Raw genomic sequence first — 55342 nt, 5'->3', positions numbered from 1 at the left:
GGCAAGCGCATCGGCGACGGCACCTCGCTCGCGGTCGACCGGCTCTCGGCCGTCGCCGTCCAGGAGCAGCTGCTCGACACGCTCACCCAGGTGCGCCGGGCGCGCGCCCGGGTCGCCGACGGCACCTACGGCACGTGCGAGGTCTGCGGCGAGCCGATCCCCGCCGCCCGCCTCGAGGCCCGCCCGTGGGCCGCCCGCTGCGTCCGCCACGCCTGAGCCCCCGGGAATGGGTGCGTCGGCCGCCACGGCCGCCCGGTAGGGTCGGCGCCATGGACGTCACGCTCGGAGGGATCGCGGGACTCGTCGCCGCGCTCGCGTTCGCCTACCTCGTCGTCCGGGTCGCCGGGCTCGTCGGCAAGGCGGGCCGGATCCTCGACGAGGCGCGCGAGAGCGTGCGCACGACGACCGAGAACGTCCAGCCGACGCTCAAGAGCCTCACCGACACCGTCGGCCTGACCAACGACCAGCTCGCGCGGGTCGACGCCATCACGAGCTCGGTCTCGACGATGACGACCAACGCGTCCGCGCTCACGTCGGTCTTCGCCGCGACCGTCGGCTCGCCCCTCATCAAGGTCGCGGCCTACAGCTACGGCGTCCGCACGGCGGTCCGCGGCCTGCGCAAGGTGTCCTCGTGAGGATGCGCACCGCCGTCGGCCTGGCCGTGCTCGCGGGCGCGGCGTACGTCCTGTGGCGCCGCCCGGCCACGCGCCGGTTCGTCGCCACCGTCCGCGAGTCCGCGACCGAGCGCGAGGCCCAGCTGCGCGCGGCCGTCGAGACCGCCGTCCGCGAGGACGCCACCACCCGCGCGCCCCGCCACGCGGCCGACGCGCGCGTCCCGGACCTCGACGTCGACGCGGGCTGGGGCGAGGGCGAGGGCCGGTCGCTCACCCCCGAGGAGGCGCGTGACCTCCTCCTCGACCCCGCGGGCCGGGGCCGCCGAGCCGCCGACGCCGGGCCCGCCGACCGAGCTCGCTAGGGGCACCCGCCCCCGCCTCCGCACGCCCGTCACCCCCCTCGTGCGCGCACCGGCCTACGATCGAGGCTGCCCGCGCACGGCCGACCCCCAGGACTGAACCCGACATGGAAACCTCCGAGATCCGGCGCCGCTGGCTCGACTTCTTCGAGCGCAACGGCCACACCGTGGTCCCCTCGGCGCCGCTCGTCCACGACGACCCGAACCTCCTGTTCGTCAACGCCGGCATGGTGCCCTTCAAGCCGTACTTCCTCGGCCAGGAGACCGCGCCCTACGACCGCGCGACGAGCGTCCAGAAGTGCGTGCGCACCCAGGACATCGAGGAGGTCGGCAAGACCTCGCGGCACGGCACGTTCTTCCAGATGAACGGCAACTTCTCCTTCGGCGACTACTTCAAGGAGAAGGCCATCGCCCTCGCCTGGGAGCTCGTCACGACCCCGCAGGACCGCGGCGGCTTCGGCCTGGACCCCGAGCGCATCTGGCCGACCGTCCTCGACGGCGACGACGAGGCGCTCGGCATCTGGCACGAGCAGGTCGGCGTGCCGCTCGAGCGCATCGTGCGACGCGGCCTCGCGGACAACTACTGGCACATGGGCGTCCCCGGCCCGGGCGGCCCCTGCTCCGAGATCTTCTACGACCGCGGCGCGGAGTACGGCCCTGACGGCGGACCGGCCGTCGACGAGGACCGGTTCATGGAGTTCTGGAACCTCGTCTTCATGCAGGAGAACCTCACCGAGGTCCGCACCAAGGTCGACTTCGACGTCAGCGGCCCGCTGCCGCGCAAGAACATCGACACCGGGATGGGGCTGGAGCGCATCGCGTCCATCCTCCAGGGCGTCGACAACATGTACGAGATCGACGAGGTCTACCCGGTCCTCGCCCGCGCGGCGGAGATGACCGGCAAGTCCTACGGCGCGCACTCCGGCCACTCGGCGGGCTCGAGCCACCCCGACGACGTGCGGCTGCGCGTCGTCGCCGACCACGTCCGCTCCTCGCTCATGCTCATCGGCGACGGCGTGACCCCCGGCAACGAGGGCCGCGGGTACGTCCTGCGGCGGATGCTGCGCCGCTCGGTCCGCTCGATGCGACTGCTCGGCTACGAGGACCCCTGCCTGCCCGAGCTGCTGCCGGTCTCGCTCGAGCGGATGAAGCAGTCCTACCCCGAGCTCGAGGCCGGGTTCGACCGCATCGCGCAGATCGCCTACGCCGAGGAGGAGGCGTTCCGCCGCACTCTCGCGTCGGGCACGACGATCCTCGACACCGCGGTCGCGCGGACCAAGGAGTCCGGCGGCACGGTGCTCGCGGGCGACCAGGCCTTCCAGCTCCACGACACCTACGGCTTCCCGATCGACCTCACCCTCGAGATGGCGGCCGAGCAGGGCGTCGAGGTCGACCGCGACGGCTTCACCCGCCTGATGCAGGAGCAGCGCCAGCGGGCGAAGGCGGACGCGAAGGCCAAGAAGTCCGGGCACGTCAACACCGAGGTGTGGCGCGACCTGCGGGCGCTCGGCGCCACCGACTTCCGGGCCTACCAGGAGCTGACGAGCGAGGCGAGCGTGCTCGGCCTCGTCGTCGACGGCGAGCGGGTCGAGGAGGTCGAGCCGGGCACGCGCGCCCAGGTCGTCCTCGACCGCACCCCGTTCTACGCCGAGTCCGGTGGTCAGGTCGCCGACGAGGGCGTCATCACCGCCGACGGCCTCGAGCTGCGCGTCCTCGACGTGCAGCGCCCCGTCAAGGGCCTCATCGCGCACACCGTCGAGGTCGTCTCCGGGGCGCTGCGCTCCGGCTCGTCGGTCCTCGCGCAGGTCGACCGCGACTGGCGGGTCGCCGCGTGCCAGGCGCACTCCGGCACGCACGTCGTCCACGCGGCGCTGCGCCAGGTGCTCGGCCCGTCGGCGCTGCAGTCCGGCTCGTACAACAAGCCCGGCTACCTGCGCCTCGACTTCGCGTGGGGGCAGGCGCTCTCGCCCGAGACCCGCAGCGAGATCGAGGAGGTCGCCAACCTCGCGCTGCGCCAGGACCTCCCGGTCTCGGCCACGTACATGCCGCTGCCGCGGGCCCGCGAGATCGGTGCGCTCGCGCTGTTCGGCGAGACCTACGACGAGGACGTCCGTGTCGTCGAGATCGGCGGCCCGTGGAGCCGCGAGCTCTGCGGTGGCACCCACGTCGCCCACTCCAGCCAGATCGGCGCCCTCACCCTCACCGGCGAGTCGTCGGTCGGCTCCGGCGTGCGCCGGGTCGAGGCCTTCGTCGGGATGGACGCGCTGCGCCACCTCGCGAAGGAGCGCGCCATCGTCGCCGAGCTGACCGGCCAGGTCGGCGGACGTCCGGACGAGCTCGCCGAGCGCGTCGCGGGCCTCATGGGTCGCCTGCGCGACGCCGAGCGCGAGCTCGACCGCCTGCGCAAGGAGCAGCTCCAGGCGCAGGCCGGCTCGCTGACCGACCGTGCCCGCGACGTCGGCGGCATCACCTTCCTCGGCCACGACGCCGGGGACGCCGGCGCCGACGACGTGCGCACGATGGTCCTCGACCTGCGCGGCCGCCTCGGCGACGAGCGCCCGTCGGTCGTCGCGATCACCGGGGTCGCCAAGGGCCGGCCCGTGGTCGTCGTCGCGACCAACCCGGCCGCGCGCGAGCGCGGCGTCAGGGCCGGCGAGCTCGTCCGCGCCGCGGCGCAGGCGCTCGGTGGTGGCGGCGGCGGCAAGGACGACATCGCCCAGGGCGGCGGGCAGGACCCGGCCAAGGTCGGGGAGGCGCTCGCCGCGGTCGAGTGGCGCGTCGGGGAGATCGCCGGCTGATGCCGGCTCCCGGCGCGGGGAGCGAGCGCGGCGCCCGGCTGGGCGTCGACGTCGGCTCGGTGCGCGTCGGGGTCGCCGTCAGCGACCCCGACGGCCTCCTCGCGACCCCGCTCGAGACGGTGCCGCGCACCTCGGAGGCGCCGGCCGCCCCGGGGGACGACGACGTCGAACGGGTGGCCTCGCTCGTCGCCGAGCACGCCGCCGTCCGGGTCGTCGTCGGGCTCCCGCGCTCGCTCTCGGGGGACGAGGGTCCCGCCGCGGAGCGTGCACGCACGTATGCTTCCGTGCTGGCGGTGCGCGTGGCACCCGTCCCGGTGCGGCTCGTCGACGAGCGGCTGACGACGGTGGACGCGCACCGGATGCTCCGGCAGAGCGGTGTGGCCGGGAGGCGGCAGCGGGCCGTGGTCGACCAGGCCGCGGCGGTGCTCATCCTCCAGGCCGCGCTCGACGCCGAGCGGTCGACCGGCGCCCCCGCGGGGGAGCAGGTCGGCGGACGACGGCGCAAGCCACGGACGAAGGGCACGACGACGTGAGCCACGACTTCACCGAGACCATCTTCGGTGACGAGGAGAGCCCGCAGCGGGGCCACCGCACGCGCCGCGAGATGCACGGGCGGCAACGCCCGCCACGCCGCCGCGGCCGCCGCATCCTCGCCATCCTCCTCGCCCTCGGTCTCATCGGCGGCGCCGCCTACGGGGCCTGGTCCGTGCTCGGCCCCGGCGTGAGCGGCCTGTTCGGCGACGAGCCGACCGACGTCGACTTCGCCGGCCCGGGGGAGGGCGAGACGCGGGTCGTCATCAAGCAGGGCGACACCGGCGAGACCATCGCCTCGACCCTGCGCGACGCCGGGGTCACCAAGACCCGGACCGCCTACCTTGAGGCGGCCAAGGGCGACCCGGCGGCCGCGGCCGGCATCCAGCCCGGCACCTACGTCATGCTCAAGGGGATGCGCGGCGCCGACGCCTTCACCTTCCTCGCCGACCCTGACAACCGGTCCGCGAAGCGGGTGACGATCCGCGAGGGCCTGTGGAAGAAGGAGGTCTTCGCGGCGCTCGCCGAGGCGACGGGGGTCAAGGAGTCCGAGTACGAGAAGGCCGCGAAGGACGCCGAGGCGATCGGGCTGCCCGACGCCGCGAAGGGCAACGTCGAGGGCTGGCTCTTCCCCGCGAGCTACGAGTTCGACGACGACACGTCCGCCACGGAGCAGCTGACGCAGATGGTCGCGCTCACGAAGAAGGCGCTCGAGGACGCCGGGGTCGCCGAGAAGGACTGGGAGCGCACGCTCGTCATCGCCTCGATCGTCGAGGGCGAGGTGAGCGGCGACGCCGACCGCGGCAAGGTCGCGCGCGTGGTGCTCAACCGACTCGAGGGCGGCCCGCCGAGCTACGGCCTGCTCCAGATGGACTCCACCGTCCACTACCTCGCGCAGCAGCGCGGCAAGGCCGGCACCACCGACGCCCAGCGCGCCTCCGACAGCCCGTACAACACCTACAAGGTGCAAGGCCTGCCCCCGGGCCCGATCGGCAACCCCGGCGCGGCGTCCATCGAGGCGGCCGCGAACCCCGAGCCGGGCGACTGGGTGTTCTTCGTGACGGTCGACCCGAGCACCGGCGAGACGAAGTTCGCGAGCACCTCGGCCGAGCACGAGCGCAACGTCCGCGAGTTCCAGCAGTGGTGCTCCGACAACCCCGGCCAGTGCTGAGGGCCGCGGTCCTCGGGTCGCCCGTCGCACACTCCCTCTCGCCCGCGCTCCACGCGGCCGGGTACGCGGCGTGCGGCCTGGAGGACTGGGAGTACGGGCGGCACGAGGTCGACGCCGCCGGGCTGCCGGCGTTCGTCGCCGGGCTCGACGACACCTGGCGCGGGCTGTCGCTGACGATGCCGCTCAAGGAGGCCGCCCTCGAGGTGGCGTCGAGCGTCTCCGACGTGGCGCGGCAGGCCGGCGCCGCGAACACCCTCGTCCGGCGCGACGACGGCGGCTGGGACGCGACGAACACCGACGTCTCCGGTGCGGCCGAGGCGCTGCGCCCGCACCTCCCGGGCGAGCCGCGACGCGCGCTCGTCCTCGGCGCCGGGGCCACCGCCCGCTCGGTCGTGCTGGCCCTGGCCGGCCTCGGCGTCACCACGCTCACCGTCCGCGCCCGTGACACGGCCAAGGGCGCAGACCTGCTCGCGTGGGCGCTCGACGCGGGCATCGGCATCCGCAACGGGTCGGTCGCCGCCATCGACGCGTGGGTCACGACGAAGGACGACGTCGTCGTCTCGACCGTCCCGCCGGCCGGGGGCGAGGACGTCGCCGCCACGGTGCCCGCGCAGCACGGCGGCGTCCTGCTCGACGTCGTCTACGCCGGCTGGCCGACGCCGGTCGCCCGGGCCGCCGCGGCGGCCGGGATGACCGTGGTCTCCGGGCTCGACCTGCTCGTCCACCAGGCCGCGGCGCAGTTCACCCTCTTCACCGGCCGGCCCGCGCCGGTCGAGGCGATGGCCGCCGCCGGGCTCGCGGCCCTCGGGGGCCGCGCGTGACGATCTGGGGGGTCGCGGCGCTCGCCGCGCTCGTCATGGGCGTCGTCGGCCACCTCACGGGGCGCGATCTCGCCACCGGCGGCTACCGCATCCCGGAGGACGAGGCGACCCACCCACCCGGCCACCCCTGGTGGACCGGCCCGTCGACGGCCGCGCTCGCCGCGCTGGCCGTCTGGTCGGTCGGCGACCTCGGCGGCTGGGCCGCGCTGCCGCCGTTCCTGCTCTTCGCCTGGCTGACCGTGGCCCTGGTCTGGATCGACCTCGACGTGCACCGCCTGCCCGTCGGCCTCGTCGTGCCGACCGGGGCCGTGCTCGCGGTCCTGCTCATCATCGCCGTCGTCGCGACGGGCGGCCCGCGCTGGCAGGGCACCCTCGTCGGGGCCGGCCTCATGGGCGGGTTCTACCTGGTGCTGGGCATCATGCCGGGCGGCGGAGTCGGGGGCGGCGACGTGCGGCTCGCCCCCGTCATCGGCGCCCTGCTCGGCTTCCTGGGTGTCGGGCACGTCGTCGTCGGGATGGCCGCCGGCTTCCTCGTCGGAGGGGTGGCCGCCGCGGCGCTGCTGCTCCTGCGGCGGGTCGGGCTCGGTTCGGCGATCGCCTACGGGCCGGCCATGTGCCTCGGGGCATGGGCCTCGGTCGTGCTCACGCCTCGCATCGTGACCGGCCTCGCGGGGGGCTGACCCCTCCGTGTCAGGATGGGCGCCATGCTGCGCTGGCTGACCGCGGGCGAGTCCCACGGACCCGCCCTCCTCGCGACCATCGAGGGCCTCCCCGCCGGGGTCGAGGTGACGACCGCCGACATCGCGGACGCCCTGGCCCGTCGCCGCCTCGGCTACGGCCGCGGCGCCCGGCAGAAGTTCGAGCAGGACGAGGTCGAGGTGCTCGGCGGGCTGCGGCTCGGACGCACCCTCGGCTCGCCGGTCGCCATCCGCATCGGCAACACCGAGTGGCCGAAGTGGCGCACCGTCATGAGCCCCGACCCGGTCGCCGCCGCCGACTACGCCGCCTCCGACGACGTCAACGCCGAGAAGGAGGTCGCCCGCAACCGGCCCCTGACCCGGCCGCGCCCCGGGCACGCCGACCTCGTCGGCATGCAGAAGTACGGCTTCGACGACGCCCGCCCGGTGCTCGAGCGCGCCTCCGCCCGCGAGACCGCGGCCCGGGTGGCCCTCGGCGCGGTCGCCGCGGCCTTCCTCGAGCAGGCGTACGGCATCCGGCTGCTCTCGCACACCGTCGCGATCGGCGCGGCCGGGGTGCGCGACGACGCCCCGCTGCCCGGGCCGGACGACGTGCCCGCGCTCGACGCCGACCCGGTGCGCGCCTTCGACGCCGAGGGCTCGGCCGCGATGGTCGCCGAGGTCGACGCCGCCCACAAGGACGGCGACACGCTCGGCGGCGTCGTCGAGGTCGTCGCCGTCGAGGTGCCGCCGGGCCTCGGATCGCACGTGCACTGGGACCGGCGCCTCGACGCCCGGCTCGGCGCGGCCCTCATGGGCATCCAGGCGATCAAGGGCGTCGAGGTCGGCGACGGCTTCCGCACCGCGGCGCGCCGGGGCTCGCAGGCCCACGACGAGATGGAGCGCGGCGCCGACGGCGTCATCCGGCGCCGCACGCTGCGCGCCGGCGGCACCGAGGGCGGGATGTCGGTCGGCGGCGTCCTGCGGGTGCGCGCGGCGATGAAGCCGATCTCCACCGTCCCGCGGGCGCTCGACACCGTCGACGTCGCCTCCGACGAGCCCGCGACCGCCATCCACCAGCGCTCCGACGTGTGCGCCGTGCCCGCGGCGGGCGTCGTCGCCGAGGCGATGGTCGCGCTCGTCCTCGCCGAGGCCTGCCTCGAGAAGTTCGGCGGCGACTCCGTGGCCGAGACCGCCCGCAACCACCGCGCCTACCTCGACGCGATCCCCGCGTCGATGCGCACCTGGGAGTCCTGATGCCCCGCGTCGTCCTCGTCGGCCCGCCCGGCTGCGGCAAGACCACCACCGGGGAGGCGCTCGCCGCGCTGCTCGGGGTCCCGTTCCACGACACCGACGCCGCCGTCGAGGCCGCGGAGGGTCGGACCATCGGCGACATCTTCGTCGTCGACGGCGAGCCCGCGTTCCGCGAGCTCGAGCGGGCCGAGGTCGCGCGCTCGCTCGCCGAGGAGCCCGGCGTCGTCGCGCTCGGCGGGGGAGCGCCGGTCGACCCGCTGACCGAGCCCCTGCTCGCCGGCCACACCGTCGTCTTCCTCGACGTCGGGATCGCCGACGCCGCCAGGCGCATCGGGCTCGACCGTTCGCGGCCGCTGCTCGCCGTCAACCCGCGCGCCTCGTGGGTGCGGCTGATGGGGGAGCGCCGGCCGGTCTACGAGCGGGTCGCGACGCACGTCGTCGACACCGCGGGCCGCCCGGCCGACGACGTGGCCGCCGAGATCGCGGGCCTGCTCGGGGCGCCGGCGTGAGCGAGCCGGTCGTCATCCCCGTCGGGGACCTCCACGACGTCGTCGTCGGGCGCGGGGTGCTCGACCGGGTGGCGGGTCTCGTGCCCGAGGGGGCGCGGCAGGTCCTCGTCGTCGGTCCGGAGGGGCTGGACCGCTACGCGGGGCCGGTCGCGGAGTCGCTGCGCGCGGCCGGGCTCGTCGTCCACGAGGCGAGCGTGCCGGACGCCGAGCGAGCCAAGACCGCCGAGGTCGCCGCGTCGCTCTGGGCGGTGCTCGGGCAGCACGCCTTCACCCGCACCGACGCCGTCGTCGCGGTCGGCGGCGGCACCGTCACCGACCTCGCCGGCTTCGTCGCCGCGACGTGGCTGCGCGGGGTGGCGGTCGTCCACGTCCCGACGACGCTGCTCGCCATGGTCGACGCCGCGGTCGGCGGCAAGACGGGCATCAACACCGCCGAGGGCAAGAACCTCGTCGGCTCCTTCCACACGCCGGCCGGTGTCGTCTGCGACCTCGACGTCCTCTCGACGCTGCCGCAGGCCGACCTCGTCGCCGGGCTCGCCGAGGTGCTCAAGGGCGGGTTCGTCGCCGACCCGCGCATCCTCGAGCTCGTCGAGGCCGCGCCGCAGGACGCGGTGCGCTGGGACGCGCCCGTCCTCGACGAGCTCGTGCGCCGCAAGGTCGCCGTCAAGGCCGAGGTCGTCGCCGGTGACCTGCGCGAGGCGTTCGCGCGGGAGGTGCTGAACTACGGGCACACGCTCGGGCACGCCGTCGAGCAGGTCGAGGGCTACCGGCGCCGCCACGGCGAGGCGGTGGCCATCGGGATGGTGTTCGCGGCCGAGCTCGGGCACCGCACGGGCACGGTCTCGTCCGAGCTGCTGGCCCGGCACCGGTCGGTGCTGGCGGCCGTCGGGCTGCCGACGACGTACGACGCGGCGCCCTTCGAGGAGCTGCTCGCCGTCATGGCGCGCGACAAGAAGTCGCGCGGCGCCCGGCTGCGCTTCGTCGTCCTCGACGGGCTCGCCCACCCGGTGCGCCTCGAGGGGCCGCCGGAGTCCCTCCTGCGCGAGGCCTACGCCGCCCTCGCCCCCTGACGCCTCTTCTCCCCGCGACCTGCGGTGGTCCGCGTGCGACCGCAGGGGGATCCGCGCAGGTCGCCCGGAGCACAGCGGCGTCGGCGGGGCCTGTGGATGACGGCGTCGGCACGCCCTCCCGACGTGCCACCGTCGGGGGATGCTCGGCGACCCGCCACCCGCACCCTTCGACCCCGCGCTCCTGCGCGGGGCGCCGGACCTGCGCCCGATGGGTATCGACCCCGGTCGCCGTGGCTGGCACCACGTGCGCCACGGCGCCTGGGTCGACGAGGCGGTGTGGCGCGGCCTGACGCCCGAGCAGCGACACGCCGCCCTGGTGCACGCCACCGACCTCGCGGCGCGTCGGCCGGCCCGCAACGTCTACGCGCTCGAGTCCGCCGCGGCGGTGTGGGGCCTGCCCGTCATCGGAGCCTGGCCCCAGCACGTCACCGTGCTGCGGAGCCGGGCCGAGCAGCGCGGCTCGGCCGTCGTGCGCGTCCACGTCGGCCAGCCGACCGAGGGCGTCCTGCGCGAGGGCCTCAGGGTCACCGAGGTGGCGCGAACGGTCGTCGACCTCGCCCGGATGCGGTCCTTCGAGTCGGGGCTCACGGCTGCGGACCACGCCCTGCGCCATGCGATGACGACGCCCGAGGCACTGGTCGCAGCGGCCGGTGACGTGCCGCCGCGCGTGTGGGGGCGGCCCCGGGGGCTGCTCGTGGCCGAGCTCGCCGACGGGCGCTCCATGTCGCCGGGCGAGAGCCTGTCCCGGGCCCGCATGTTCACGTTGCGGCTGCCCCGCCCGACGCTGCAGGTCCCGCTGGAGGACGACGAGGGCTTCGTCGGGTTCGGTGACTTCGGGTGGCCCGGGGTGGTCGGCGAGTTCGACGGCCGGCGCAAGTACGCCGTCCCGGCGGGCGCCGACGCCGCCGCGGCCGAGCGCGCGCTGTGGGCCGAGAAGCTGCGGGAGGACCGCATCCGCCGCCGATGGCGCCTGGCCCGGTGGGTCTGGGCGGATGCGCTCGAGGAGGCACGGCTCGGGCGGATCCTCCTCGCCCAGGGGGTGCGTCCCGTGGCGCGACCACGGTGGGTCGACCTCGGCGCCCGCGACGCGTCGTGACACCCCTGCTCCGCGCGACCTGCGGTGGTGCGCGTGCGCTCGCAGGGGGATCCGCGCAGATCGCGGGGGGAAGGGCCGCTGCGGGGGAGGCGGCGTGGTCCGGGGGGTGGGGCGCGGGACGGTACGATGATCGCTGATCCCCCACCCCTCGCCGGGGTGACGCGCGCCCGCCCGACGGTGGTGCGCCGCTTCCGAGACACGAGAGAGATCCCGCACGTGGCATCGACCAACGACCTCAAGAACGGCCTCGTCCTCAACCTCGAGGGCCAGCTGTGGTCCGTCGTGGAGTTCCAGCACGTCAAGCCGGGCAAGGGCCCCGCGTTCGTGCGGACGAAGCTGAAGAACGTCCTGTCCGGCAAGGTCGTCGACAAGACGTTCAACGCCGGTGTCAAGGTCGAGACGGCGAACGTCGACAAGCGCACGATGCAGTACCTCTACAACGACGGCACCGACTTCATCTTCATGGACGGTGACACCTACGACCAGCTCCCCGTGAGCCCCGAGGTCGTCGGCGACGCCGCGAAGTACCTCCTCGAGAACCAGGACGCGATCGTGGCCCGCCACGACGGCTCGGTCCTCTACATCGAGCTCCCCGCCTCGGTCATCCTCGAGATCACCTACACCGAGCCGGGCCTCCAGGGCGACCGCTCGACCGGCGGCACCAAGCCGGCGACCCTCGAGACCGGTGCCGAGGTCCAGGTCCCGCTCTTCCTCGAGCAGGGCACGAAGATCAAGGTCGACACCCGCGACGGCTCCTACCTCGGCCGGGTCAGCTGACCCGTGGCCGCTCGCACCAAGGCCCGCAAGCGCGCCCTCGACCTGCTGTTCGAGGCCGAGCAGCGGGGCATCGACGCCGCGGAGCTGCTGCGTGAGCGGCTGGCCACGCCGGTCACCGAGCACGCGCTGCCCGAGCTGACCGCCGACCTCGTCACCGGGGTCTCGGAGCGCCGCGAGACGATCGACGAGCTCATCACCACGTACGCGCAGGGCTGGTCCCTGAAGCGGATGCCCGCCGTCGACCGCAGCATCCTGCGGCTCGGCGCGTGGGAGGTCCTGTACTCGCCGGACGTCCCCGAGGCCGTCGCCATCAGCGAGTGGGTCGGGCTCGCCACCGAGCTCTCGACCGACGACAGCCCCCGGTTCGTCAACGGCCTGCTCGGCCGGCTCGCCGAGGTCAAGCCGACCCTCGCCTGAAAACCGGTTGCCGCAGTGCCGTGCGGGCGGCACGGTCGGGGGATGAGCGTCCGCCCGGCCACCACCGCCGACCTGCCGCTGCTCGGCCCTGTCGAGGACACCGGCGACCGGCAGTTCACCGACCTCTTCGGTGACCTCGGCTGGCCGGCGGCCACGCCGGGGGAGGAGCGCGCGGGGGTGCCGGGGTTCCTCCTCGTCGCGACCGACGACGAGACCCCGGGCGCGCCGGTCGTCGGGTTCGCCCACGTCCTCGACCTCGGGGGCGCGTGGCACCTCGAGCAGCTCTCGGTCGACCCCGACCACCAGGGGCGAGGCCACGGCACCGCGCTGCTCGCGGCCGTCGACGCCGAGGTCGCCGCGCGGGGCGGCGGCACGCTCACCCTCATGACCTACGCCGACGTCGCGTGGAACGGCCCGTTCTACGCGCGGCGGGGCTGGGTGGAGGTCGAGCCCCCGGCCCGCCTGGCGCCGATGCTCGCGGCCGAGGAGCGCGAGGGGCTGGCGCGGCACGGTCGGCGGATCGCGATGGAGCGCCGCTGACGCGGCGTTCGCACCCCGGGGGTCAGCGGGCGCCGGCGCTCGCGAAGACCACCTCGGGCCACGGGGACGCGGCGAGCCAGGCGCGGTAGGTCTCGGTGTCGGCGTCCGCCGGCGGGAAGAGCGGCTGGCGTGCGGCCACCGCCGCGACGGCCGGACCGTCGGCGTCGACCGCGCAGGAGGCCGCACCGGCAGTGGGGGGAGCGATGGTCGTCACGGGGGCCTCCTTCGGGATCGGGCGGGTGCTGAGACAGCACCAGTGCATCACAGTGTGTTGGGTCAGGCATAGCGATGCGTTATGCGTCTCACGACCCGGATGACGGCCGTGCCGGGTGCCGCCCGTGAGGGCTGGCGCCGGCCCGCGCACCGTGCTGGACTGTGCGGATGAGCACGCTCGGGCCGCGGCTGGCCGCGGCGATCGCCGCCAAGGACCCCGACACCGTCCGCGCTCTCGTCGCCCCCGACGTCGACTTCCGTGGGCTCACCCCCGGCCGCGCGTGGGAGGGCACCGGCGCGGAGGCGCTCGTCGAGGTGTTGTTCGGCGCGTGGTTCGAGCCCTCCGACGAGGTCCGGGCGCTGCTCGACGTCACCGTCGGCGCGCCCGTGGAGGACACCGAGCGCGTCTCGTACCGGCTGGCGCTGCGCAACGGCGACGGGGACTTCACGGCCGAGCAGCAGGCGTACTACCGCACCGAGGGCGAGCGCATCACGTACCTGCGCGTGCTCTGCTCCGGCTTCCGGCCGCACACCTCCGGCTGATTGACCGCACCCGCGGCACCCGCCGCGACCGTCGGGTCAGCGGCCGTCGCGCGGCCCGAAGACCGTCAGGGCCACCGCGTCGGAGTGCTCGCCCCGCACGTACTCGTCGACCCACGCCCGCGCGTCGGGGTAGGCGGACTCGGCGACGATGCGCTCGCACACGGCGTCGACGTCGATCTCGGTGTGCCGCAGCGAGACCTGACCCCCGGTCAGCAGGGCCCACGCCCCGCCGACCCGACCGTAGGGCATCCCGATGCTGCCGGGGTTGACGACGAGCCGGCGGTCGACGAGCCGGACGAACGGCATGTGCGTGTGCCCGCAGCAGACGGTCCGCACCGCCTCGGGCACGTCCGCGAACGCCTCGGCCCACCGCTCGAGCCGCGTGTCGACGAGCACGACCTCGTCGTCGTCGCGGGGGCTGCCGTGGCAGAAGAGCACGTCGCCGAACCCCTCGAGCGACCGGACCGCGGGGTGGGGGAGCCCGGCGAGCAGCTCCACCTGGTCGGGCCGCAGCACCTCCGCCGCGAACACCGACTCGGGGTGCTCGCAGCGGCCACCGCGCGCGACCTCGACGACCTCGCGGTCGGCGTTGCCCCGGACGAGCAGCCCCCGGTCGCCGAGCGCGGTGAGGGCGTCGAGCGTCTCGACGGGCATCGGCCCCGACACGAGGTCGCCCGTCACGACGACGAGGTCGGCGGCACGGACGTCGGGCTCGGCGAGGACGGCCTCGAGCACCGGGAGGACCCCGTGCGTGTCGGACAGCAGGGCGACGGTGCGGACGGCGACGACCATCCACCGACCCTAGGCGCGGCGGCGTCCACGGGGCGGGCCGGAGTGCGACCCGTCCGCCGTCGGCCGCTAGAGTGGCCACCGCAAGACCGCTCGACGTCCTTTAACGACCTGTCCCGTGAGGCAGGGAAGGAGGTCCGCGCCTGTGCGCGCTGACGACATGCTGCCCACCGCAGACGATGCCGCCGCTCCCGGTGCCCCCCGCACCGTGATGAGCGAGCCGGACGTCGCGAGAGCCCTCCGCCGCATCGCCCACGAGATCGTCGAGCGCAACAAGGGCGCCGACGACCTCGTGCTGCTCGGCATCCCGACCCGCGGGGTCGAGCTGTCGCGGCGCCTCGCGGACCTCCTCCAGGAGGTCGAGGGCGTCGAGGTCCCGGTCGGGGCGCTCGACATCACGATGTTCCGCGACGACCTGCGCCACCAGCCGACCCGGGCGCCGATGCCGACGCGCATCCCGCCGGGCGGCGTCGACGACCGTGTCGTCGTCCTCGTCGACGACGTCCTCTACTCGGGCCGGACGATCCGTGCGGCGCTCGACGCCCTCGCCGACCTCGGCCGTCCGCGGGCCGTGCGCCTCGCCGTGCTCGTCGACCGAGGCCACCGCGAGCTGCCGATCCGGGCCGACCACGTCGGCAAGAACCTGCCGACGGCCCACAGCGAGCGGGTCATGGTGCGGCTCACCGGGGTCGACGACGCCGGCGACTCGGTGACCATCGCCTCCGGCGAGACGCGCGCCGGCCGCCCCTCGACCCCGGGAGGTGCGCGATGAGGCACCTGCTCTCCAGCGCGGACCTCACCCGCGACGACGTGCGGATGCTCCTGGCCACCGCAGCCGAGATGCACGACGTGCAGCGGCGCGACGTCAAGAAGCTGCCGACCCTGCGCGGCCGCACGATCATCAACCTCTTCTTCGAGGACTCCACCCGCACCCGCAGCAGCTTCGAGATCGCGGGCAAGTGGATGAGCGCCGACACGATCAACATCACCGGCAAGGGCTCCTCGACGAGCAAGGGCGAGTCCCTGCGCGACACCGTGATGACGATCGACGCGATGAGCGTCGATTGCGTCGTCATCCGCCACATGGCCAGCGGCGCGGCACACCAGGTGGCGCAGTGGGTCGACGCGAGCGTCGTCAACGCCGGCGACGGCACCCACGAGCACCCGACGCAGGCCCTGCTCGACGCCTACACGATGGAGCAGCGCCTCGGCAGCCTCGAGGGCCGCCGGGTCGCGATCGTCGGCGACCTCACGCACAGCCGGGTCTTCCGCTCCAACGCGATCACGCTGCGCCGCCTCGGCGCCGAGGTCACGCTCGTCGCGCCGCCGACGCTCATGCCGAGCGGCATCCGGCCCTGGGCCGAGCGCGACGGCCTGCACCTCACCGACGACCTCGACGCCGTGCTCGCCGACGGTCCCGACGCGGTGATGATGCTCCGCGTCCAGCGCGAGCGGATGAGCGGCGGCTTCTTCCCGACCCCGAGGGAGTACACCGTGGGCTTCGGCCTGACCCGCGACCGGCTGCGCGCCCTGACCGACGCCAACCCCGAGGCGGTCATCTGCCACCCGGGCCCGATGAACCGCGGCCTCGAGATCAGCGCCGACGCCGCCGACGGGGCCCGCAGCCTCGTCCTCGACCAGGTGTCGGCGGGGGTGGCGGTGCGGATGGCCGTGCTCTACCACCTGCTGGCCGGCGAGGAGGTGGCGGCGTGAGCGACCTGCTCATCACCGGGGTCACCTGGCACGACGCCGACGGCACGCCGCGGACCGGCGACGTCGCCGTCCGCGAGGGGACGGTCACCGAGGTCGGCCGGGTCGAGGACACCGAGGGCCTGACCCGCCACGACGCCGACGGCCTCACCCTCCTGCCCGGCTTCGTCGACCTGCACACCCACCTGCGCCAGCCCGGCCGCGAGGACGCCGAGACCGTCGCGTCCGGCTCGCGCGCCGCCGCGGTCGGCGGGTACACGGCGGTCCTCGCGATGGCCAACACGACCCCGGTCACCGACACCGCCGAGGCGGCCGAGCACGTCCAGCGCCTCGGGCGCGACTGCGGGCTCGTCGACGTCGTCCCGGTCGGAGCCGTGACCAAGGGCCTCGAGGGCGCCGAGCTCGCGGAGCTCGGGCTCATGCACCGCAGCCGTGCCCGGGTCACCGTCTTCTCCGACGACGGGCGCTGCGTCGCCGACCCCCGCGTCATGCGCCGCGCGCTCGAGTACCTGCGGCCCTTCGACGGGGTCGTCAGCCAGCACAGCCAGGACCCCTCGCTCGCCGGCCCGCAGGCCTGCTGCCACGAGGGCGAGCTGTCCGGGCGCCTCGGCCTGCCGGGGTGGCCGCCGGTCGCGGAGGCGAGCATCATCGCCCGCGACGCGATGCTCGCCCGGCACACCGGCGGGCGGGTCCACGTCGCGCACGTGAGCACCGCCGAGGGCCTGGACGTCGTGCGCTGGGCCAAGGAGCGCGGCATCCGGATGACCGCCGAGGTCGCGCCGCACCACCTCGCGCTCGGCACCGACCTGCTGACCGGCTACGACCCGGTCTACAAGGTCAACCCGCCGCTGCGTCCCACCGAGGACCAGGAGGCGCTGCGCGAGGGCCTCGCCGACGGCACGATCGACGCCGTCGCCACCGACCACGCCCCGCACGCGCGGCACGACAAGGAGCACGCGTTCGTCGACGCCGCGTTCGGGATGCTCGGCCTCGAGACCGCGTTCTCGGTCGTCCACGACCTCCTCGTCACCACCGGCCGGATGTCGATGGCCGACCTCGCCCGCGTCCTCTCGACGGCGCCGGCGGGCATCGCCCGCCTCGCCGACCATGGTCGACCCGTCGCCCCCGGCGAGCCGGCCAACCTCGTGCTCGTCGACCCCACGGCAGCGGTCACCGTCGACCGCGACGCCTCTCACTCCCTGTCCCGCAACACCCCGTGGCACGGGCGCACCCTCACCGGGGCCGTGCACACGACGATCCTGCGCGGTGCCGTCACCGCGCGGGAAGGAGAGCCCGCACCGTGCTGACCACCCGCGAACCCGCCGTCCTCGTCCTCGAGGACGGGCGCACCTTCACCGGCTCCGCCTACGGCCGCCGCGGCGAGACCGTCGGCGAGGCCGTCTTCTCGACCGGCATGACCGGCTACCAGGAGACGCTCACCGACCCGAGCTACCACCGCCAGGTCGTCGTCATGACGGCGCCGCACGTCGGCAACACCGGCTGGAACGACGAGGACGACGAGTCGGGCCGCATCTGGGTCGCGGGCTACGTCGTGCGCGACCCCGCGCTGCGCCCCTCGAGCTGGCGCAGCCGCCGCACCCTCGAGGACGAGCTCGACGCGCAGGGCGTCGTCGGCATCTGCGACGTCGACACCCGGGCCCTGACCCGCCACCTGCGCGAGCGCGGCGCGATGCGGGTCGGCATCTTCTCCGGCGAGCTCGCCGCGCGCCCGCGCCCGGAGCTCCTGCAGCGGGTCACCGAGGCGCCGCCGATGACCGGCGCGTCGCTCGCCGCCGAGGTCGCCACCAAGGAGGCCTACGTCGTGCCACCGGTGGGGGAGAAGCGGTTCACCGTGGCCGCCGTCGACCTCGGCATCAAGTCCAACACCCCGCGGATGATGGCCGAGCGCGGCATCGAGGTGCACGTCCTGCCGGCCACCGCGACCCTCGAGGAGGTCCGCGCGGCCGGCCCCGACGGCGTGTTCTTCTCCAACGGCCCCGGCGACCCGGCGACGGCCGACGTCCAGGCCGAGCTGCTCCGGGGCGTGATGCGCGAGGGCATCCCGTACTTCGGCATCTGCTTCGGCAACCAGATCCTCGGCAAGGCGCTCGGGTTCGGCACGTACAAGCTCAAGTACGGCCACCGCGGCATCAACCAGCCGGTCATGGACCGCACGACCGGCAAGGTCGAGGTCACCGCCCACAACCACGGGTTCGCCGTCGACGCCCCGCTCGAGGGCTCGACGAGCACCGACTTCGGCGAGGCGAGCGTCAGCCACGTCTGCCTCAACGACGACGTCGTCGAGGGCCTCGAGGTCCGGCGGGACGGGCGGCTCGTCGCCTTCTCCGTCCAGTACCACCCGGAGGCCGCGGCCGGCCCGCACGACGCCGCCTACCTCTTCGACCGCTTCTGCGATCTCATGACCAGCAACCAGGAGGTGCGCGCCTGATGCCGAAGCGCGACGACATCAAGTCCGTCCTCGTCATCGGCTCCGGCCCGATCGTCATCGGGCAGGCGTGCGAGTTCGACTACTCCGGCACCCAGGCCTGCCGGGTGCTGCGCGACGAGGGCATCCGCGTCGTCCTCGTCAACTCCAACCCGGCGACGATCATGACCGACCCGGAGTTCGCGGACGCCACCTACATCGAGCCGATCACCCCCGAGATCGTCGAGAAGATCATCGCCAGGGAGCGGCCGGACGCCGTCCTCGCGACCCTCGGTGGCCAGACCGCGCTCAACTGCGCGATGGAGCTGCACGAGCGCGGCGTCCTCGAGCGCTACGGCTGCCCGCTCATCGGCGCCAACGTCGAGGCCATCCAGCTCGGCGAGGACCGCGAGAAGTTCAAGGGCGTCGTCGACCGCTGCGGCGCCGAGTCGGCCCGCTCGGCCATCTGCCACACGATGGACGACCTCATGGCCGCCGCCGACGACCTCGGCTACCCCGTCGTCGTCCGCCCCTCCTTCACGATGGGCGGCCTCGGCTCCGGCTTCGCGCACACCCCGGAGGAGCTGCGGCGCATCGGTGGCGCGGGCCTGCAGTACAGCCCGGTCACCGAGGTGCTCCTCGAGGAGTCGATCCTCGGCTGGAAGGAGTACGAGCTCGAGCTGATGCGCGACACGGCCGACAACGTCGTCGTCGTCTGCTCCATCGAGAACCTCGACCCGATGGGCGTGCACACCGGCGACTCGATCACCGTCGCTCCGGCCCTCACCCTCACCGACCGCGAGTACCAGCGGCTGCGCGACATCAGCATCGCGGTCATCCGCGAGGTCGGCGTCGACACCGGCGGCTGCAACATCCAGTTCGCGGTCAACCCCGAGGACGGCCGGATCATCGTCATCGAGATGAACCCGCGCGTCTCGCGCTCCTCGGCGCTGGCGTCCAAGGCCACCGGCTTCCCGATCGCGAAGATCGCGGCGCGGATGGCCGTCGGGTACACCCTCGACGAGGTGCCCAACGACATCACCCAGGAGACCCCGGCCTCCTTCGAGCCGACGCTCGACTACGTCGTCGTCAAGTGCCCGCGCTTCGCGTTCGAGAAGTTCCCCGCGGCCGACGACACGCTGACCACGACGATGAAGTCGGTCGGCGAGGCGATGGCCATCGGGCGCTCCTTCACGGAGGCGCTGCAGAAGGCGCTGCGCTCGCTCGAGAAGGCCGGCAGCAGCTTCCACTGGGACGGCCCGCGGCCGACGACCGAGGCGGCCCGCGCGCTGCTCGACTCGGCGCGCCGGCCCACCGACGGCCGCCTCGTCCAGGTCCAGCAGGCGCTGCGCGGCGGCCTGTCGGTCGAGGAGGTCCACGACGCGACCGGCATCGACCCGTGGTTCCTCGACCAGATCGAGCTCGTCAACGAGGTCGCCGAGCACGTCGCGACCGCCGAGGAGCTGACCCCCGAGCTGCTGCGCCTCGCGAAGCGCCACGGCTTCAGCGACACCCAGCTCGCGTCGCTGCGCCGGATGCCCGAGGCCGTCGTCCGCGGCGTCCGCCACGCGCTCGGGGTGCGCCCGGTCTACAAGACGGTCGACACCTGCGCGGCCGAGTTCGCCGCCCGGACGCCTTACCACTACAGCGCCTACGACGAGGAGACCGAGGTGACGCCGCGCGAGCGGCCCGCCGTGCTCATCCTCGGTTCGGGCCCGAACCGGATCGGGCAGGGTGTCGAGTTCGACTACTCCTGCGTCCACGCGAGCTTCGCCCTGCGCGACGCCGGCTACGACACCGTGATGGTCAACTGCAACCCCGAGACGGTCTCGACCGACTACGACACGAGCAGCCGCCTCTACTTCGAGCCGCTGACCCTCGAGGACGTCCTCGAGGTCGTCCACGCCGAGCAGCAGGCCGGCCCCGTCGCCGGCGTCGTCGTCCAGCTCGGCGGGCAGACCCCGCTCGGCCTGGCCAAGGCGCTCAAGGAGGCGGGCGTGCCGATCGTCGGCACCTCGCCCGAGGCCATCGACCTCGCCGAGGACCGCGGGGCGTTCGGCCGCGTCCTCCACGAGGCCGACCTGCCCGCCCCGAAGCACGGCACGGCGTACAGCGCGGCCGAGGCCGTCGAGATCGCCCGCGAGATCGGCTACCCGGTGCTCGTGCGCCCGTCGTACGTCCTCGGCGGCCGCGGGATGGAGATCGTCTACGACGACGAGACGCTCTCGGGCTACGTCGAGCGCGCGACCGTCGCGAGCCCGGAGCACCCGGTGCTCGTCGACCGCTTCCTCGACGACGCGATCGAGATCGACGTCGACGTCCTCTACGACGGCGAGGAGATGTACCTCGGCGGGATCATGGAGCACGTCGAGGAGGCCGGCATCCACTCCGGTGACTCCTCGTGCGCGCTGCCGCCGGTCACCCTCGGCGCGACCGAGCTCGAGCGGGTGCGCGAGTCGACCCTCAAGCTGGCCCAGGGCATCGGCGTGCGCGGCCTCATGAACGTCCAGTTCGCGCTCGCCCAGGACATCCTCTACGTCCTCGAGGCCAACCCGCGTGCGTCGCGCACGGTGCCGTTCGTCGCCAAGGCGACCGGTGTGGCCCTCGCCAACGCGGCGGCCCGGATCATGCTCGGCGCCTCGATCGCGCAGCTGCGCGAGGAGGGCGTCCTGCCCCGCCACGTCGACGGCGGCCGGATGCCGGCCAGCGCGCCGGTGTCGGTCAAGGAGGCCGTCCTGCCCTTCAAGCGGTTCCGGACCGCCGAGGGCCTGGTCGTCGACAGCCTGCTCGGCCCGGAGATGCGCTCGACCGGCGAGGTCATGGGCATCGACCGCGACTTCGGCCGGGCGTTCGCCAAGAGCCAGCTCGGCGCGCTCAGCGGGCTGCCTACGAGCGGAACGGTGTTCGTGTCCGTGGCCAACCGCGACAAGCGCGCGATCATCTTCCCGGTCAAGCGGCTGGTCGACCTCGGCTTCCGCATCCTGTCGACCTCGGGCACGGCAGAGGTGCTGCACCGCAACGGGATCGAGGCCGACGTGGTGCGCAAGCACGCCGAGCGCGGCGAGCACGAGCAGTCGGTCGTCGACCTCATCAACGCGGGCGAGATCGACATGGTCGTCAACAGCCCGAGCGGACCGAGCGCCACGACGCGCGCCGACGGCTACGCCATCCGGGCCGCGACGGCCGCGATGGACAAGCCGATCGTCACCACCGTGCAGCAGCTGTCGGCGGCCGTCCTCGCCATCGAGGCCGTGCAGCGCGATGACCTCGACGTCATGTCGCTGCAGGAGCACACAGCGGCCCTCGACCTGTTCGGGATCGGGGCGCAGGCGTGAGCGGGAGCGGGGTCGTCCAGGTCGCCGGCGAGGTCGTCGCCAACCGACGGGTCGGGGCCTACCACCACCTGACGATCGTCGCGCCGGGAGTCGCCGAGCTCGCCCGGCCCGGCCAGTTCGTCGCGCTCGCGGTCGGCGGCCCGACGTCGGCCAACCTCCTGCGCCGCTGCTTCTCGCTGCACAAGGTCAAGGCGTCGGGCACCTACGGCGGCACCCTCGACGTCGTCGTCGCCGCGCACGGCCCGGGCACGCAGTGGCTGACCGGCCTGTCGACGCACGACGCCGTCGACGTCGTCGCGCCCCTCGGCCGGCCCTTCCCGCTGCCGGCCGAGCCGGTGCCCTGCGTCCTCGTCGGCGGCGGCTACGGCTCCGCGCCGCTGTTCTGGCTCGCCGAGGCCCTGCGCGAGCGCGGCTGCCACGTCGAGATGGTCCTCGGCGCGGCGTCCGAGGACCGGCTCTTCGGCGTCGTCGAGGCGCGGCGCAGCGCCGACGGCGTCACCGTCACCACCGACGACGGATCGGCCGGGCGCAGGGGCTGGGTCTCCGACGTCCTCGGCGAGGTCGTGGACCGCACCGGGGCCGGAGTCGTCTACGCCTGCGGCCCGATGGGGATGCTCCGCTCGGTCACCGAGGTCGCACAGGCCCACGGGGCCGTCGCGCAGGTGGCCGTCGAGGAGTCGATGGCCTGCGGCATCGGCGTCTGCATGACCTGCGTCATGCCGGTGCGCGGCACCGACGGCACGACCCGGATGGTCCGCTCCTGCGTCGAGGGTCCGGTCTTCCGCGGCGACCTCGTGCGCTGGGACGCCATCGGCGGGGGCATCACCCGCGTGCCCGAGGACGCGGTGGGCGCCCCGAGGCCGGGGGGTCACTGATGGTCGACATGAGCACGACGCTCGCCGGCGCCACCCTGCCCAACCCGGTGATGACCGCGTCCGGCTGCGCCGCCAACGGCAAGGAGCTGCACCGCTTCTTCCCGGTCTCCGACCTCGGCGCGTTCGTCACCAAGACCGTGATGCGCGACCCGCGATCCGGCCGGCCGACGCCGCGGATGGCCGAGACCTCGTCCGGGATGCTCAACTCGATCGGCCTCCAGGGGCCGGGCATCGACGCCTTCTGCGAGCAGGACCTGCCGTGGCTCGCCGCGCAGGGCGCCCGGGTGCTCGTCTCGGTCGCGGGCAACACCGCCGAGGAGTTCGGCGAGGTCGTCCAGCGCCTCGTCGCCTCGCCCGCGTGGCCGTGCGTCGTCGGGGTCGAGGCGAACATCTCCTGCCCCAACGTCGCCAACCGCGGGCTCGTCTTCGCCTGCGACCCGGTCTCGTCCGAGCGCGTCGTCCAGATCGTCCGCACCCGCGTGCCCGAGGAGGTGCCGGTATTCGCCAAGCTCACCCCCGACGTCACCGACATCGTCGCGATCGCCGACGCGGTGCTGCGCGCCGGCGCCGACGGCCTGACGATGATCAACACCCTGCTCGGCATCGTCATCGACACCGACCTGCTGCGCCCGCAGCTGGCCGGCGTCACCGGTGGGCTCTCCGGCCCGGCCGTGCGCCCGGTCGCCGTCCGCGCCGTGTGGCAGGTCACCGCCGCGATGCGCGCGGGCACCATCCCGACAGCACCGGTCATCGGGGTCGGGGGAGTGCGCACCGGGGCGGACGCGCTCGAGCTCGTCGCCGCCGGCGCCTCGGCGGTGCAGGTCGGCACCGCCACGTTCAACGACCCGTCCGCGCCGCGCCGCGTGCTCACCGAGCTCGAGGAGCACCTCGCGCGGCACGGCTTCACCCGCTTCGCCGACGCCGTCGGCGTCGCCCACGAGAGGATGGCCGCCCTGTGAGCCAGGTTCCCTTCGGCACGCGGCTGCGCACCGCGATGGACGAGCACGGCCCGTTCTGCCCCGGCATCGACCCGCACGCCGCCCTCCTCGAGGCCTGGGGCCTGCCGGACACGGTCGACGGCCTCGAGCGCTTCGCGATGACCTGCGTCGAGGCCTTCGGCGGCCAGGTCGCGTGCGTCAAGCCGCAGTCCGCGTTCTTCGAGCGGTTCGGGTCGCGCGGCGTCGCCGTCCTCGAGCGGACCCTGGAGGCCCTGCGCGAGGCCGGCACGCTGTCGCTGCTCGACGCCAAGCGCGGCGACATCGGCACGACGATGGGCGGCTACGCGCAGGCCTACCTCTCCGACGACTCGCCGGTGCGTGCCGACGCGGTGACCGTCAGCCCCTTCCTCGGCTACGGCTCGCTGCGGCCCGCGCTCGACCTCGCCGCCGCCACCGGGCGCGGCGTGTTCGTGCTCGCGCTCACCTCCAACCCGGAGGGCCCGTCCGTCCAGCACGCGGCCGTCGACGGGCGCACCGTCGCCGCGTCGGTCGTCGAGGGAGCCGCCGCCGACAACGCCGACGCGCGCTCCGCCGGAGGTCTCGGGAGCGTCGGGCTCGTCGTCGGCGCCACCGTCGGCGACGCCGCCCACACCCTCGGCCTCGACCTCGCCGGGTCGGCCGCGCCGCTGCTCGCCCCGGGCCTGGGCGCCCAGGGCGGCACCCCCGAGGGGCTGCGCGCGACCTTCGGCGACGCGCTGCCCCAGGTGCTCGGCAACAGCTCCCGCGAGGTGCTCGGCGCGGGTCCCGACACCACCTCGCTGCGTGCCGCGGCGCGCCGTTCCGCGGCCGAGCTGGCGGCCGTCGTCGAGGCGGCGCGGCCCTGACTCGGGAGCGCTCCCGCGACCGGTAGAGTCGGTCGGGTACAGCCGGGTGTTGAGCAGCCAGCACTCGCAGTGACAGCAAGGATCCGATTCCGTGGCTCTCCCCCCGCTCACCCAGGAACAGCGCGCGGCCGCGCTCGAGAAGGCCGCTGCCTCACGACGTGAACGTGCCGAGGTGAAGAACCGCCTCAAGCACGGCGGTGCCTCCCTCGGAGGCGTCATCGAGGACGGGAAGGTGAACGACGTCATCGGCAAGATGCGCGTCTCCGCCCTCCTCGAGTCGATGCCGGGCGTCGGCCGGGTGCGAGCCCGCCAGATCATGGAGGAGGTCGGCATCAGCGAGAGCCGACGCGTCCGTGGCCTGGGCCAGAACCAGGTCGCGGCGCTGCTGCAGCGCTTCGGGCGGCAGTGACGACCCCCTCCCGCCTCACGGTCCTCGCCGGTCCCACCGCAGTCGGCAAGGGGACCCTCGCGGCGTACGTCCGGGAGCACCACCCCGAGGTGTGGCTGTCGGTGTCGGCGACGACCCGACGGCCGCGACCCGGGGAGGTCGAGGGCGTGCACTACCACTTCGTCTCCGACGACGAGTTCGACCGGATGGTCGAGCAGGGCGAGCTCCTCGAGTGGGCCGTCGTCCACGGCCGGGCCAAGTACGGCACACCCCGCGGACCGGTCGAGGAGGTCCTCGCGACCGGTCGTCCGGCCCTGCTCGAGATCGACCTCCAGGGCGCCCGCCAGGTGCGCGAGTCCATGCCCGACGCGTTCTTCGTCTTCCTCGCGCCCCCGAGCTGGGACGAGCTGGTCCGCCGGCTCGTGGGCCGGGGCACCGAGGACGAGGAGGAGCGGGCGGCCCGCCTCGACACCGCGCGCATCGAGCTCGCGGCCGCCGAGGAGTTCGACGTCACCGTCGTCAACGACGACGTTCGGCGCGCGGCCGAGGACCTCGTATCATGGACGCGAACCCCTGTCCCCGCAACGAAACGAGACTGACGCGTGTCCGGAACCACGGCGAACCCCATCGGCATCACCAACCCGCCGATCGACGAGCTCCTCGAGCAGGCCGACTCCAAGTACGCCCTCGTCCTCTACTCCGCGAAGCGGGCCCGGCAGATCAACGCCTACTACGCCCAGCTCCAGGAGGGCCTCCTCGAGTACGTCGGCCCGCTCGTCGACTCCGAGGTCCACGAGAAGCCGCTCTCCATCGCCCTGCGCGAGATCAACGAGGGCCTGCTCACCTCCGAGCCCACCAACGAGCCCTCCGAGGGCTGACGCCCGTGAAGGTCGTCCTCGGGGTCGCCGGGGGCATCGCCGCCTACAAGGCGTGCTCGCTCCTGCGCCTGCTCTCCGAGGCCGGCCACGACGTCACCGTCGTCCCCACCGCCTCCGCCCTCCACTTCGTCGGTGAGGCGACGTGGGCGGCGCTGTCGGGCAAGCCGGTCCACACCGACGTGTGGTCCGACATCACCGAGGTCCCGCACGTGCGGATCGGCCAGGAGGCCGACCTCGTCGTGGTCGCGCCGGCCACGGCCGACCTGCTCGCGCGGGCGGCCACCGGGCAGGCGGACGACCTGCTGACCAACGTCCTGCTCACCGCGCGGTGCCCGGTCGTCATGGCCCCGGCCATGCACACCGAGATGTACGAGCACCCGGCGACGCAGGCGAACATCGCCACCCTCACCGAGCGCGGCGTCCACGTCGTGCCGCCGGCCTCGGGGCGCCTGACCGGCCGCGACACGGGCCCGGGACGCCTGCCGGAGCCGGAGCAGCTCTTCGAGGTCTGCGCGCGCGAGCTCGCGCGAGGCGCCGGGGGAGCGGCGCCGTCCGGTGCGGCGGCCGCTCGGGCTCCCCGGGGTGACCTCGCGGGCCGGCGCGTCGTCGTCACCGCCGGCGGTACCCGCGAGCCGCTCGACCCCGTCCGCTACCTCGGCAACCGGTCGTCCGGCAAGCAGGGCTACGCCCTCGCCGGCGTCGCGGCCGGGCGCGGCGCCGAGGTCGTCCTGGTGTCCGCCGCCTCGCTCGAGGCGCCCGCCGGGGTGCGGGTCGTCCGCGTCGAGACGGCCCTCGAGATGGAGGCAGCCGTCCGCGCCGAGGCGGCCGAGGCGGACGTCGTCGTCATGGCCGCGGCCGTCGCCGACTTCCGGCCGTCGAGCTACGCCGACCACAAGATCAAGAAGACGCACGAGCCCGGTGCCGACGGGAGCGCGGACGAGTCCGCGCCGGTCGTCACCCTCGTGCGCAACCCCGACATCCTCGCCGGCCTCGTCGCCGCGCGCGGCGGGGCGGCTGCGCCGGTCGTCGTCGGGTTCGCCGCCGAGACCGGCGACGAGAGCGCCTCGGTGCTCGAGCACGGGCGCGCCAAGCTCGCCCGCAAGGGCTGCGACGTCCTCGTCGTCAACGAGGTCGGCGCCGACGTGACGTTCGGCAAGGACGACAACACCGTGCACGTCCTGCGCCGGGGGAGCGACGCCGTCCTCGACGTGGGTCCGGTCACGAAGACCGCTGTCGCGCAGGCCGTCTGGGACGTCGTCACCGACCTCCTCTGACCGGTCGGTCTGCAGCCCCGCGGCACCGGCCTCGGTCTCACCCGTCGAGTGAACAGGACACGCCGCCTGCGCTGGTGCGCACGCGGCGTGTCCTGTTCACTCGACGGGTCGAACGGGGCGGGTCAGCGGCGGGCGCCGGCCTTCTTGCCGCGGGGAGCCTTCGCCGCGGGCTGCGCGTCGGCCTCGGTGGCGTCCTCCGTCTCGACCTCCTCGTCGACCTCGGGCTCGGTCTCCTCGATGTCGTCGGTCCCGGTCTCGGTGTCGTGCGCCTCGACGGGCTGCACCTCGTCCGACTCCTGCTGCTCGACGGGCTGCGCGTCGGCCTCGGTCTCGTGGACCTCGTCGACCGCGACCTCCTCGTGCTCCGGCTCCGGCTCCGCGGCGGGTGCGGGCGCGGGCTCCTCGACCGCCCCGACGGCCGCCGGGCCGCCCAGCGTCGCGAGCATGTTGCGGACGTTGGAGAGCTGGGCCGTGATGCTGTCGCGGCGGGCGGTCGCGGCGGCCAGCTCGCGCTCGGAGTCGCGGCGGACGCGGTCGGCCTGCTCCTTGGCGGTGCGGACGAGGCCGGCGGCCTCGGCGCGCGCGGCCTCGAGGACCCGGGCGGCCTCGCCGGTCTTGGCGGCGTGGTCCTCCTCGGCCTCGCGGGCGAGGAGGTCGGCGCGCTCCTGCACGGCGGCCAGGGCGTCGTCCTGTGCGGCGATCTGCGCGTTGAACTCGGCCGCGGCGGCCTCGCGACGCTCGCCGAGCGTCGTCTCGAAGTCCGCGGCCTGCTGCGCGGTGCGGGCCCGCTGCTGCTCGTAGTAGGCCTCGGCCTCCTCGCGCCGGGCGGCGGCCTCGCGGGCTGCGTCGTCGACGATCGCGTCGGCCTCGGCCTTCGCCTGCGCCACCACCTGGGCCGCGGCGGCGTCGGCGCGCCCGCGGACCTCCTCGGCGTAGCGGTCGGCCTCGGCCCGTGCCAGCGCGGACTCCTCGGTCGCCACGCGCCGGGCCTCGTCGGCGTCGGCGGCGGCGGCCGCGCGGATGGCCCCGGCCTCCTCGTCGGCGAGCCCGAGCATCGTCCCGATGCGCTCGCCGAGGTCGGCGAAGGTCGGGCTGGAGGCCTTGCGCGCGTCCTCCTCGAGCGAAGCGAGCCGTGAGCGGTGCTCCTCGAGCTGCGCCGCCGTCGCCTCGTGGTCCTGGCGCGCCTTGGTCAGCTGCACCGACGTCTCCGCGGCCTCCTGTCGGGCCGACTCCGACTCCTGGCGCGCCGTGTCGACGGCCTGGTGCAGGGCCGCGAGGTGGGCGTCGACCTGCACCGGGTCGTAGCCGCGGAAGACGGTGGGGAACTCGGGGTGGGTCATGCGGACTCCTCGTCGGGGGTGGGGGCCTCGGGGGTGGGGGCGTCGCTGGTCGGGGGTGCGTCGTCGTGCACGTCCAGCGCCTCGATGACACCCGTGAGCCGGCTCAGCTGGGTGGTGATGGCGTCACGTCGCGCGGCGAGTGTATGCACCTCGGCGCGAGCCCGTTCGACGGCGGCGTGCGCCTCGGCGCGGACCAGGTCGGCGCGGGCACGGGCGTCGTCCGAGAGCCGGGTGATCTCGGCGCGGGCGGCGCGATGCGACTCGTGCGCCTCGCGCTGCATGCGCTCGACGTCGGCGGCGACCTCGTGCCGGACGCGGCGGGCGCCCTCCTCGGCGTCGGCGACCCGGCGCTGGGCGCGGAGCGTGGCCTCCGCCTCGCGCCGGCGCGCCTCCTCGAGGATGCGCTCGGACTCGCGCGCCGCGGCCTCCCGGGTCCGCTCCGCGTCGGCGCGAGCCTCGGCGAGCACGCTCTCGGCCTGCTCGCGCATCCGACGGGCCGCGGCGTCGGCCTCGGCCAGCCGGTCGCGGCTCTTCGCCCCCGCGCTGCCGAGCAGGGTCTGGACACGCTGCCGGTGCGTGCGGGTGCGCTCGACGATCTCGGCGTGGTGCTCGCGGGTGCGCCGCTCGCGCTCCTCCTCCGTCCGCGCGAGGACCTCGCGCACGGTGCCCTGGGCCCACGCGAGGTGGCGCTCGGCCGCCTCGACGACGGAGGCCGCCTCGGCCTCCGCGGCGGCGGCCAGCCGGGTGGCCTCCCGCTGCGCGTCCTCGACGAGCAGCTCGGCCTCGACCCGGGCGCCACGCTCGCTGGTCGTCAGCTCCGCGATGCGCCGGGCGACCTCGGTCTCGGCCTCCTCGCGGTGACGGACCGCGAACGACTCCGCCGCCTCGCGCAGGGCGGCCAGCTCGCCGTGGGTCGTGGTGCTCAGGGCCTCGAGCTCGGCCGCGTGCCGAGCGTGCTCGTCCTGCCACCGCTCCTGGTGCGCCCGCTCGTCGTCGGCGAGGCGTGCCATCGTCGTGTCGTGCTCGGCCCGGGCGCGCTCCAGCACCGCGGCCGCGCGCTCCTCGGCGTCGCGCACGAGCGTGGCGGCCTGCTCCTCGGCGAGACCGATGGCCTCGTCGCTGACCTTCGTCGCCCGCTCGCGCAGCAGGGCGGCCTGGTCGGAGGCGTCGGCGAGGAGGATCTCGACCTCGGCGCGGGTGTCGGCCAGGCGCTGGTCGGACTCGGCGCGGGCGTCCTCCAGCCGGGCGGTCAGCTCGGCGAGCTCGTGCGCGGCGCGGTCGCTCTCGGCGCGCACCCGGGCGGCCTCGGCCCGCGCCTCGCTCAGCTCGCGGCCCGCGTCCTCGCGCAGCTGGTCGGCCAGCTCCTGGGCGCGCGTGAGGAGCGAGTGCGCCTCGTCGACCGGCCCCGCTGGCGCGGCGGGGTCGTTCTCGGCGCGCGCCGGCTCGTCGTGGATCCCCTCGGACACGCGCGCCATGATTCCACGTGCGGCCGGGGGAGACGGACCGGGCGGCTGTCGTGTTCCACGGACCGGTATCTTGGGCCGGGCGTGCCCGCTCAGGTCCGGGGGCGCCCGTCCATCGAAGGAGTTGCCGCGTGTCCGCACGTCTGTTCACGTCCGAGTCGGTCACCGAGGGTCACCCGGACAAGATCTGCGACCAGATCTCCGACAGCATCCTCGACGCGATGCTCGAGCAGGACCCGCACAGCCGGGTCGCCGTCGAGACGATGGTGACGACCGGTCTGGTCCACGTCGCCGGCGAGGTGACGACCGAGGCGTACGTCGAGATCCCGGGGATCGTGCGCGAGACGGTGCTCGGCATCGGCTACGACAGCTCGACGAAGGGCTTCGACGGCGCGTCGTGCGGCGTCGAGGTCTCGATCGGCCAGCAGAGCCCCGACATCGCCCAGGGCGTCGACACCGCCTTCGAGAACCGCAGCGGCGGCGTCGACCCCAAGGACAAGCAGGGCGCCGGCGACCAGGGCCTGATGTTCGGCTACGCGTGCGACGACACCCCCGAGCTCATGCCGCTGCCGATCTACCTCGCGCACCGGCTCTCCGAGCGCCTCACGGCGGTCCGCAAGGACGGCGAGCTGTCGTACCTGCGCCCCGACGGCAAGACCCAGGTCACCATCGCCTACGACGGCGACACCGCCGTCTCGCTCGACGCCGTCGTGCTCTCGACCCAGCACGCCGAGGACGTCAGCCTCGAGGGCCTGCTGCAGCCCGACATCCGCACCCACGTCATCGAGCCGGTCCTCGCCGAGCTCGCCGACGGCGGCACGGACCTGCGCACCGATTCCTACCGCACCTACATCAACCCCACCGGCAAGTTCGTCATCGGTGGTCCGATGGGTGACGCGGGCCTGACCGGCCGCAAGATCATCGTCGACACCTACGGCGGGATGGCCCGCCACGGCGGCGGCGCGTTCTCGGGCAAGGACCCGTCGAAGGTCGACCGCTCGGCGGCGTACGCCACCCGCTGGGTCGCGAAGAACGTCGTCGCCGCGGGCCTGGCCCGCCGCTGCGAGGTCCAGGTCGCCTACGCCATCGGCGTCGCGCAGCCGGTCGGCCTCTACGTCGAGACCTTCGGTACCGAGACCGCCCCGGTGGAGAAGATCCAGGACGCGATCCGCCGCGTCTTCGACCTGCGCCCGCTCGCGATCCTCGAGGACCTCGACCTGCTCCGTCCCATCTACAAGCCGACCGCCGCCTACGGCCACTTCGGGCGCACCGCGGTCGAGGGCGTCGAGAACGCCTTCACCTGGGAGCGCACCGACCGCGTCGAGGCGCTGCAGCGCGCGGTGGCCGGCTGACCGGCCGCTCGTCCACAGCCGGAGCCCGCCGCCCCCGAGGGGGTCGGCGGGCTCCGCTAGGTTCGGGGCCGTGAGCGGGACGGACGAGGCGGGGGAGCAGCTGGCCCTCCTCGCCGGTGCCCGGCCCGCCCGCCCGCGCCTGCGGGGCGAGGACCCTCCGGCCGACGAGCGTCCCGTCGCGCTCGTCCAGGTCGACACCGGCCTGGCCCACCTCGACCGGCCGTTCGAGTACGTCGTCCCCGCGTCGATGGCGCAGGGCGCGGTCCCCGGGGCGCGGGTCAAGGTGCGCTTCGCCGGGCAGGACCTCGACGGCTGGGTCCTCGAGCGTCGGGACGAGGCCGAGCACACCGGGCGGCTCAGCCCCCTGCGGAGGCTCGTCTCGCCCGAACCGGTCCTCACCCCGGCCGTCCTCGACGCGGCGCGCGCCGTGGCCCGCCGGTACGCCGGCACCCTCGGCGACGTCCTGCGCCTCGCGGTGCCCCCGCGGCACGCTCGCGCCGAGCAGGCGCTCGCCGCCGACGCCCCCGAGCACCCGCCGCTGCCGGACGCCGCGGCCGGGGCCTGGGCGCCGTACCCGGCGGGGGACGCGTTCCTCGCCCGGCTGCGCTCCGGGGGCGACCCCGGCGCCGCGGTCCTCGCCCTGCCGGCCACCGACCCGTCGCGGGCCTGGCCGGCGCTGCTCGCCGAGGCGGTGCGGGCCACGGTCGAGGGCGGGCGCGGGGCGGTCGTCGTCGTGCCGGACCACCGTGACGTCGTGCGGACGGAGGCCGCGCTCGTCGCGGCGCTCGGTCCGGGCCGGCACACCCGCCTGACCGCCGACCAGGGCCCGCAGGCCCGCTACACCGCCTTCCTCAAGGCGCTGCGCGGCCACGTGCCGGTCGTCGTCGGCACCCGCGCGGCCGCCTTCGCGCCCGTCGCCGACCTCGGGCTCGTCGTCTGGTGGGACGACGGCGACGACCTGCTCGACGAGCCACGGGCCCCCTACCCGCACGTCCGTGAGGTGCTGCTCGCCCGGGCCGCGCGCGAGGGCGCGGCCGTGCTCGCCGCCGGCCACGTGCGCTCCGCGGCCGTCGCCGACCTCGTCGCGTCCGGGCGTCTCTCGGTCGTCGAGGCCCCGCGGCGGGCCGTCCGCGATGCCGTGCCCGCCGTCCGGGTCGCCGGGGAGGGCGCCGACGTCGAGCGGGACCCCGCGGTGGCGGCGGCCCACCTGCCGAGCGTGGCCTGGCGGGCCGCGAAGGAGGCGCTCGCGGCGGGGCCGGTGCTCGTCCAGGTGCCACGGCGCGGCTACCTGCCCTCGCTCTCGTGCCAGGACTGTCGTCGCCCCGCCCGCTGCCGGGTGTGCTCGGGCCCGCTCGGGCTCACCGGCCCGCAGGGTCCGCCGGCGTGCCGCTGGTGCGGTCGCGTCGAGACCGCCTTCTCCTGCCCCAGCTGCTCCGGCACCCGGCTGCGCTCGTCGGTCGTCGGTGCCCGGCGGACCGCCGAGGAGCTCGGGCGCGCCTTCCCCGGCGTCCCCGTGGAGCGCTCGGGTGCGGGCACGGTGCTCGACGCGGTCGAGGGCACCCCGCGCCTCGTCGTCGCGACGCCCGGCGCGGAGCCGGTGGCCGAGGGCGGGTACGCCGCTGCCCTCCTCCTCGACGCGTGGGCCCTGCTCGACCGGCCCACGCTCGACGCCGGCGAGGAGGCGCTGCGCCGGTGGTGCTCCGCCGCCGCGCTCGTGCGTCCGGCTGCGGCCGGTGGCCGCGTCGTGCTCGCCGGCGCGCCGCTCCACGTCACCGTCCCCGCGGTCGAGGCACTCGTGCGCTGGGACCCCGCGTGGTTCGCCGAGCGCGAGCTCGCCGAGCGGCGCGAGCTGTCGCTGCCCCCCACGGCGCGCGTCGCGGCCCTGACCGGCTCCCGGGCCGCCGTGGCCGCCGCCCTCGACGAGCTCACGCTGCCGGAGGGAGGCACCGTGCTGGGTCCGCTGCCGCACGGCGAGCAGCGCTGGCGCACCCTCGTCACCGTGCCGACCGGTGCCGGTCCGGAGCTGACGAGCGAGCTCTCCGCCCTCCGGGCGAAGGCGTCGGCCCGCAAGGACCCCGACCCGGTCACCGTCCGGGTCGACCCGCGCGACCCCGCCGGCTGACCGGCGGCGCCACCGGCCCTCCTAGACTCGCCGGGTGCGCCTCGTCCTCGCCGGAACCCCCGACACCGCCGTCCCGTCGCTGCGGGCGCTGCTCGCCTCGCGCCACGAGGTGGCCGCCGTCGTGACCCGCCCGGACGCCCGCGCGGGCCGGGGCCGGACGCTGCACCCGTCACCGGTCAAGGAGGTCGCGCTCGAGCACGGCCTCGAGGTGCTGACCCCGGCGCGCCCCGGAGACCCCGACTTCCTCGACCGGCTGCGCGAGATCGCCCCCGACTGCTGCCCGGTCGTGGCCTACGGCGCGCTCCTGCCCCGGCCCGCGCTCGACGTACCACGGCACGGCTGGGTCAACCTCCACTTCTCGCTGCTGCCCGCGTGGCGTGGCGCCGCGCCGGTGCAGCGCGCCGTCATGGCCGGGGACGAGGTGACCGGCGCCAGCACGTTCGTCATCGAGGAGGGCCTCGACACCGGGCCGGTGCTGGGGACGGTGACGGAGCCGGTGCGCCCCACCGACACCGCGGGGACGCTCCTCGAGCGGCTCGCCGGCATCGGCGCCGGGCTGCTCGTCGCGACGATGGACGGCCTGGAGGACGGCTCGCTGCGCGGCGTGCCCCAGCCCGACGACGGCGTCAGCCACGCCCCCAAGCTCACCGTGGCCGAGTGCGAGGTGCGCTGGTCGCTCCCCGCCCACCTCGTCGACCGCCAGGTGCGCGGCGCCACGCCCAACCCCGGCGCCTGGAGCACCTTCCGGGACGAGCGGCTCGGCATCGGCCCGTTCGCCACCGCCGACCTGCCGCCGGACCTCCCGGCGCTCGCGGCCGGCGAGCTGCACGCCACCAAGCGCGCCCTCCTCGTGGGCACCGCCTCCGGCCCGGTCGTGCTCGGCGAGGTGCGTCCCCAGGGCAAGCGCCCGATGGCCGCCGCCGACTGGGCCCGCGGCGTGCGGATCGCGCCGGGGGAGCGCCTGGGCTGACGGCCCGGGCGGCCTCAGCCGCCCGGCAGGGGCTGCTCCGGCAGCGGCCCGAGCCCGGCGAGGGCGGGCAGCCAGGGGGTGACGTCACCCTGGACGACGAGGGCGCGCACCTCGTCGGCCGTCCGGCGCGCGGTGACGGCCCGGAGGAGGTCGACGGTGTCGGCGCGCAGGAGGACCGCGGCGTCCTCCGGTCGCCCGGACGTGACGCGGACGCGGGTGCCGTCGTCGAGCCCGAGCGGGGGCAGGCCGTCGCCGGCCTGCGCGACGCGGCCGAGCATCCGGTCGAGGACGATCTCGACGCCTGCGCCCGAGCGGCCGCCCGGCTCGCCGAGCGCACCGCGCAGGTCCTGCTCGTGGATGACGACGTCACCGAGCGGCCGCGTGCCGTGGGCCGTCATCCACTGCACGAGGTCCGGTGCGAGGGAACGCCACTCGTCGACGAGTGTGCCGACGTCGCGGCCCCGGCGCGCCTCCACCTGGGCGGCCGTCCACTCCTCGCCGTGGTCGTCCGGCTCGTTGCCGTCGAGCACGTCGGCGCCGAGGCCGACCATGTGCGAGAGCAGGTCGCGGGCGCTCCAGGCGGGCGTGGCGGGGACGCGGACCTCCATCCGCTCGTCACCGGACGCGAGCACGAGGGCGCAGACGCGCTCGTGCGCCTCGCGCCAGGCCGCGACCGCCGGGTCGGTGGTCCCGGTGGTCATCGGGCCTCCAGTGCCGCGAGGTCGCGCTCGGCGTAGCGCCGGTGCCACCACTCCTCGGTGAGGATGGTCAGCAGGCACTCGCGCACCGGGAAGGCCTTCGGCTCGGGCCAGCCCGGCGCGTCGACGGGCACGGTGTCGCGGGCGAGGTCGTCGTCGCCGAGTGTGGCGAGGTGCGCCCGGACCCGGTCGGCACGGTCAGTGCGCAGCGCGAGCGCCACCTCGAGGTCGGGCCGGGCGTCCCGGTCGGCGGTGAACGCGTCGGTGTCCGGAGCCTCCTCCCAGGGCAGGGAGAGCGGGTCCCAGGGCGCCGGGTCGCCCTGGACCGCGCGCAGCAGCCAGCACTCCGTCGCGAACGCGAGATGACGCAGCGTGTCGACGAACGACCACTCGCCGTCGACGCGCTCGTGCAGGAGGGCGGGGTCGAGACGGCGGGCCCGCTCGACCGTCCCGGCCCACAGGTCCTCGATGACGTCCCACGCGTGCCGGAAGCCGTCGGCGTCCGTCGGCCGGATGTCCGCGTGCCCCGGTGCGGTCCGGTCGAGCTCGGCGACGACGAGCGGGGCGACGTCGACCCCGTTGACGACGAGCCGGCCGATCTCGCCGCTCACCTCCAGGCCCTCCACGCACGCGCCCCGGACCCGCACGTCGGCGAGCAGGACGTCGCGCAGGAGCATCCCGGAGAGGTCGGCGGAGCGCAGCCGCGCCCCTCGCAGGCGGACCTGCTCGGCGGTGGTGCCGCTCAGGTCGACGCGCCGCGCGCTCGTCCCGGAGAGGTCGAGGCCCTCGTGGTCCACGGTGTCCATGGGCCCACGCTAGGGGTGGATGCGGACGAGCGGCGTCCGCTGTCCCGACCGGCCGCCGGTAGCCTGCTGCGGTGCCCGACCGACCCACCCGCCCCCACGGCCGCGGGCCGCGGCAGCGCTCCCGGACCGCCCCCGCGCAGCGCACCCGCGCCGCCGAGCCCACCCGCTTCGCCGCCTACACCCTCCTGCGGGCGGTCGCCGACGGCGCCTACGCCAACCTCGAGCTGCCGCAGATCCTCCGCCGTCGCCGGCTCGAGGGGCGCGACGCCGCCTTCACGACCGAGCTGGCGTTCGGGACGCTGCGCTGGCAGGGCCTGTACGACAAGGTGATCGAGGTGGCCGCCGGTCGCCCGGTGGAGCGGCTCGACCCGGCGGTCCTCGACGTCCTGCGCCTCGGCGTGCACCAGATGCTCGGGATGCGCGTCGCGCCGCACGCCGCGGCCGACCAGACCGTCGGGCTCGCCCGCAGTGTCGCGAGCCAGGGGGCGGGCGGCCTCGTCAACGCGGTCCTGCGCCGGGTGGGTGAGCGCCCGCTCGAGGAGTGGGTCGAGGAGGTCGCACCGCGCGACGGCGGGAGCGCCGCGCTCGCGGTGCGCCACTCGCACCCCGAGTGGGTCGTCAAGGCCCTGCGCGCCGCCCTCCTCGGGCACGGTCGCGCGACGCCCGAGACGGTCGACGCCGAGCTCGACGCCCTCCTCGCCGCCGACAACGTCCCGCCGGTCGTGCACCTCGTCGCGCGCCCCGGGCTCGCGACCGTCGAGGAGCTGCTCGAGGACGCCGACGCCGAGGCCAGCCCTGGCTCGCCCATCGGCGCGGTGCTCCACGGCGGGGACCCGGGCCGCATCGCCGCGGTGCGCGACGGTCGGGCCGCGGTGCAGGACGAGGGGTCGCAGCACCTCGCGCTCGCGCTGGCCGCGGTCGACGTGCCCGACGACGCCCCGGCCCGCTGGCTCGACCTGTGCGCCGGCCCCGGTGGCAAGGCCGGCGTGCTCGGGGCCCTGGCGCTCCAGCGCGGCGCGGACCTCACGGCCGTCGAGGTCAGCGAGCACCGGGCCGACCTCGTGCGCTCGAGCCTCGCCGCCCTCACCCGGCGTGCCGAGGACGCCGGACGCTCCGTCGAGGTCCGCACCGCCGACGGCCGCGAGATCGGCGAGGACGAACCCGCCTCCTACGCGAAGGTGCTCGTCGACGCGCCGTGCACCGGGCTCGGTGCGCTGCGCCGCCGGGCCGAGGCGCGCTGGAGGCGCACGCCGGCCGACCTCGCCTCCCTCGGTCCGCTGCAGCGCTCGCTCCTCGCGTCCGCGCTCGACGCCGTCGCGCCCGGCGGGGTCGTCGCCTACGCGACGTGCAGCCCGCACGTGGCCGAGACACGGTTCGTCGTCGGCGACGTGCTCAAGAAGCGCGACGACGTCGAGGTCCTCGACGCCCGCCCGTTCGTGCGCGACGCCGCCGGCGAGCAGCTGGCCGAGCTCGGCGACGGTCCGTACGTGCAGCTGTGGCCGCACGTGCACGGGACCGACGCGATGTTCCTCGCCCTCCTGCGCAAGCGGCCGGAGGCCTGAGCCCGGCTGCGCCCGGACCGCCGGACGACCTCGCTAGGGTGGCGGGCGTGCAGATCTCGCCCTCGATCCTCTCGGCCGACTTCGCCAACCTCCAGTCCGAGCTCGAGGCGATCGCCACGGCCGACTGGGCGCACGTCGACGTCATGGACAACCACTTCGTCCCCAACCTCACCCTCGGCCCGCCGGTCGTCGAGGCGCTGCTCAAGGTCTCGCCGGTCCCGCTCGACTGCCACCTGATGATCGAGGACCCGGACCGCTGGGCGCCGGGGTACGCCGAGGCCGGGGCGCAGTCGGTGACCTTCCACGTCGAGGCCGCCACCGACCCCGTCGCCACGGCCCGCGCCATCCGCGCCGCCGGCGCCCGCGCCGCCTTCGCGGTCAAGCCGGGCACCGACTTCGCCCCCTACGAGGACCTGCTCGCCGAGGTGGACATGGTCCTCGTCATGACCGTCGAGCCCGGGTTCGGCGGCCAGTCCTTCATGGCCGACCAGATGCCCAAGGTCCGCCAGGTCCGCGAGGCGGTGCGCCGGCGCGGTGGCGAGATCTGGGTGCAGGTCGACGGAGGCGTGTCCGCGAGCACGATCGAGCAGTGCGCCGAGGCCGGGGCCGACGTGTTCGTCGCCGGGTCGGCCGTCTACGGCAAGGACTCCGTCGCCGACGCCGTCGCCGAGCTGCGCGCCCTGGCCGAGAAGCACCGGCACTGAGCGTGCCCTCCCTCGCCGGGCGCCTCGCGCAGGAGGACGGCTTCGCCGCCGACCTCGACCTGACCGAGGGGCTCGCTCCCGGCGAGGTGCTGGCCGGCGCCGAGCTCGAGGGCTGCCGCCTGACCGGGGCGGTGCTCGAGCGGGCCGTCCTGCGCGACTGCACCTTCACCGACTGCACCTTCACCGGGTGCGACCTCTCGATGGCCGTCCTCGACGGCTCGCGCTTCACCGACTGCCGGTTCGTCGAGTGCAAGGCCCTCGGCGTCGTCTGGGGCCGGGCGGCGCCCGCACCGCTCTCGACGCGGCCGTGGGACCTCGAGCGGTGCCGGCTCGACCTCGGCTCGTTCCGGGACGTGGCCGCCGTGGGGTCGCGGCTCGTGGACTGCTCGATGCGGGAGGTCGACCTCGCCGGCGCGGACCTGCGGCGCGCGACCCTCAGCGGGTCCGACCTCGTCGGCGCGATGTTCGCCGGGACCGACCTGCGGGACGCCGACCTCGTCGGGGCCTCCGGCTACGTGGTCGACCCGACCGAGAACCGGGTCCGCGGGCTGCGCGTCGACGCGGTCGCGGCCGGTGGCATCCTCCGCGCGCTCGGGCTGGTCGTCGAGGGCTGACCCGTCCCTGCGCGGGACGTCACACCGGACCTCGTGGCGGCCGACGGGGTGAGGGCGCATAATGGCCGCATACGTGCTCCGGGGTCGGTGCAATTCCGAACCGGTGGTGACAGTCCACGACCCGACCGCAGCCAGCGGCCGGTTGACGCGGTGAAACTCCGCGACCGACGGTGAGAGTCCGGATGGGAGGCAGCACGTGTCGACGGGAGCAGTGTCCCGTCGGCGGTCGCCGTGACCGCGCACCGAGGTGTGCGCGAGCCGTCGACCCGTCCACCCGGAGCCCGACCGAGACCGGTTCGAGGCACGAGGACGGACACCGTGGAGCGAGACACCGCGCTGATGCGCCGGGCGCTCGATGCCGCCGTGCGCGGGCCCGAGGCCGACCCCAACCCCCGTGTCGGCTGCGTCGTCACGGACCGAGACGGCGAGGTCGTCGGCGTCGGCCACCACCGCGGCGCCGGCACGCCGCACGCCGAGGTCGCCGCGCTCGCCCAGGCCGGGACCGCCGCCCGCGGCGGCACCGCCTACGTCACGCTCGAGCCGTGCGACCACACCGGGCGCACCGGTCCGTGCTCGCGCGCCCTCCTCGACGCCGGGGTGGCCCGGGTCGTCCACGCGGTGCCCGACCCGTCCGCCGAGGCCGCCGGCGGGGCCGAGCGGCTCGCGGCCGCCGGGGTCGCGGTGCAGGCCGGCGTCCTCGCCGAGGACGCCGAGGCGGTCAACCGCACCTGGCTGCACACCCGGCGCACCGGTCGTCCCTTCGTCACGTGGAAGGCCGCCGCCACCCTCGACGGGCGCTCGGCCGCCGCCGACGGCTCGAGCCGCTGGGTCACCGGGGAGGCCGCCCGCGCCGACGTCCACGCCCTGCGCGCCCGCTGCGGCGCGGTCCTCGTCGGCACCGGCACGGCCCTGGCCGACGACCCCGCGCTCACCGTCCGCGACGCCGAGGGCCGCACCGTCGGCCGCCAGCCCCTGCGCGTCGTCGTCGGCAAGCGCGACCTGCCGGACGGCGCCCGGCTCGCCGACGGCGCCGCCGAGACCCTGCACGTCCCGACGCACGACCCCGCCGCCGCCCTGGCGGCCGTCCACGCGCGCGGCGTCCACCACATCCTGCTCGAGGGCGGGCCGACCCTCGCCGCCGCCTTCCTGCGGGCCGGTGTCGTCGACGAGGTCGTCGCCTACCTCGCCCCGGCGCTGCTCGGCGGCGGCCACCCCGTCGTCGGCGACCTCGGGGGCAGCTCGATCGGGGACGCCCTGCGCCTCGAGACCACCGACGTCACCGTGCTCGGTGGCGACGTCCGCATCACCGCCCGACCGCTGAGGAGCTGACCGTGTTCACCGGAATCGTCGAGGAGCTCGGCACCGTCGTCGCCCTGGACCGGGGCGCCGACTCCGCCCGGCTCACCCTCCGCGGCCCCCTCGTCACCGAGGACGCGACGCACGGCGCCTCGATCGCCGTCAACGGCGTGTGCCTCACCGTCGTCGAGCACGGCGACGGTGAGTTCACCGTCGACGTCATGGCCGAGACCCTCCACCGCTCGAGCCTCGGCGCGCTCGCCCCGGGCGACCGGGTCAACCTCGAGCGGGCGATGGCCGCCTCCTCCCGGTTCGGCGGGCACGTCGTCCAGGGCCACGTCGACGGCACGACGACGATCACCGCCCGCGAGCCGGGCGAGCGCTGGGAGGTCGTGCGGTTCGGGCTGCCGGCCGCCCTCGCGCCCTACCTCGTCGAGAAGGGGTCGATCACGGTCGACGGGGTGTCCCTCACCGTCGTCGACGTGACGGACGGCTCGTTCTCGGTCTCGCTCATCCCGACCACGCTCGACCTGACCACGCTGGGGCACAAGGGGGTCGGCGACCCCGTCAACCTCGAGGTCGACGTCCTCGCCAAGTACGTCGAGCGGCTGCTGGCCACCCGGTTCGCCCCCACGGAGGTGGCCCCGTGAGCGCCGGCCCCGGTCCCGCGCCGACACTCGCCTCGGTCGAGGAGGCCCTCGACGCCCTGCGCACCGGCCGGCCGGTGCTCGTCGTCGACGACGCCGACCGCGAGAACGAGGGCGACGTCGTCCTCGCCGCCGAGACGCTCGACCCGTCCTGGACGGCGTGGGCGGTGCGCCACAGCTCGGGCTACCTGTGCGCGCCGATGCCCGAGGCGAGGGCCGACCGGCTCGGCCTGCCGCTCATGGTCCGCGACAACGCCGACCCGCTCGGGACCGCCTACACCGTGACGGTCGACGCCGCGGTCGGCGTGACGACGGGCATCTCGGCCGCCGACCGCACCCGGACGGCGCGCGTCCTCGCCGACCCGGCCTCGACGCCGGCCGACCTGCGCCGGCCAGGGCACGTCGTGCCGCTGCGCGCCCGCGCGGGCGGCGTGCTCGTCCGGCCCGGGCACACCGAGGCGACCGTCGACCTCTGCCGGCTCGCGGGGCTGGAGCCGGTGGGGGTCATCGGCGAGCTCGTCGAGGACGACGGCACGATGACCCGCCTCGACGGCGTGCTCGCCCTCGGTGCGCGGTACGACCTGCCGGTGCTCGCCATCGCCGACCTCGTCGCCTGGCGCCAGCGCCACGACCGCGTCGTCCGGGTCGCCGACACCGTCGTCCCGACGCCGCACGGCCGCTTCCGGGCGCTCGCCTACCGCGACGACGTCACGGGGGAGGAGCACCTGGCCCTCGTCAGCCCGCTGGGTCTCGGCACCGGCCCGGTGCTGACCCGCGTCCACTCCGAGTGCCTGACCGGCGACGTCCTCGGCTCGCAGCGCTGCGACTGCGGCCCGCAGCTGGACCGTGCGCTCGAGCGCGTCGGCGCCGAGGGCGGGCTCGTCGTCTACCTGCGCGGCCACGAGGGCCGGGGGGTCGGGCTCGCCGCCAAGCTGCGCGCCTACGAGCTGCAGGACCGCGGGCTCGACACCGTCGACGCCCAGCTCGAGCTCGGGCTGCCCGTCGACGCCCGCGACTACACGGTGGCCGCCGGCGTCCTCACCGACCTCGGCGTCGACGCGGTCCGGCTGCTCACGAACAACCCGGCCAAGGTCGAGGGCCTGCGCGCCCACGGCATCGAGGTCCCGGCCGTCGAGCGGCTGCGCACGCCGCCGCTGCCGACGAACAGCGAGTACCTGCGCACCAAGCGCGACCGGATGGGCCACGACCTCGTCGTCGACGCCCACGACCCCCGAGAGAACCCGAGGAGCACGGCATGAGCGGAGCAGGGTCCCCGAGCGTCGCGGCGGACGGGCGCGGCCTGCGGGTCGCGGTCGTCGCCGCGTCGTGGCACGACACGGTGATGGACGGCCTCCTCGACGGCGCTCGCCGCGGCCTGGCCGAGTGCGGCGTCGAGGACCCCCTCGTCGTCCGCGTCCCCGGCACCGTCGAGCTGAGCGTGGCGTGCGCCCGGCTCGCCCCCGCGCACGACGCCCTCGTCGCCCTCGGGGTCGTCGTCCGCGGCGGCACGCCGCACTTCGACTACGTCTGCCAGAGCGCGACGGCCGGGCTGACCGACGTCGCCGTGCGCACCGGCGTGCCGGTCGGGTTCGGGGTCCTGACCTGCGACGACGACGCCCAGGCCCTCGACCGCGCCGGGCTGCCCGGCTCCCGCGAGGACAAGGGCCACGAGGCGGCGGTCGCCGCCGTCGCCACCGCGGTCACCCTCCGCGACCTCGGCGCGCGTGCGCCGCTGCCCACCGCCGACCGACAGGACGGATGACGACCGTGCCCCTCCTCGCCGCCGCGGCCCAGCCGGGCCCGAACCTCTTCCAGCAGCTGCTCGACGCGAGCATCCCGATCGGCACCTACCAGCTGCACTACCTCGAGGTGCTCGGCGTGCTCATCGGCATCGTCTCGGCGTGGTTCGGGATGCGTCGCGCCGTCTGGGCGTGGCCGGTCGGCATCGTCGCCAACGTCATCCTCTTCTTCGTCTACCTCGGCGCGCTGGTCGGGGCCGACCAGCGGATCCCGCTGCTCGGGCAGGCCGGGCGCCAGGTGTTCTTCATCGTCGTCAGCGTCTACGGCTGGGTGACGTGGGCCGCCCTGCGCCGCCGGCGCGGCGGGGGAGGGGCCCCGGCGGTCGACCCGCGCTGGATGACGACCCGCGAGCGGGCCGTCGTCGTCGCCGGCTGGCTCCTGGGCACGGTGCTCGTGCACCAGGTCTTCCAGGCCATCCTCGACGCCAACCCCAACCCGTACTACACGCCGGCCTGGTGGTTCTCCTGGTGCGACGCGTGGATCTTCGTCGGCTCCGTCGTCGCGACCTACGCGATGGCCCGCGGCTGGAACGAGTTCTGGCTGGCCTGGATCGGCGTCGACCTCGTCGGGGTGCCGCTCGGCTTCGCGACCGGCTACGTACCGACCTCCGTCATGTACGTCTTCTACGGGATGTTCGTCCTCTACGGCTTCTCGCAGTGGGTGCGGGTCACCCGCATGGCGGGTGAGGCGGCCTCCCGCGACGACGTCGTGGCGCCCGTCGCCTGACCGGCGGTCGGGCGGCCCTCCGCACCCCCGTACGCTGGTGCCCGTGAAGACGTTCGACGCGCTGTACGCCGAGCTCGCCGAGAAGGCCCGCACCCGCCCCGAGGGCTCGGGGACGGTCGCGGAGCTGGACGCCGGCGTCCATGCCATCGGCAAGAAGATCGTCGAGGAGGCGGCCGAGGTCTGGATGGCCGCCGAGCACGAGGGGCGCGAGCGCACCGCCGAGGAGGTCAGCCAGCTGCTGTACCACCTCCAGGTGCTCATGCTCGCCGCCGACCTCTCCCTCGACGACGTGTACAAGCACCTCTGAGCCGGCCTCCCCGCCGCCCGTCGACGCCCCACCCCAGGAAGACCCCCATGCTGCGTATCGCCGTCCCCAACAAGGGATCCCTCGCCGACCCGTCGGCCGCCATGCTCCGCGAGGCCGGGTACCGCACCCGCCGCGACACCAAGGAGCTCGTCGTCACCGACGTCGACAACGGGATCGAGCTGTTCTACCTCCGCCCCCGCGACATCGCCGTCTACGTCGGCTCCGGAACGGTCGACTGCGGCATCACCGGCCGCGACCTGCTCCTCGACTCCGCCTCCGCGGCGGTCGAGGTGATGCCGCTCGGCTTCGGTGCCTCCACCTTCCGCTGGGCCGCGCGCCCGAACACCGCGACCGACGTCGCCGGGCTCGCCGGCCGTCGCATCGCGACGAGCTACTCCGGCCTCGTCGAGAAGCACCTCGCCGACCAGGGCGTCGAGGCCTCGGTCGTGCGCCTCGACGGTGCCGTCGAGACCGCGATCACCCTCGGGGTCGCCGACGTCATCGCCGACGTCGTCGAGACCGGCGCGACGCTGCGCAGCCAGGGCCTGGAGGTCTTCGGCGAGCCGATCCTGCGCAGCGAGGCCGTGCTGGTCCGGCGCGAGGGCAGCGAGGAGACCGCCGGCATCGAGGTCCTGCGCCGGCGCCTGCTGGGCGTCGTCACGGCCCGCCACTACGTGATGCTCGACTACGACGTCCCCGCCGCCCTCGTCGACCGCGCCTGCGCCGTCACCCCGGGCCTCGAGAGCCCGACCGTGTCGCCGCTGCAGAACCGCGACTGGTGCGCCGTCCGCGCGATGGTGCCGCGGATCGGCACGAACGCCGTGATGGACGAGCTGTACGACCTCGGCGCCCGCGCCATCCTCGTCACCGACATCACGGCCTGCCGGCTCTGACCCGGGTGCCGACCGTGACCGACGCCCCCGCCCCCGACGCCCCCTTCCGGCCCCGGCGCGGGCGCGTCGTGCCGCTCGTCGTCGCCGGCGTCTTCGTCCTCATCTGCACGGCCGTCGCCGTCGGGATGGGTGTCGCGGGCCAGTGGGGGCTCGGCGACCAGCTGGCCCTCGTCGTCTTCGGCGTCGCCGTCGCCGCGTTCCTCGCGCGCTACGCCGCCATCCGCGCGACCCCCGGCGAGGCCGGGCTGACGGTGCGCAACCTCATGCTGACCCGCACCGTCGGCTGGGACGAGATCGAGGCGGTGCGCTTCGTCGACGGCGACCCCTGGGTCAGCCTCGAGCTCGTCGACACCGACGTCGTCGCGGTCATGGCCGTGCAGCGCGTCGACGGCGAGCGCGGCCGCGCCGAGGCCGCGCGCCTGCTCGAGCTCGTCCGGGCCCGCCGCCGCGGCTGATCACACGGCGACGCCCTCCCGCTCGGACCCCACCCGCGCGGCGGTGGGCCGCAGCCGGCCGAGCGCCAGGAGCTGGGGGAGGGCCATGAGCGCGAGCAGCGCCCAGAGCAGCGTGAACCCGCCCGAGGCGTCGCGCACCGCGCCCATCGTGGCGGGCCCGAGCGAGGCCAGCGAGTAGCTGACGAGGAAGGCCATCGCGGTCAGGCGTGCGCTGTCGCGCGGGGTGACCGAGTACCGGACGAGCAGGCCGAGGCCGAGCGCGAAGCACGCCCCCTGGCCGGCGCCGATGAGCAGGGCCCAGCCCCAGGCGAAGGCGTCCGGCGCGAGCCAGACCCCGGTCTCGCCGACGCCGCCGAGGAGGGTCGCCCCGGCGAGCAGCCACCGCGGGTCGTGGACGCGGTCGAGCAGGGTCGGCGCGACGAGGCCGCTGACCAGCTGCGCGCCGGTGAAGACGGACATGAGCAGCCCGGCGTCGCCGGCGCTCCACCCGTGCGACTCGTAGGTCGGCGCGAGCCAGGCCAGCGACGAGTAGAACTGCCACGACTGGAAGGTCAGGTAGGCCGCGAGCGTCCAGGCGGTCACGCTACGCCACGGGAGCCGGTGCGTGACGTCCTCGGCGTCGGGGTCGGCGGGCGCGGCGGCCGCCCGTTGCGCGGAGCGACGCGCCAGCGGCACCCACACCAGGCCCGCCAGGGCGGCCAGCGGCGCCCACGCGAGCAGGGAGCCCGCCCAGCCACCGAATGCGCCGGACAGCGGCACGGCGACGGCCGAGGCGACGGCGGCGGCGCCCATCATCGCCATCATCGTCAGGCCGGTGCCGAGGCCCGACCGGTGGGCGGGGAAGACGCTCTTGACGATGCCCGGCAGCAGCGTGCCGGCCACCGCGATGCCGGCGCCGGCGACGAGCGTGCCGGCGTAGAGCGACCACGTCTGCCCGCCGCCGACGCCGCGCACGACGAGCCCGACGAGCACCAGCCCGACCCCGTGGCCGACCGCGACCCCCGGGCCGACCCGGCGCGCCAGGACGTTGGCGACCGGCGCGAGCAGGCCCATGCAGAGCACCGGCAGGGTCGTGAGGACGCCCATCGCCGCGCCCGAGAGGCCGAGGTCGTCGCGGACGGTCTCGGCGAGCGGCGGCAGGCTCGCCATGAGGGTGCGCAGGTTCGCGGCGACGAGGACGAGCGCGGTGACGACGAGCCAGGGCGGCGTCGAGGTCGCGGGGCGGGCGGGGGTGGTCACGAGGCACTCACCGCGGCATCCTCACACGCGCCTCAGGGGAGGTGGGACTCCGGGACCAGCTGGAGCGCCTCGTCGTCGTCGAGGCCGGCGACGACGAGCAGGTCGACGACGATCGAGCGGACCTGCCCGCGGACCATCTCGGCCGACAGCCCGGCCGACGGCTCGGCGCGCGCGGAGAGCCCGGCGACCCGGGCGAGGACGACGCGTCCGGCGGACGGCAGCGCGTGCTCGTCGAGGACGCGGGCGAGGTCGTCGGCGGCCCGGGCGAGCTCGGCGACGAGGTCGACGTACCGGGGTGGCACGGTCTCGTCGCGGCGGACGGCCACGCCGGCGCGGCGGGCGAGGACGCGCAGGTTGCGCACGCAGCGGTCCAGCGGCACGACGAGCGCGGACGCCGCGACGGCCTGGGGGCGGTGCCGGCGCAGCAGCGGCGACTGGCGCACCACCGCCACGCCCTCGGCGGCGGCGGTGCGCAGGTCGGTCAGCCGGTCCTCCAGCGCCCGGGCCTCGTCCAGGGCCTCGCGGGCGAGGTCGACGTCGCCGGTCCGCAGCGCCTCGGCCACCGACTCCAGGGTCCGCGCGACGGCCCGCACCGTGCGGGCGGCCTCCGCGCGGGGCCGCGCCACCGGGCTCGTCGGGACCACGGCCCCGATGAGGAGCGCGACGAGGCCGCCGACGAGCGCGTCGAGCCAGCGCCCGACCCCGGTGCTCGTCGTCGCGGCGAAGGCGACGATGAAGACCGACTGGACGCCCGCCTGGATGACGACGAGCTGCCCGGACGAGATGACGATGGCGATGGCCATCGCGGCGACGACGACGAACGCCATCTGGAGCCCGCCGCTGCCGAGCAGGAGGATCGTCACGTCGCCGACGAGGACGCCGATGGCGACGCCGACCGTCACCTCGACGATCCGCCGCAGGCGCTGCCCGTAGGTGAGCCCGAGGCAGAGGATCGCGGTGACCGGGGCGAAGAAGGGCTGGGGGTGACCGAGGGCGAGCCGGGCGGTGAACCAGGCGACGACGACGCCGAGGCCGATCTGGAGCAGGAAGACCACCCGGTCGTGGAGGCGGTGCAGCCCGCGCTCGAGCGCCGAGCGCAGGCCGTCCACCCCGGAGCGGGCGCGCGCGGCGACGCTCACCGACCCTCCGTCGAGACGCGGACGTCGGCGTGCTCGCGGGTGCGGTCGTCGGCGAAGACCCGCTCCTCCTGGGCGGCCCAGCGCTCCCAGTGCGGGCGGAAGGTCTCGCCGTCACGGTCGATGCCCCGGCGCATCCGCTCGTCCCGGGGTGCCTCGACCCACACACGGACGGCGGCGTAGTCGCCGGCCCGGCCGACGCTCGCGCCGCAGCCCTCGACGACGAGGACCGGGGCCGCGGGCACGTCCCGCGTCTCGCCCCAGCCGTGGCGGTCCCAGTCCCACACCCGGTAGCGCGCGTCCTCGCCCCGCGACAGGGGGTCGAGGACCTGCTCGACGAGGAGCGGGACGGCGTCGGCGAGCCCGTCCCAGCCGGGGTAGAGCTCGTCCATGTGGACCACCGGGGCGGCGAGGGCCTCGACCACACCCTTGGCGAGCGTGGTCTTGCCGGAGCCGCTCGGCCCGTCGACGGCGACGACGGCCGTCGCGCCGCACCGCGGGCGGGCGTCGTGGAGGGCCTCGAGGACCGCCTCGACGTGCTCCGGCTCGGCCGGGTCCGTCACCTGGAACCACACGGTCACCGACCCTAGCGCCGCCACTACGCTGGCGCCGTGTCGTCCGTCGCCGTCCGTGTCATCCCGTGCCTCGACGTCGACGCCGGCCGCGTCGTCAAGGGCGTCAACTTCCGCGGCCTGCGCGACGCGGGGGACCCCGTCGAGCTCGCCCGCCGCTACGGCGAGCAGGGCGCCGACGAGCTGACCTTCCTCGACGTCACCGCGAGCAGCGGGGACCGCGCGACGATGTACGACGTCGTGGCCCGCACGGCCGAGGAGGTCTTCATCCCGCTGACCGTCGGTGGCGGGGTGCGCACGGTCGACGACGTCGACCGTCTGCTGCGCGCCGGGGCCGACAAGGTCGGCGTCAACACCGCCGCCATCGCGCGCCCGGAGCTCATCGCCGAGACCGCCGACCGCTTCGGGGCGCAGGTGCTCGTCCTGTCCGCCGACGTGCGGCGTCGTCGGACCGAGGACGGCTCGCCCGCAGGCGGGTTCGAGGTGACGACGCACGGCGGGCGCACCGGCACCGGCCTCGACGCCGTCGAGTGGTGCGCCCGGGCCGAGTCGCTCGGCGCCGGCGAGATCCTCCTCAACTCGATGGACGCCGACGGCACCAAGGACGGCTTCGACCTCGAGCTGATCCGGCTCGTCCGGGCCGCCGTCTCGGTCCCGGTCATCGCGAGCGGGGGAGCGGGCGCCGTCGAGCACTTCGCGCCCGCGGTCGAGGCCGGTGCGGATGCGGTCCTCGCCGCGAGCGTGTTCCACTTCGGGGACCTGACGATCGGTCAGGTCAAGGACGCGCTGCGCGTCGACGGGCTGCCCGTGCGCTGAGGCCACGGGCACGACGGAGGGGGAGAGATGCTCGACACCGCGCACCCGCGCGACCTCGTGATGGTGGGGGCCGTGTTCGGCCTCGCGACGTTCATCTGGTCCGGCTGGGCCCAGGAGGGTCCGCCGCGGCCGGTGCTGTGGAGGGTGCTGCTCGGCGCGCTCGGGGTCGCCGGGCTCGCGCTCGCCGGCTGGAGCACGACGCAGGCGGTGCGGCACTGGGGCGGCTCGAGCGCGATCGAGCCGGGGAGCCGGGCCTTCACCGTCTACCTCGTCGTCTTCTGGGCCGAGGTCGTCGTCGCGGGGGTGGCCGGGGTCCTGCTCGCCCGGCGGGGGCGCGGCGACCTCGTCGCGCCGCTCGTGCTCCTCGTCGTCGGGCTGCACTTCGTCGCGCTCGCGGTCGTCTTCTCGCAGCCGGTGCTGCACCTCACCGCGGGGCTGCTCGTGGCCGTCGCGGTCCTCGCGGCGCTCGTCCCGGCCGGCGCGGTCGCCCGCAGCTTCTGGTGCGGCGTCCTCGGGGCGCCCGTGTTCCTCGTCGTCGGGCTGTGGTGTGCCCTGACCGGAGAGCCGCTCCTCGACCCCTCCTGATGCGGCGGCCCCACCCCTACACTCACGCTCGTGACCGCCTCCCGCGCACGGCAGCTGCACCTCGTGGTCGCCCTCGTGGCGACCTTCGCCCTCGCGTTCCAGACCGTCCTCGTGCTGTCGGGGGAGGCGGTCCTCAACGACGAGGTGCCGCCGCTGGCCACGCGCCTGTACCGCCTGGTCGCCTACTTCACGATCCAGAGCAACGTCCTCGTCGCGGTCACGGCGTGGCAGCTGTGGCGCGACCCGCTGCGTGACGGCCGCTGGTGGCGCCCGGTGCGGCTCGCCGCGCTCGTCGGCATCACCGTGACCGGGCTCGTGCACTTCGTCCTGCTGCGGCCCCTGCTCGACCTGAGCGGGGCCAACTGGGTCGTCGACAAGCTGCTCCACATCGTCGTGCCGGTGCTCGCCGTGCTCGCCTGGGTGCTCGCCGGGCCGCGGCCGCGCACGACGTGGCGCACCGCCCTCGAGGCCCTCCTGTGGCCGCTGCTCTGGACGGCGTGGACCCTCGTCGTCGGCGGCCTGAGCGGCTGGTACCCCTACCCGTTCCTCGACCACCGGAGGAACGGTGTCGGCGCCGTGGTCGTCGCCGTGCTCGGGATCACCGTCCTCTTCCTGCTGCTCTTCGCCGCGGTCGTGGCCCTCGACCGCCGGCTCAGGCCGGCCAGTCGAGCTCGGTGACCTCGCCGCCCACGACCGTGGCCGTCATCGTCACCCCGGGGGTGCCGACGGGGTAGAGCTCGTAGTCGCCGGCGAGCAGCTCGGGGTAGACGAGGCACGACACGGTGCCCGACGGGGTCGGCCGGGGCACGACCCCGACGTGGGGGAACGGCGACGCCTGCGCGTGGTCGTGCGGTCCGTCGTGCTCGTGGTGGTGCGGGTGGTCGTGGTGGTGCGGGTGGTCGTGGTGGTGCGGGTGGTCGTGGCCGTGCGGGTGGTCGGCGACCGCCCCGGCGGGCCGGATCTCGACCTCGAGGTCGTCCAGGTCGGGGCGGTGCTCGGGCATCGTCACGACGAGCGCGCCGACGTCGCCGCCGATGTCGAGGGGCACGGGCCCCTGTCCGGCGTACGGGTTCTCGGTGGTGGGCACGGCAGTCCTCTCGGGCGGGAAGGGTGGAGCGGGCGGGCCCGCCCCGCCCACCGGGTCGCGGTGGACGGGGCGGGCGGTCGGTCAGGCGGCGCCGCCGGCGGTGCCGGGCGTCGTCTGGTACCCCCCGGCCGGCGTCCCCAGGTAGGGGAAGACGTCGAGGAACGGCGGGTTGGTGTTGCTCGTGCCGTCGGTCAGGCCGGCGGACGCGTCGTCCGGCGTGAACGACGGGTCCACGAGGGGGATGGTCGCCCCGGCCACGGCGCGCAGCTCGATAGCCACGACGTCGTCGATCGGGCGGCGACCGTTGGGGAACCCCGCGGCGTCACCCGCGACGAGCCCGATGGGGTTCGGCTTCTTGGCCGGCGGCACCGCGAGGTTGAGTCGCAGCATGTCCGCCTGGTTGGCGCCGGTGTAGTTCTGGAAGCCCGGCACGACCCCCTTCGGGATGCCCGTCAGGAGGATCGCGAGCAGGTCGGCGCGGTCCTTCTTGTAGGCGGCCAGGCGTGGGAACACCCCGGGGTAGAGCACCGGCAGGAGACCGGCGAGCTCGGGCCGCGCCACGTACTGCGCGAACCGCTTGTCACCGTCGGGCCCGACCGAGTTCCACGTGTCCTTCTCGGCCATCGGGGTGATGACCTCGTTGAACAGCGGGTTGCCCAGCCGCGAGACCTGCCGGAAGGGCCCGGCGTCCTCGGCCTTGCCCTGCCCGACCTTGAGGACGCGGATCTTCTGGCGGCTGGCCGTGGCCCACACCCCGATGACCGAGCGGGCGTCGTCGACGTCCGTCGGCGCCCCGTGGCCGGCCGTGAGGTCGGTCTTGGGCACCTGGATCGCGATGCTGTGGACGTTGAGCCCCTGGGTGCCGTTGACCCCCGCCGCCGCGGCGGACGGGATGAGGTGCGCCATCTGGTAGGGCCGCAGCGTCCCGAGGTCGAAGATGCTGCCGAGGTCGACGTGGAAGCCCTCCGCCCGCTGCCCGGCGAACACGGTGCGCCCGCCCGCGATGCGGTGGACCGCCTGCGCGGCGAGCTTCTCGTAGTTCGGCGTGCTGCGCGGCCCGACGTTGACCGGCGGGCAGGCCAGCCGCTCGGCGAGCGTCGTCCACCCCTTGCCCTTCTCGTACCGCGTCACCGAGTAGTACTGCGGGCGGGTCCACGTCGAGTCGCTGATCGAGGTGATCGGGCCCGTGTTGTAGAGGAAGGTCTTCTTGTTGCGGATGCCGGTGACGAACCGGAACCGGTACACGATGTCGGCCTCGCCGGCCGTCCCCGAGTTGCTGATCTTGATCTCGTAGAGCACGTCGTCGCCGAACTCGTAGAAGTTCGGACCGCCCTGCGGGTTCTGGAAGGGGATGAAGTTGGCGATGAGCGTGACGTGGCTCGGCTTGTCCGGGCTGACGAACGCGTAGACGTCGGTGTTGTCGGCGACGGGGTCCTTGGAGACCTCGGGGGCTTCGCGGTGGGAGGACATCAGGCCTTCCCTCCCGACGCCTTGACGAGCCGGCGGACGAGGGCGGGGTCGTGGACCTCGACCTCCTCCTCGCCGACCATGAGCGAGATGACCCCGGAGCCGGGGTCCTCGATGAACGCGACGAGCACGGCGTTGTCGAGCTCGCCGAGGACCTCGTCCTTGTCACGGACGGTGGCCTGCGCCGCCGTGGCCGTGGCGACGACGGCGATGGCCGTCGTCGACCCCGCCGCTGCCAGGAGGCCGCGTCGTGATGTCCCTGCCATGGTGCTTCCCTTCGTGGGGCGCGGGAGGACCTCCCGCGCGGGAGCGGGCCGCGGACGTCGACCACCTGGGTCCACAGCGACCCGTTGGTGTTCGGAGCCGTGCCCCGGAGCGGATGGGTCGACCCGTCACGGCAGAATGGGCGGGTGCCGACCGACCCCGCCCTCGACCCCTCCGTCGCCGCCCGCCTGAAGCGCGACGAGCACGGTCTCGTCGCCGCGATCGTCCAGCAGCACGACAGCGGTGAGGTCCTCATGCTCGGCTGGATGGACGACGAGGCGCTGCGCCGCACCCTGACCGAGGGCCGCGTGACGTTCTGGTCGCGCAGCCGCCAGGAGTACTGGCGCAAGGGGGACACCTCCGGCCACGCCCAGCACGTGCGCTCGGTCGCGCTCGACTGCGACGGCGACGCCCTCCTCGTCCGCGTCGAGCAGGTCGGCGCGGCCTGCCACACCGGCGACCGCACGTGCTTCGACGCGGGGGACCTCGGCGCGGTCGTCGGGGCGGGCGCATGAGCGCCGCCGAGACGCCGGACCTCGCGTACGGGCAGACCTGGCCGGCGCTCGACGCGTTCGGCGTGCTCGCGCGCGACCGGCGCGTCATCCCCGTCGTCCGGCGCCTCATGGGCGACGCCGAGACACCGGTCGGGGTGTACCGCAAGCTCGCCGGCGACCGGCCCGGCACCTTCCTCCTCGAGTCCGCCGAGCACGGCGGCGTGTGGTCGCGCTGGTCGATCATCGGGGCGGCCAGCCGCGCCACCCTCACCGAGCGCGACGGCGAGGCGCACTGGCTCGGCGAGCCGCCGGTCGGCGTGCCCACCGACGGCCCGGCGACCGAGGCCCTGCGCGCCACGATGGAGGTCCTCGCCACACCGCCCATCGCCGGTCTGCCCCCGCTGACCGGCGGGATGGTCGGCGCCGTCTCGTACGACGCGGTGCGCCGCTGGGAGAAGGTCCCGAGCGACCTGCCGGACGAGCTCGGGGTCCCCGAGCTCGCGATGATGCTCGCCACCGACCTCGCCGTGCTCGACCACGCCGACGGGTCGATCCTCCTCGTCGCCAACGCCGTCAACTACGACGACACCGACGAGCGCGTCGAGCAGGCCTGGTCCGACGCCGTCGCCCGCCTCGACACGATGACCGCGGCGCTCGCCGCGCCGGCCCCGAGCACCGTGGCCGTCGTCGACACCGACGTCGTCGAGGCCGCGATGGCCGGCGTCCGGTCGAACACCACCCGCGAGCGCTACGAGGAGGTCGTCGAGCTCGCCAAGGAGGACATCCGCGCGGGCGAGGTGTTCCAGGTCGTCCTCTCGCAGCGGTTCTCGCTCGACTGCCCGGCCGACCCGCTCGAGGTCTACCGCGCCCTGCGGGCCTCCAACCCGAGCCCCTACATGTACCTCTTCCGCTTCCCGGCGCCGGACGGGTCCGACTACGCCGTCGTCGGCAGCAGCCCGGAGGCGCTCGTCCGGGTCACGGGGGAGCGGGCCATCACCCACCCGATCGCCGGCTCGCGGCCGCGCGGCAAGACGCCCGAGGACGACGTGCGGCTCGCCGAGGAGCTGCTGGCCGACCCCAAGGAGCGCGCCGAGCACGTCATGCTCGTCGACCTCGGCCGCAACGACCTCCAGCGTGTCTGCCGCCCGGGCACCGTCGACGTCGTCGAGTTCATGGACGTGCGCCGCTACAGCCACGTCATGCACCTGGAGTCGACGGTCGTCGGCGACACCCGTCCGGGCATCGGCGCCTACGACGTCCTCGTCTCCACCTTCCCGGCCGGCACGCTGTCCGGCGCCCCGAAGCCGCGGGCGCTCGCACTCATCGAGCACTACGAGCCGTCGCGGCGCGGGGTCTACGGCGGCGTCGTCGGCTACCTCGACTTCCACGGCGACCTCGACATGGCGATCGCCATCCGGACCGCCCTCGTCCGTGACGGCGTCGCGCACGTGCAGGCCGGCGCCGGCATCGTCGCCGACTCGGTGCCCGCCCGCGAGCACGAGGAGTGCGTCGCGAAGGCCACCGCCGCGCTGCGCGCCGTCGCGACGGCCGGGGCGATGCGGACCGTGTCGTGAGGCGGCTGACCGGCAAGGGCCCCGTCGCCCTCCTCGCGCTCCTCGGCGCGGGCGTCGTCCTGGTCGCCGGGTTCCGGCCGTGGGTCTCCGGCACCGTCGCCGACGCCGTCCTCGGCGGCAGCCGGGTCGAGGCCACCGGCGCGGAGGTGGCGCCCGGGCTCTCCGCGATCGCGCTCGCGGTCGCCGCCGCGGCCGTCGCGGTCGTCGCCGCCGGCCGGGTCGGCCGCACGGTCGCCCTCGTCCTGTGGGCCGGGTGCCTCGTCGTCGCCGGCGCGCTCACCGTCCGGGTGCTCGGCGACCCCTCCGGCGCGCTCGGGCCGGTCGCGGCCACACGCGTCGGCCGCACCGGCACCGTCGAGGCGGTCGCCTCCGCGACGGCGATGCCCTGGGTGGCGCTGCTCGGCGTCCTCGTCGCCGCGCTCGCCCTCGGCTGCGCGCTCGTCGGGGCGCGCCGGTGGGCCGGGCCGTCCCGCCGCTACGAGGCGCCGGGCACGGGCGAGGGCCACGTCGCCGGCCGGCGGGGCGAGCGGGTGGCGAGCGACTGGGACGACCTCTCCGAGGGCCGTGACCCCACCGACGTCGGCGACGACGCCACGACCTGACAGAATCGACACGACGCCACGCCCCGGGCCGACCGGCCCCCGACCCCTTCCGAGGTGGAGCCCCCATGAGCGAGATCGAAGACCACGGCCACAGCCTGGCGGCGTGGACCGCGGTGGGGATCATCATCGTCGCGTCGGCCATCATGTGCCTCGCGGTGATGTTCCCCAACGTCCCGCTGTTCATCGGCGGGGCGGTGCTGGCCGTCGTCGGCGGCATCGCCGGCAAGGTCCTCTCCATGGCCGGGTACGGCGCGGCCGGGCGCGACCGCGGCGAGGCCCCCTCGATCCGATGACCGGCGGTCCTCCCGTGGCCTCCGTCCTCGACTCCATCGTCGCCGGGGTCCGTGAGGACCTCGCCGAGCGCGAGGAGCACCTGCCGCTCGAGCGGGTCCGCGAGCTCGCGGCCGCCGCCCCGCCGGCGCTCGACGCCGAGGCGGCGTTCCGGCGCCCCGGTCTCGCGCTCGTCGCCGAGGTCAAGCGCGCGAGCCCGAGCAAGGGAGCGCTCTCGGACATCCCGGACCCCGCGGCCCTGGCCGCCGCCTACGAGGCCGGTGGCGCCAGCGCGATCTCGGTCCTCACCGAGCAGCGGCGCTTCGGCGGCAGCCTCGCCGACCTCGACGCCGTGCGCGCCGCCGTGTCGATCCCCGTGCTGCGCAAGGACTTCGTCGTCACCGACTACCAGGTCTGGGAGGCGCGGGCCCACGGCGCCGACATCGTGCTGCTCATCGTGGCCGCGCTCGACGACGATCTGTTCCGGTCGCTGCTCGCCCGCGTCGGCGAGCTCGGGATGACCGCGCTCGTCGAGGTCCACGACGAGGCCGAGACCCAGCGCGCCGTCGACGCCGGCGCCACCGTCATCGGCGTC

62 protein-coding genes and 1 riboswitch (2 of these 63 cut by a window edge) are annotated in these 55342 nt (G+C 75.2%); of the genes, 50 read left to right on the top strand and 12 right to left on the bottom strand.

The features are described 5' to 3' along the window. The 15 genes from J3473_RS03750 to J3473_RS03680 all read left to right on the top strand — a co-directional run. Positions 1 to 216: the 3' portion of a TraR/DksA C4-type zinc finger protein gene (locus J3473_RS03750; protein WP_051750462.1), read on the top strand. Its footprint begins 99 nt before the window's first position; only the last 216 of its 315 coding nucleotides appear in the window; its start codon lies beyond the left edge, outside the window; it ends in the stop codon at positions 214 to 216. A 53-nt stretch (positions 217 to 269) separates the two neighbouring features. Continuing rightward, on the top strand, positions 270 to 635 hold the full coding sequence (locus tag J3473_RS03745; protein ID WP_173028971.1) for a DUF948 domain-containing protein: 366 nt from the start codon (positions 270 to 272) through the stop codon (positions 633 to 635). 2 nt (positions 636 to 637) lie between these two features. Then, positions 638 to 976, top strand: a complete 339-nt coding sequence (locus J3473_RS03740) for a hypothetical protein (protein ID WP_036829860.1) — start codon at positions 638 to 640, stop codon at positions 974 to 976. A gap of 104 nt (positions 977 to 1080) precedes the next feature. Beyond that, positions 1081 to 3771, top strand: a complete 2691-nt coding sequence (alaS, locus tag J3473_RS03735; RefSeq protein WP_207021927.1) for an alanine--tRNA ligase — start codon at positions 1081 to 1083, stop codon at positions 3769 to 3771. Further along, positions 3771 to 4304 carry a Holliday junction resolvase RuvX gene (gene ruvX / locus J3473_RS03730; RefSeq protein ID WP_030528267.1) on the top strand — a complete coding sequence of 178 codons (534 nt, stop codon included), beginning with the start codon at positions 3771 to 3773 and terminating at the stop codon, positions 4302 to 4304. The genes alaS and ruvX overlap by 1 nt, the downstream gene beginning before the upstream one ends. Further along, positions 4301 to 5473, top strand: coding sequence for an endolytic transglycosylase MltG (gene mltG, locus J3473_RS03725; RefSeq protein ID WP_207021926.1), 1173 nt, complete (start codon positions 4301 to 4303; stop codon positions 5471 to 5473). The genes ruvX and mltG overlap by 4 nt, the downstream gene beginning before the upstream one ends. Beyond that, the gene (locus J3473_RS03720) at positions 5467 to 6294 is read left to right on the top strand and encodes a shikimate dehydrogenase (protein ID WP_306790174.1); all 828 of its coding nucleotides are present in this window, start codon (positions 5467 to 5469) and stop codon (positions 6292 to 6294) included. The genes mltG and J3473_RS03720 overlap by 7 nt, the downstream gene beginning before the upstream one ends. Next, positions 6291 to 6974, top strand: a complete 684-nt coding sequence (locus tag J3473_RS03715; protein ID WP_207021925.1) for an A24 family peptidase — start codon at positions 6291 to 6293, stop codon at positions 6972 to 6974. The genes J3473_RS03720 and J3473_RS03715 overlap by 4 nt, the downstream gene beginning before the upstream one ends. Before the next feature lie 24 nt (positions 6975 to 6998). Beyond that, positions 6999 to 8228, top strand: a complete 1230-nt coding sequence (aroC, locus tag J3473_RS03710; RefSeq protein WP_207021924.1) for a chorismate synthase — start codon at positions 6999 to 7001, stop codon at positions 8226 to 8228. After that, positions 8228 to 8734: a shikimate kinase gene (locus J3473_RS03705; RefSeq protein ID WP_207021923.1), complete on the top strand. Its 507-nt coding sequence runs from the start codon at positions 8228 to 8230 to the stop codon at positions 8732 to 8734. The genes aroC and J3473_RS03705 overlap by 1 nt, the downstream gene beginning before the upstream one ends. Further along, positions 8731 to 9804 carry a 3-dehydroquinate synthase gene (gene aroB / locus J3473_RS03700; RefSeq protein WP_207021922.1) on the top strand — a complete coding sequence of 358 codons (1074 nt, stop codon included), beginning with the start codon at positions 8731 to 8733 and terminating at the stop codon, positions 9802 to 9804. Before J3473_RS03705 ends, aroB begins: the two co-directional genes overlap by 4 nt. A 139-nt stretch (positions 9805 to 9943) precedes the next feature. Beyond that, positions 9944 to 10900, top strand: coding sequence for a hypothetical protein (locus J3473_RS03695; RefSeq protein WP_207021921.1), 957 nt, complete (start codon positions 9944 to 9946; stop codon positions 10898 to 10900). 216 nt (positions 10901 to 11116) lie between these two features. Beyond that, positions 11117 to 11677 (top strand): elongation factor P, encoded by a 561-nt coding sequence (efp, locus tag J3473_RS03690; protein WP_030528275.1) that lies wholly within the window; start codon positions 11117 to 11119, stop codon positions 11675 to 11677. Positions 11678 to 11680: 3 nt separating this feature from the next. Further along, the gene (nusB, locus tag J3473_RS03685; protein ID WP_030528276.1) at positions 11681 to 12094 is read left to right on the top strand and encodes a transcription antitermination factor NusB; all 414 of its coding nucleotides are present in this window, start codon (positions 11681 to 11683) and stop codon (positions 12092 to 12094) included. Positions 12095 to 12136: 42 nt separating this feature from the next. Beyond that, positions 12137 to 12634, top strand: a complete 498-nt coding sequence (locus tag J3473_RS03680) for a GNAT family N-acetyltransferase (protein WP_207021920.1) — start codon at positions 12137 to 12139, stop codon at positions 12632 to 12634. A 22-nt stretch (positions 12635 to 12656) separates the two neighbouring features. Here J3473_RS03680 and J3473_RS03675 read toward each other — a convergent pair whose 3' ends face one another. Continuing rightward, positions 12657 to 12848, bottom strand: a complete 192-nt coding sequence (locus J3473_RS03675; protein WP_030528278.1) for a hypothetical protein — start codon at positions 12846 to 12848, stop codon at positions 12657 to 12659. Between the two features lie 167 nt (positions 12849 to 13015). Between J3473_RS03675 and J3473_RS03670 the strand changes: the two genes are divergently transcribed. After that, a complete protein-coding gene (locus tag J3473_RS03670; protein WP_030528279.1) occupies positions 13016 to 13390 on the top strand; it encodes a nuclear transport factor 2 family protein in 375 nt (124 codons plus the stop codon). A gap of 36 nt (positions 13391 to 13426) precedes the next feature. Here J3473_RS03670 and J3473_RS03665 read toward each other — a convergent pair whose 3' ends face one another. After that, positions 13427 to 14182, bottom strand: a complete 756-nt coding sequence (locus tag J3473_RS03665) for a metallophosphoesterase (protein ID WP_207021919.1) — start codon at positions 14180 to 14182, stop codon at positions 13427 to 13429. Positions 14183 to 14339: 157 nt separating this feature from the next. Between J3473_RS03665 and pyrR the strand changes: the two genes are divergently transcribed. From pyrR to coaBC, 12 genes are all read left to right on the top strand, one after another. Continuing rightward, positions 14340 to 14951, top strand: a complete 612-nt coding sequence (pyrR, locus tag J3473_RS03660; RefSeq protein ID WP_207021918.1) for a bifunctional pyr operon transcriptional regulator/uracil phosphoribosyltransferase PyrR — start codon at positions 14340 to 14342, stop codon at positions 14949 to 14951. Next, positions 14948 to 15892 (top strand): aspartate carbamoyltransferase catalytic subunit, encoded by a 945-nt coding sequence (locus J3473_RS03655; RefSeq protein WP_030528282.1) that lies wholly within the window; start codon positions 14948 to 14950, stop codon positions 15890 to 15892. Before pyrR ends, J3473_RS03655 begins: the two co-directional genes overlap by 4 nt. 5 nt (positions 15893 to 15897) lie before the next feature. After that, the gene (locus tag J3473_RS03650; protein WP_242525671.1) at positions 15898 to 17196 is read left to right on the top strand and encodes a dihydroorotase; all 1299 of its coding nucleotides are present in this window, start codon (positions 15898 to 15900) and stop codon (positions 17194 to 17196) included. After that, positions 17190 to 18338 (top strand): glutamine-hydrolyzing carbamoyl-phosphate synthase small subunit, encoded by a 1149-nt coding sequence (gene carA, locus J3473_RS03645; RefSeq protein ID WP_207021916.1) that lies wholly within the window; start codon positions 17190 to 17192, stop codon positions 18336 to 18338. The genes J3473_RS03650 and carA overlap by 7 nt, the downstream gene beginning before the upstream one ends. Next, entirely contained in the window at positions 18338 to 21649 is a 3312-nt protein-coding gene (carB, locus tag J3473_RS03640; protein ID WP_207021915.1) for a carbamoyl-phosphate synthase large subunit, read from the top strand. Before carA ends, carB begins: the two co-directional genes overlap by 1 nt. After that, positions 21646 to 22524 carry a dihydroorotate dehydrogenase electron transfer subunit gene (locus J3473_RS03635; protein ID WP_030528286.1) on the top strand — a complete coding sequence of 293 codons (879 nt, stop codon included), beginning with the start codon at positions 21646 to 21648 and terminating at the stop codon, positions 22522 to 22524. The genes carB and J3473_RS03635 overlap by 4 nt, the downstream gene beginning before the upstream one ends. Before the next feature lie 8 nt (positions 22525 to 22532). Beyond that, entirely contained in the window at positions 22533 to 23483 is a 951-nt protein-coding gene (locus J3473_RS03630; protein ID WP_242525660.1) for a dihydroorotate dehydrogenase, read from the top strand. Between the two features lie 35 nt (positions 23484 to 23518). Continuing rightward, positions 23519 to 24346 carry an orotidine-5'-phosphate decarboxylase gene (gene pyrF, locus J3473_RS03625; protein ID WP_242525670.1) on the top strand — a complete coding sequence of 276 codons (828 nt, stop codon included), beginning with the start codon at positions 23519 to 23521 and terminating at the stop codon, positions 24344 to 24346. A 91-nt stretch (positions 24347 to 24437) separates the two neighbouring features. After that, the gene (gene mihF, locus J3473_RS03620; RefSeq protein WP_030528289.1) at positions 24438 to 24755 is read left to right on the top strand and encodes an integration host factor, actinobacterial type; all 318 of its coding nucleotides are present in this window, start codon (positions 24438 to 24440) and stop codon (positions 24753 to 24755) included. After that, positions 24752 to 25333 carry a guanylate kinase gene (gene gmk / locus J3473_RS03615; protein ID WP_207021912.1) on the top strand — a complete coding sequence of 194 codons (582 nt, stop codon included), beginning with the start codon at positions 24752 to 24754 and terminating at the stop codon, positions 25331 to 25333. Before mihF ends, gmk begins: the two co-directional genes overlap by 4 nt. Positions 25334 to 25336: 3 nt before the next feature. Next, positions 25337 to 25612, top strand: a complete 276-nt coding sequence (gene rpoZ / locus J3473_RS03610; protein ID WP_030528291.1) for a DNA-directed RNA polymerase subunit omega — start codon at positions 25337 to 25339, stop codon at positions 25610 to 25612. Between the two features lie 5 nt (positions 25613 to 25617). After that, complete coding sequence (gene coaBC / locus J3473_RS03605) at positions 25618 to 26886, top strand: bifunctional phosphopantothenoylcysteine decarboxylase/phosphopantothenate--cysteine ligase CoaBC (protein WP_207021911.1); 1269 nt, start codon at positions 25618 to 25620, stop codon at positions 26884 to 26886. A 122-nt stretch (positions 26887 to 27008) separates the two neighbouring features. Here coaBC and J3473_RS03600 read toward each other — a convergent pair whose 3' ends face one another. Further along, positions 27009 to 28226: a DivIVA domain-containing protein gene (locus tag J3473_RS03600; RefSeq protein ID WP_207021910.1), complete on the bottom strand. Its 1218-nt coding sequence runs from the start codon at positions 28224 to 28226 to the stop codon at positions 27009 to 27011. Beyond that, a complete protein-coding gene (locus J3473_RS03595) occupies positions 28223 to 29692 on the bottom strand; it encodes a hypothetical protein (RefSeq protein WP_207021909.1) in 1470 nt (489 codons plus the stop codon). The genes J3473_RS03600 and J3473_RS03595 overlap by 4 nt, the downstream gene beginning before the upstream one ends. A 128-nt stretch (positions 29693 to 29820) precedes the next feature. Here J3473_RS03595 and metK point away from each other — a divergent pair, with 128 nt between their 5' ends. The 3 genes from metK (at position 29821) to fmt (ending at position 34133) form a co-directional block, all read left to right on the top strand. Continuing rightward, positions 29821 to 31041: a methionine adenosyltransferase gene (gene metK / locus J3473_RS03590; RefSeq protein ID WP_207021908.1), complete on the top strand. Its 1221-nt coding sequence runs from the start codon at positions 29821 to 29823 to the stop codon at positions 31039 to 31041. A 70-nt stretch (positions 31042 to 31111) separates the two neighbouring features. After that, entirely contained in the window at positions 31112 to 33163 is a 2052-nt protein-coding gene (locus tag J3473_RS03585; RefSeq protein WP_242525659.1) for a primosome assembly protein PriA, read from the top strand. A 34-nt stretch (positions 33164 to 33197) separates the two neighbouring features. Beyond that, positions 33198 to 34133: a methionyl-tRNA formyltransferase gene (gene fmt, locus J3473_RS03580; RefSeq protein WP_207021907.1), complete on the top strand. Its 936-nt coding sequence runs from the start codon at positions 33198 to 33200 to the stop codon at positions 34131 to 34133. A 14-nt stretch (positions 34134 to 34147) separates the two neighbouring features. Here the strand turns inward: fmt and J3473_RS03575 are convergent, their stop codons facing one another. Both J3473_RS03575 and J3473_RS03570 read right to left on the bottom strand, forming a co-directional pair. Then, the gene (locus J3473_RS03575) at positions 34148 to 34834 is read right to left on the bottom strand and encodes a hypothetical protein (protein WP_207021906.1); all 687 of its coding nucleotides are present in this window, start codon (positions 34832 to 34834) and stop codon (positions 34148 to 34150) included. Then, on the bottom strand, positions 34831 to 35637 hold the full coding sequence (locus J3473_RS03570) for a DinB family protein (protein WP_207021905.1): 807 nt from the start codon (positions 35635 to 35637) through the stop codon (positions 34831 to 34833). Before J3473_RS03570 ends, J3473_RS03575 begins: the two co-directional genes overlap by 4 nt. Positions 35638 to 35708: 71 nt before the next feature. On the opposite strand from J3473_RS03570, the gene J3473_RS03565 reads away from it, so the two are divergent. The 11 genes from J3473_RS03565 to J3473_RS03515 all read left to right on the top strand — a co-directional run bounded on the left by J3473_RS03565 (position 35709) and on the right by J3473_RS03515 (position 44641). Next, positions 35709 to 37199 (top strand): RsmB/NOP family class I SAM-dependent RNA methyltransferase, encoded by a 1491-nt coding sequence (locus J3473_RS03565; protein ID WP_207021904.1) that lies wholly within the window; start codon positions 35709 to 35711, stop codon positions 37197 to 37199. Between the two features lie 47 nt (positions 37200 to 37246). Next, positions 37247 to 37903, top strand: a complete 657-nt coding sequence (rpe, locus tag J3473_RS03560) for a ribulose-phosphate 3-epimerase (RefSeq protein ID WP_207021903.1) — start codon at positions 37247 to 37249, stop codon at positions 37901 to 37903. 2 nt (positions 37904 to 37905) lie between these two features. Further along, positions 37906 to 38517 (top strand): pentapeptide repeat-containing protein, encoded by a 612-nt coding sequence (locus J3473_RS03555; RefSeq protein WP_207021902.1) that lies wholly within the window; start codon positions 37906 to 37908, stop codon positions 38515 to 38517. 69 nt (positions 38518 to 38586) lie between these two features. Further along, positions 38587 to 38717, top strand: a riboswitch (FMN riboswitch). Between the two features lie 118 nt (positions 38718 to 38835). After that, positions 38836 to 39846 (top strand): bifunctional diaminohydroxyphosphoribosylaminopyrimidine deaminase/5-amino-6-(5-phosphoribosylamino)uracil reductase RibD, encoded by a 1011-nt coding sequence (ribD, locus tag J3473_RS03550; protein WP_256437918.1) that lies wholly within the window; start codon positions 38836 to 38838, stop codon positions 39844 to 39846. 2 nt (positions 39847 to 39848) lie between these two features. Beyond that, on the top strand, positions 39849 to 40463 hold the full coding sequence (locus tag J3473_RS03545; RefSeq protein WP_207021901.1) for a riboflavin synthase: 615 nt from the start codon (positions 39849 to 39851) through the stop codon (positions 40461 to 40463). Next, positions 40460 to 41719, top strand: a complete 1260-nt coding sequence (ribB, locus tag J3473_RS03540; RefSeq protein ID WP_207021900.1) for a 3,4-dihydroxy-2-butanone-4-phosphate synthase — start codon at positions 40460 to 40462, stop codon at positions 41717 to 41719. Before J3473_RS03545 ends, ribB begins: the two co-directional genes overlap by 4 nt. After that, positions 41716 to 42222: a 6,7-dimethyl-8-ribityllumazine synthase gene (gene ribH, locus J3473_RS03535; protein WP_207021899.1), complete on the top strand. Its 507-nt coding sequence runs from the start codon at positions 41716 to 41718 to the stop codon at positions 42220 to 42222. The genes ribB and ribH overlap by 4 nt, the downstream gene beginning before the upstream one ends. Beyond that, positions 42219 to 42986 carry a nicotinamide riboside transporter PnuC gene (gene pnuC, locus J3473_RS03530; RefSeq protein ID WP_207021898.1) on the top strand — a complete coding sequence of 256 codons (768 nt, stop codon included), beginning with the start codon at positions 42219 to 42221 and terminating at the stop codon, positions 42984 to 42986. Before ribH ends, pnuC begins: the two co-directional genes overlap by 4 nt. A 43-nt stretch (positions 42987 to 43029) precedes the next feature. After that, on the top strand, positions 43030 to 43293 hold the full coding sequence (locus tag J3473_RS03525) for a phosphoribosyl-ATP diphosphatase (protein WP_030528308.1): 264 nt from the start codon (positions 43030 to 43032) through the stop codon (positions 43291 to 43293). A gap of 47 nt (positions 43294 to 43340) precedes the next feature. Beyond that, a complete protein-coding gene (gene hisG, locus J3473_RS03520; protein ID WP_207021897.1) occupies positions 43341 to 44186 on the top strand; it encodes an ATP phosphoribosyltransferase in 846 nt (281 codons plus the stop codon). 14 nt (positions 44187 to 44200) lie between these two features. Next, positions 44201 to 44641 carry a PH domain-containing protein gene (locus J3473_RS03515; protein ID WP_207021896.1) on the top strand — a complete coding sequence of 147 codons (441 nt, stop codon included), beginning with the start codon at positions 44201 to 44203 and terminating at the stop codon, positions 44639 to 44641. Here J3473_RS03515 and J3473_RS03510 read toward each other — a convergent pair whose 3' ends face one another. From J3473_RS03510 to J3473_RS03500, 3 genes are read right to left on the bottom strand one after another with little or no spacing between them, the layout of a single operon-like run. Next, on the bottom strand, positions 44642 to 45880 hold the full coding sequence (locus J3473_RS03510; protein ID WP_242525658.1) for a CynX/NimT family MFS transporter: 1239 nt from the start codon (positions 45878 to 45880) through the stop codon (positions 44642 to 44644). Between the two features lie 32 nt (positions 45881 to 45912). Then, positions 45913 to 47019: an aromatic acid exporter family protein gene (locus J3473_RS03505; RefSeq protein ID WP_207021895.1), complete on the bottom strand. Its 1107-nt coding sequence runs from the start codon at positions 47017 to 47019 to the stop codon at positions 45913 to 45915. After that, positions 47016 to 47597, bottom strand: a complete 582-nt coding sequence (locus J3473_RS03500) for a (d)CMP kinase (RefSeq protein ID WP_226902897.1) — start codon at positions 47595 to 47597, stop codon at positions 47016 to 47018. The genes J3473_RS03505 and J3473_RS03500 overlap by 4 nt, the downstream gene beginning before the upstream one ends. Before the next feature lie 30 nt (positions 47598 to 47627). Here J3473_RS03500 and hisF point away from each other — a divergent pair, with 30 nt between their 5' ends. Genes hisF through J3473_RS03485 form a run of 3 tightly spaced genes read left to right on the top strand, consistent with a single transcriptional unit; the run spans position 47628 to position 49667 of the window. Next, entirely contained in the window at positions 47628 to 48404 is a 777-nt protein-coding gene (hisF, locus tag J3473_RS03495) for an imidazole glycerol phosphate synthase subunit HisF (protein WP_030528314.1), read from the top strand. A 27-nt stretch (positions 48405 to 48431) separates the two neighbouring features. Continuing rightward, positions 48432 to 48989 (top strand): hypothetical protein, encoded by a 558-nt coding sequence (locus J3473_RS03490; protein WP_051750472.1) that lies wholly within the window; start codon positions 48432 to 48434, stop codon positions 48987 to 48989. A 30-nt stretch (positions 48990 to 49019) separates the two neighbouring features. Further along, on the top strand, positions 49020 to 49667 hold the full coding sequence (locus tag J3473_RS03485; protein ID WP_207021894.1) for a Pr6Pr family membrane protein: 648 nt from the start codon (positions 49020 to 49022) through the stop codon (positions 49665 to 49667). On the opposite strand, the gene J3473_RS03480 is transcribed toward J3473_RS03485, so the two are convergent. The 3 genes from J3473_RS03480 to J3473_RS03470 form a co-directional block, all read right to left on the bottom strand. After that, on the bottom strand, positions 49642 to 50076 hold the full coding sequence (locus tag J3473_RS03480; RefSeq protein WP_207021893.1) for a hypothetical protein: 435 nt from the start codon (positions 50074 to 50076) through the stop codon (positions 49642 to 49644). The two genes, J3473_RS03485 and J3473_RS03480, sit on opposite strands and share 26 nt — an antisense overlap. 81 nt (positions 50077 to 50157) lie before the next feature. Then, a complete protein-coding gene (locus J3473_RS03475) occupies positions 50158 to 51546 on the bottom strand; it encodes a DUF4331 domain-containing protein (protein WP_207021892.1) in 1389 nt (462 codons plus the stop codon). Further along, positions 51546 to 51809 carry a hypothetical protein gene (locus J3473_RS03470; RefSeq protein WP_030528319.1) on the bottom strand — a complete coding sequence of 88 codons (264 nt, stop codon included), beginning with the start codon at positions 51807 to 51809 and terminating at the stop codon, positions 51546 to 51548. Before J3473_RS03470 ends, J3473_RS03475 begins: the two co-directional genes overlap by 1 nt. A 144-nt stretch (positions 51810 to 51953) precedes the next feature. Here J3473_RS03470 and hisI point away from each other — a divergent pair, with 144 nt between their 5' ends. From hisI to trpC, 5 genes are all read left to right on the top strand, one after another. Continuing rightward, entirely contained in the window at positions 51954 to 52322 is a 369-nt protein-coding gene (hisI, locus tag J3473_RS03465) for a phosphoribosyl-AMP cyclohydrolase (protein ID WP_030528320.1), read from the top strand. Then, positions 52319 to 53875: an anthranilate synthase component I gene (locus tag J3473_RS03460; protein WP_207021891.1), complete on the top strand. Its 1557-nt coding sequence runs from the start codon at positions 52319 to 52321 to the stop codon at positions 53873 to 53875. Before hisI ends, J3473_RS03460 begins: the two co-directional genes overlap by 4 nt. Further along, the gene (locus J3473_RS03455) at positions 53872 to 54477 is read left to right on the top strand and encodes a Trp biosynthesis-associated membrane protein (protein ID WP_207021890.1); all 606 of its coding nucleotides are present in this window, start codon (positions 53872 to 53874) and stop codon (positions 54475 to 54477) included. Before J3473_RS03460 ends, J3473_RS03455 begins: the two co-directional genes overlap by 4 nt. Before the next feature lie 65 nt (positions 54478 to 54542). Continuing rightward, entirely contained in the window at positions 54543 to 54770 is a 228-nt protein-coding gene (locus J3473_RS03450; protein ID WP_030528323.1) for an HGxxPAAW family protein, read from the top strand. 14 nt (positions 54771 to 54784) lie between these two features. Further along, positions 54785 to 55342: the 5' portion of an indole-3-glycerol phosphate synthase TrpC gene (trpC, locus tag J3473_RS03445; RefSeq protein WP_242525657.1), read on the top strand. 243 nt of this gene lie beyond the right edge of the window; 558 of the gene's 801 nt are visible here — the first part of the coding sequence; its start codon is at positions 54785 to 54787; its stop codon lies off the right edge, out of view.

The organism is Phycicoccus sp. DTK01, from assembly GCF_017312765.1.
Classification (GTDB): Bacteria; Actinomycetota; Actinomycetes; order Actinomycetales; family Dermatophilaceae; genus Phycicoccus; species Phycicoccus jejuensis.
This window is presented reverse-complemented; position numbering and strand designations above follow the sequence as displayed.

Excerpts from the sequence above, each read along its gene's own strand:
- J3473_RS03745 (WP_173028971.1), top strand. The coding sequence starts at position 270 with ATGGACGTCACGCTCGGAGGGATCGCGGGACTCGTCGCCGCGCTCGCG.
- J3473_RS03740 (WP_036829860.1), top strand. The coding sequence starts at position 638 with ATGCGCACCGCCGTCGGCCTGGCCGTGCTCGCGGGCGCGGCGTACGTC.
- alaS (WP_207021927.1), top strand. The coding sequence starts at position 1,081 with ATGGAAACCTCCGAGATCCGGCGCCGCTGGCTCGACTTCTTCGAGCGC.
- ruvX (WP_030528267.1), top strand. The coding sequence starts at position 3,771 with ATGCCGGCTCCCGGCGCGGGGAGCGAGCGCGGCGCCCGGCTGGGCGTC.
- aroC (WP_207021924.1), top strand. The coding sequence starts at position 6,999 with ATGCTGCGCTGGCTGACCGCGGGCGAGTCCCACGGACCCGCCCTCCTC.
- J3473_RS03705 (WP_207021923.1), top strand. The coding sequence starts at position 8,228 with ATGCCCCGCGTCGTCCTCGTCGGCCCGCCCGGCTGCGGCAAGACCACC.
- J3473_RS03695 (WP_207021921.1), top strand. The coding sequence starts at position 9,944 with ATGCTCGGCGACCCGCCACCCGCACCCTTCGACCCCGCGCTCCTGCGC.
- J3473_RS03680 (WP_207021920.1), top strand. The coding sequence starts at position 12,137 with ATGAGCGTCCGCCCGGCCACCACCGCCGACCTGCCGCTGCTCGGCCCT.
- J3473_RS03670 (WP_030528279.1), top strand. The coding sequence starts at position 13,016 with ATGAGCACGCTCGGGCCGCGGCTGGCCGCGGCGATCGCCGCCAAGGAC.
- J3473_RS03665 (WP_207021919.1), bottom strand. The coding sequence starts at position 14,182 with ATGGTCGTCGCCGTCCGCACCGTCGCCCTGCTGTCCGACACGCACGGG.
- pyrR (WP_207021918.1), top strand. The coding sequence starts at position 14,340 with ATGCTGCCCACCGCAGACGATGCCGCCGCTCCCGGTGCCCCCCGCACC.
- J3473_RS03655 (WP_030528282.1), top strand. The coding sequence starts at position 14,948 with ATGAGGCACCTGCTCTCCAGCGCGGACCTCACCCGCGACGACGTGCGG.
- carB (WP_207021915.1), top strand. The coding sequence starts at position 18,338 with ATGCCGAAGCGCGACGACATCAAGTCCGTCCTCGTCATCGGCTCCGGC.
- J3473_RS03630 (WP_242525660.1), top strand. The coding sequence starts at position 22,533 with ATGAGCACGACGCTCGCCGGCGCCACCCTGCCCAACCCGGTGATGACC.
- pyrF (WP_242525670.1), top strand. The coding sequence starts at position 23,519 with ATGGACGAGCACGGCCCGTTCTGCCCCGGCATCGACCCGCACGCCGCC.
- J3473_RS03600 (WP_207021910.1), bottom strand. The coding sequence starts at position 28,226 with ATGACCCACCCCGAGTTCCCCACCGTCTTCCGCGGCTACGACCCGGTG.
- J3473_RS03575 (WP_207021906.1), bottom strand. The coding sequence starts at position 34,834 with ATGACCACCGGGACCACCGACCCGGCGGTCGCGGCCTGGCGCGAGGCG.
- J3473_RS03570 (WP_207021905.1), bottom strand. The coding sequence starts at position 35,637 with ATGGACACCGTGGACCACGAGGGCCTCGACCTCTCCGGGACGAGCGCG.
- ribH (WP_207021899.1), top strand. The coding sequence starts at position 41,716 with ATGAGCGGAGCAGGGTCCCCGAGCGTCGCGGCGGACGGGCGCGGCCTG.
- pnuC (WP_207021898.1), top strand. The coding sequence starts at position 42,219 with ATGACGACCGTGCCCCTCCTCGCCGCCGCGGCCCAGCCGGGCCCGAAC.
- hisG (WP_207021897.1), top strand. The coding sequence starts at position 43,341 with ATGCTGCGTATCGCCGTCCCCAACAAGGGATCCCTCGCCGACCCGTCG.
- J3473_RS03490 (WP_051750472.1), top strand. The coding sequence starts at position 48,432 with ATGCTCGACACCGCGCACCCGCGCGACCTCGTGATGGTGGGGGCCGTG.
- J3473_RS03475 (WP_207021892.1), bottom strand. The coding sequence starts at position 51,546 with ATGTCCTCCCACCGCGAAGCCCCCGAGGTCTCCAAGGACCCCGTCGCC.
- J3473_RS03470 (WP_030528319.1), bottom strand. The coding sequence starts at position 51,809 with ATGGCAGGGACATCACGACGCGGCCTCCTGGCAGCGGCGGGGTCGACG.
- J3473_RS03460 (WP_207021891.1), top strand. The coding sequence starts at position 52,319 with ATGAGCGCCGCCGAGACGCCGGACCTCGCGTACGGGCAGACCTGGCCG.
- J3473_RS03450 (WP_030528323.1), top strand. The coding sequence starts at position 54,543 with ATGAGCGAGATCGAAGACCACGGCCACAGCCTGGCGGCGTGGACCGCG.